Below are 44,017 nucleotides of genomic sequence, written 5' to 3'. Positions count from 1 at the left end.
AAGGGTAGTTACCCAGTAGAGCGTTTTAGCTTTAATTAGGTTGTCCTACTTAGTAACAAAAAAAGTAGTTACTAGAACTTTTTTATTTAGTTAAAACTTCTACTAGAGGTGTGACCCTAGCAAGCTCGAAACGAAAATTTTGCTCAAGCTAGTAGTTTGTTCTGATGTTGTTTTAGGTGAGTACGGGCAACCAGACAGAATGGATTCATCTTCATCCTCACCTCCGCATCATTTTGCCAACTTCAATTTGCTAACTTCAATGGGTCTCTTAGCCCAGAGATTACCCCGTCTTAACCTCAAACGAGCCTGTTGCCTGCTATCACAGAACAGATTACCAACTTGGAGCCATCTATCATGCCTGTGAAACGCCGGAATTTTTTGCTCTTTTTAGGGGCGGCAGCTGGAACGGCTGCTGCTGGAACTGCGCTCAAGTCCGGGCAAAAGTTCTCTATGCCGTTTCAAAGTTTGGTTGGTGGAGCACAAAACATCAATGCATCTGCGAATGAACTGAGCTTCACTCCGGTTAAAAGTCCGCTTCCACTGGAGACAACGGGAATTTCACTCGAAAAACAAATCGATACCTTAAGCCAGTACGAAGTAGCCGATGATTTAGTGCTGCCTGATGGCTTTAGCTATGATGTGCTGGCCGCGTGGGGAGACAAAGTCGGGGATTCTCGGTTTGGCTACAACAACGACTACCTCTCGTTTGTCGAAACGGCTCCTAACGAAGGCTACCTCAGCGTTAACTTTGAGTACATTAGTGCAGTTCCGTGGCTACAAACTTACGAAAAAGTGATTGGCAAAAAGCTCCCTTTTAAGGATGTGCAGAAAGCGTTGAGCAAAGCAGAAAAAACAGGTTTGAACGCCTTTGCTTTGTCTGACAAGACCCCGTTAAAGGCCCAGATTCGCCAGATTGCTAAAGAAGCTTTGATTGATCAGGGATTAGGTGTCATTTCGATTCGTAAAACGGCAGACGGGACATGGGAGCGCACTTATTCCACAAGCGATCGCCGCATCACGGGAATTTCTGGGTTAGAGGATGGACGCTACCTCAAGTGTACGGGGGCAGCGAAGGCAGTTTTTCTGAAGAAATCGGGTAAAGGATATAGGGATAAGTTGGGCGATCGCATTATTGGAACTTTTGCGAATTGTGCGGGTGGAACGACGCCTTGGGGAACGGTTCTCAGCGCTGAAGAAAACATCCAAAATCAAGTCCCGGATGCGGTGTATGCGGATGGAACCTCATTTCCGCCAGACAAGCAAACCTTCAGAATCGATGACGAAGAGGTATCTGGACAGGGCAACGTGTTTGGATTTGCAGGCAACAAATACGGCTGGATTGTAGAACTGGATCCTGCCAATCCGCAAGACTACGGCACAAAACACACGTGGCTGGGTCGCTATCGCCATGAAGCTGTTGGAGTCCGGGTTGAATCAGGGAAACCATTAGCGTTTTATTCGGGCTGCGATCGCAGAGGTGGACATCTCTACAAATTTGTTAGCCGTGATGCTGTGACCAATCCCACCGATAAAGCCAATTCTCGCCTACTCGAAACTGGAATGCTTTACGCTGCCAAATTTAACGAAGATGGAACCGGGCGCTGGATCGCGCTCAAAGCCGATACTCCCGTTGAGCCAGATAGTCCTACCACCATTGTTGGCGGCATGATTAACCTGCCCAAACGTCCTGAAGGCGGCTACAAAGCGTTTAGAACCGAGGCAGACGTCAAGAAATTCAAGCAGCAGTTCAAAACGCTGGGTGATCTGTATCAAGGAAACGCTGAGGAAAAACAAGGTGCAATTTTGATCGATGCTCACTATGCCGCGAATGCGTGCGGCGCAACCTGTACCGCACGACCTGAAGATACTGAAATTGCGCCGGATGGCTCTCTCTACGTTTCGTTTACCTCTGGCTCTCCTGACAAAGATGGGGGAGCAGATAAACGGGTTTTCAAAGGTGCTAAGGGTGAAACGCCTTACGAATACGGATTTGTGATGCACCTCGTCGAAGATCAAAATAATCCGGCGGCGATGACGTTTAGCTGGAAGATGATGGCCTTAGGCGGAGAGCCAAGCGCAGGTGGTGCAGGATTTGCGAACCCTGATAATTTGATGATCGATCCAGATGGTCATGTGTGGGTCGTCACGGATATGTCGTCTGACAAAATTAACAAAGCTATTCCAAACCGCATCGGCAAGAATGGCGTTCCGATTAGTCAGTCCAACCTGCGGGGCGTATTTGGCAATAATTCTCTTTGGTTTATTCCGACGTCGGGCACGAATGCAGGCAATGCCTATATGTTTGCGATCGCTCCAATGGAATCTGAACTGACCGGCCCGTTTTTAAGCCGCGATCGCCAAACGCTTTTTCTAGCAGTTCAACATCCGGGAGAGATGCATGGCATTCGGCAGAATATGAAATCTGAAAGTCGCAAATTTGCTCTGCAAACGACAGACGGCAAAGATTTTATGCAGATTCGTGATGTTCCAATCGGATCTAACTTCCCTAGCAAAAAAGCGAATGCGGCTCCTCGACCCTGTGTTGTTGTTGTTCGTCGCCGCGATAATCGGAATATTACCTCTGCGTGAAGGCGAGCGCTTTAGAACAAACTCAGTTGCGAAGGAGCTTGCTCGGTTGCTTTGGAGTAAATGGTGTTCCAAGGCAGAGGTGGGATGGGTACCCCGTGTTGCTCAAGCAATTGCTGAAAGTGACGAGCGGTTTGGGGCGATCGCGCCTCAACAGGACAATGCACAAGGAAATATACCTGAACATTCTGTTTGAGATAGCGATCGACAAGCTCTGCCCATTCTTGCAAGTATTGCTCATTTGATTCTAAATTTGGATGGCTGATGTATCGAATTAACGCAACGTTAGACGTTGTTACGGGCTGGAGCGGAACGTTGGGCTTCTTACGCTCACTATCAATTTGAGGATCATTCTCGCATTCATAAATTGGACGTGTATCTAGCATCACTCTACCGATTGCTAAATCTTCTAACATCGCATTCGAGTGGCTTTTATGAGGTTCTCTAAACCACTCTAGATGCCGCACTTCTACCGCTAAAGGCACTCCTGTTTTTGACCAACGGCTTAAAAAAATTGTTAAGTCATTCAATCTAGCGGGACTATAACTCGGCGGAAGTTGCAGCATCAAAGGCCCTAAGCGATCGCCTAACCCTTGCATCAATTCTAGAAATTTAAGTGCTTCTGTTAGTGATGGTTCTAGCAATCCATTATGCGTTAATTTCTTAGGTAGTTTAGGACAAAACTTGAATCCAGGCGGTGTTTCTGCTGCCCATCGCGCTACTGTTTCCGCATTCGGCACAGAATAGAATGTTGTGTTGCCTTCTACACAAGTAAATCGATGACTGTAAAGGCTTAGAAAATCGCTCGCTCGGCTCTTTGGCGGAAACAAATCGCCAACCCAACTTTTGTAAGCCCAAATTGCACAACCAATCCGAAAGCTCATAGAGAATCAAGTAAAGTAACCCATACCTCACACTCTACAGTACTTAAAAAATGCAGTATCTCGAAAACTGTACCGATGAATGAGAAGAAATTCACTCAAGGGATAGAGTAAGGATTGTGAGTCATGCTGGAATATTATTGCAGACCTGTAGAAAAACTTTTACACGGAAGATGATTGGGAATCAAATTAGAACGGCTACCCTTCTAGGATTACTGAGCGGAATATTGGTTCTGGCTGGGTATTACCTGGTTGGCAACGAGCAGGGTCTTATTTTGGGATTGATTTTTGCTGCATTTAGCAGCTTTGGGTCTTGGTATTACTCAGATCGGATGGCGCTTGCTTCTTATGCCGCACAGCCCGTTGAGCGGTCTGAAGCGCCAGAACTGTTTGACATGATTAAGCGGCTTTGCGATCGCGCCGAAATTCCAATGCCAAAATTGTTTGTGGTTCCAACACAATCTCCTAACGCATTTGCTACAGGTCGCGACCCAGATCATGCTGCCGTCGCCGTGACTCAAGGCATTATGGAATTGCTGAGCCCAGCAGAGCTAGAATGCGTTTTAGCCCATGAGCTGACGCACGTTAAAAATCGCGATACGCTCACCCAAGCGGTTGCAGGTACGATCGCGGGTGGCATCACCTTCTTAGGCAGAATTCTGACGTTTGGGGCGCTGTATGGTCCCGTTTCTCGCGATAGCCGTCGGGGTGGAAATCCTTTAGGTCTACTGTTCCTTATTGTGCTTGCACCACTCTCGGCAGGACTGATTCAAATGGCGATTTCTCGAACTCGCGAATTTGCCGCCGATCAAGGCTCGGCTGAAATCACTCAAAATCCTCTTGCCCTAGCTAGCGCCCTCGAAAAGCTCGAGCGTATTGGACATGAGATTCCGATGAATGGCAATCCAGCGCTGTCACCTCTACTGATCGTCAATCCACTTTCAACTAAAGGATTGCAATCACTGTTTAGAACTCACCCCCCGACAGAAGAACGGATTCGTCGGCTGACTGAATTAGCTCAGCAGTTGCAGTCATCTGTGCTAAACGCTCAACCTACTTAAGCTAAGTAATGAAGGGAGCCTAAGAAACTTCTCCCTAGTGTAATAGACGGCTTAGATTTCGCAGTGCCTTGTGGGTACTGCGTTTTTGATGTGTTAGAAAGGAAGTCAACCCGTTTACCTGACCTCTGATGACCCGAAGAAACCCCAACGATCCAAGCGCGATCGCAAGCGAATTTAAATCACACGTTGTCATCCTCGGTGGACTGGTGGGGTTAATGTGGTTCATCCATATTACCGACAGCGTCTTGCCAGGGACGGCTAATGTGTATGGCATCATTCCTCGAACCAGCCTCGGAGTTCGAGGAATCTTTTTTTCGCCCTTTCTCCACGGCAGCTATCAGCATCTCATTAGCAACACAATTCCCTTCCTGATGTTGGGTTGGTTTGTGATGCTGCGAAGCGTGAAAGAATTTTTTGCGGTGTCTGCAATCGTCCTGCTTGCAAGTGGCATCGGCGTTTGGCTGTTTGGCTCTCCAGGCATCCATATTGGCGCAAGTGGCGTTATCTTTGGCTACTTTGGATTTTTACTATCACGGGCTTATTTCGAGCGGAGCGCTCTGTCGATCGCGCTATCGCTGACCGTTGGCTTATTCTACGGCAGTCTAATTTGGGGCGTTCTTCCTAACCAAATGCACATCTCGTGGGAAGGACATTTGTTTGGCTTTATCGGAGGTATTCTGGCGGCGAAGTGGTTATCTAGAAAATAGAGTTGTCTGAGCGGGGTCGGTAAGGGGTCAAACTCGCTAGTAATGCTCCTATAGCCGTCACCCGCTTGAGCTTCTAAAAGTAAAAATTTCAGGGTAGTGATGTTTGCGATCGCATTCTTCAGGCAACCCGCGATCCCTTTCAATGACTTGAACGAATGAGTTTCTGCATTTGGCGCACTGAATTAACAAAGCAGGTAAATCGGAAGAGTCACCTCGCTAACGCCGATCGCATCATCCCTCTCAAGCAGCTTCAAAATCAATTTTTAATCGCAACTCTTCTCTCGTTCATCTGTAAATTCAAGTTAAGCACTATATAATTACCTCAATCCGAACGGTGTAAGCTGCATTAGATCCAATGGTGTTTAAGAAACAACCTTCCGTCATTAATCTTGCGTTACTGGTTACACTTCTAACCACCGCAACCCCTTTTGCTGGATCGCTGAAAGTCCGCCCTGCCCTCGCTCAGTCGGCCAGTCCATCAGCATTTTCATTGCCAGATGCTGTGCCCAAGGGGACAACCGTTCGGATTAGTGGCTCTAGCAGCATGGCAGCCATCAACCAAGCTTTGAAGCAGCGATTTGAGACGCAGTACCCAGAAACCAGTATTGATATCGGCTATACCGAGAGCGCTACGGGGCTGCAAGATTTAAGGGATGGAAAAATAGATTTAGCCGCGATCGGGCGTTCGCTCACTGCCGAAGAAGAAGCGCAAGGACTGGTCGCGATTCCAGTCACACGCAACAAGATTGCGATCGTCGTCAGTCCCACGAATCCGTTTAGAGGAAACTTGACGACCACACAGTTTGCTCAGATTTTCCGGGGGGAAATTACCGATTGGTCGCAGGTTGGCGGTGCGCCAGGGGCGATTCGGCTGATCGACCGTCCAGACACGAGCGATACTCGTCAAGCCTTCCAAAATTATCCCGCCTTTCAGGACGCGCCGTTTGCAAGCGGAGCAACGGCAGCAAAAACTAGAGAAGACAGCACCGAAGCAATGCTTCAGGATTTGGGTACGAATGGCGTTGGATATGCGATCGCATATCAGCTTGTAAATCAGCCGAGTGTCCGGATTGTGCCGATGCACACTACCCTGCCGGACGACCCGCGCTATCCCTTCTCGCAGCCTCTCTCTTACGTGTATAAAGGGACGCCTTCTCCTGCAATCGCGGCGTTTCTTGGTTACGCCACCGCTCCCGCTGCTCAATCAATTATTCAAACTGCCCAAGCTGACCCTGCCGCCGCATCTGGCACGCTGATTGCGGCTGCGAGTCCTGGTGCAAGTCCTGCTGGAGCAACCGCTACCGGAGCGGCCAATGCTGCCGTTTCTCCAAGCGCGGCTGCAACGGCTGCGCCGAATGGGGCGAATCAGAGTGGACAAGCACTCCAAACGACTTCTGAAGCAAGTGCAGGACTTCCGACTTGGCTGCTGTGGCTTTTGCCGTTAGGCATTGCGGGCTTACTAGTAGCGTGGTTGCTAAAAAATCGTCGCGCTGGAGCTGACCCCACATCGTCTGCTGAAGCCCCCCTTGCAAATCCATCAGTCAATCCACCAGTCAATCCACCAGATCGTGGCGCTGATCCAAATTTAGCGGCGAGAACCGAAACTGTGATTAATGGCGATCGCGCCTCAATTGCAGAGTCTCAACCCGAAGCCAATCGGATCGGCGGAACGGCCATTGGAGGCGCAGGAGTTGCAGCAGGTGCAGGAGCCGCGTGGACAGTGCGCGATCGCGCAGAACCTAACGAAGCTAACTCTGATCCATTGGAAAGCGCGATCAGTCCGAGCGATCGCCCTGTGTCAGACGCTTCCCTAGTGTCGAACTCCTCTTCAACTCCTTTCGTAGCGGATTCGGCTGATAACCCCTCGCTTGGAGTGGTAGCTGATCCATGGGATTCTAGCACTCAAGATGCTGCTCAAATCGGTTCAAATTCAGTATCAGATCCAGCCGTAGCTCCCATCGCTTCGGAAAATCAGACGGTTGACGCACGGGAGAGCGCCATAGATACCGCTTCTGACGCCCGCTCTGATATTGACCCTGCGATCGTACAAGAATCTTCTGATATTTCAGGATCTGCGCCACTGGGAGGTGCGGCAATGGCAGGCGCGGGAGCCGCATGGCTTGGCTCTGGAAATCAACCCTCTGACGCCTCTAACGCTATCCCAGGCAATTCTCCAGAGATAGAGGAGTCATTGGCGAGTTTCGACCTGATCGAAGAAATCGACGATCTTGAAGCACAGCTAGCGGATGATCAAGTGGATGAACTCGTTTTAGACGATGATGCCGCTACCATCGAACCTACCGAACCTTTTAACAACTTTGATTCACGAGTTTCTGTAGGGTCAGAGTCTCAACAAACGGGTGCGCCAAACTCCGAAGCATCGCTAGATGATTTGAGCAATTCACTCGGTGCCGGATCGCCTGGCCTAGGTGCAGCGTTAGGAGGAGCCGCTATGGGCATGGCTGCCGCTTCAAGCTCAAATCGATCAAACGCGATCGTAGATCGGAGCGAGATGAACCGTGAACAGACCGAAATCGAAGCGACGAAATTTAATTTAGGACAAGCGGAGCTGTCTCGTGAAACCTTAGCTAGTGTAGACGAGGGTTTAGCGGATTTACCAGCAGGATATAGCGAGAGCCGAATTGTTCTCATGCCACGCGATCCACAGTGGGCCTACGCCTATTGGGACGTTCCGAACGATCATCGAGAAGCACTCAGACGCCAAGGTGGACAACGATTAGCGCTGCGGCTCTACGATGTAACAGATGTTACTCTCGATCGTCAAAGCCCTCATAGCTTGCAGCAGTATGACTGTGAGGAACTTGCTAGAGACTGGTATGTGCCGATTCCGGTAAGCGATCGCGACTACTTAGCCGAAATTGGCTATCTCACTGAAGACGATCGTTGGCTCATGCTGGCTCGCTCTGCGTCGGTTAGCATTCCGCCCGTGTATCCGTCCGATTGGTTTGAGGATCAGTTTGTAACGATCGATTGGGAAGAAGAGTTGCAGGGCAAGACGTTCTTAGAACTCGTGCCACCCGGTCGCCAAAGCAGTCAGCCCCAGAGCGCTATTTATGATCAAATCTTTGGGTTAGCTCAAGGCGTTGAGTCTCAGCGCATTGCTGGATCGCTGTTTGGCTCGATGCAGCAAGTGCCTCAAACGGCAATTAGCTCCTTTGTGTTTCCCTCAGGTATGGGAGGATGGGCACTGCCGACGCCTTCGGGTATGGGCATGTCTGGAGCGCTTACTATGTCCGGACTTACTATGTCTGGAGCAGGCTTTTCAGGCGGAGTTGCGCCGATTCGTCCGCGCAAGTTTTGGCTGGTGGCAGATGCAGAACTGATTGTGTATGGGGCAACCGAGCCAGATGCAACATTGACGATCGCAGGTGAACCTGTCGAACTGAGTCCCGATGGAACGTTCCGGTTCCAAATATCGTTCCAAGATGGGCTGATTGATTATCCGATCATGGCGGTTGCCTCAGATGGGGTGCAAACTCGATCGATTCACCTCAAGTTCAATCGCGAGACGCCCAGCCGTAACACCAATACAAAAGAGGATGCGACGGACGAATGGCTGTCGTAGCTTTTTAATTAAGATTTATGATTAACTGAAGAGCGGGTCAATTTCCGAAGGGACAGACGATGAAAAAGCTAATTCGAGGACACGAGAATTTTCGAGAAACCTTTGTTTCTGAACATCGGGAACTGCTAGAAGAACTTTCTCACCATCAAAAGCCAAGAGTCCTGTTCATCACCTGTTCTGATTCTCGGGTTGATCCGAATCTCATCACCCAAGCGGGAATTGGCGAACTTTTTGTTATCCGAAATGCGGGGAATTTGATCCCGCCATTTGGAGCGGCAAATGGTGGAGAAGGAGCGGCAGTCGAGTATGCGATTTCAGCACTCAATATTGAACAAATCATTGTTTGCGGACATTCTCACTGCGGCGCAATGAAGGGATTACTCCAACTCGGCAAACTCGAAGAACAAATGCCGTTGGTGTATGACTGGCTCAGGCACGCCGACGCCACTCTACGCTTGGTGAAAGACAACTACAGTCAGTATTCGGGCGACCAACTGTTAGAGGTGACGATCGCAGAGAACGTTCTAACTCAGATCGAGAATCTCAAAACCTATCCGGTTGTGCGCTCTAAAATGTTCCAGGGCAAACTTAATATCTATGCTTGGGTCTATCACCTTGAAACGGGTGAAGTGTTGGCATACGACCCGGAAACTCACCAGTATGCCGCCCCCCAAAGTCAGATCACAATGGCTTCAAATAAAGCCGTTAGCACTGCACCTCCTGCAATGTGTGGCTTGCCCTATCACTCGGATGATGAGTCAGCGCCGCTCCATGCCAGTGATGTTGCTCCATGGCTATCAGTAGAGCAGGCAGAACGAATCTATCGCGGTTCTGCTGCGTCAAAGCGCCGTTAAACATCTCCTGAATCTTGCCGTCCAAACGAGTGTTTCTTACGCCTTTATTTTCGTGCCACTACAAAAAAGGTGGTTTGCTCGTCCCAAACTCCCTTCTCTGTTCCTAACGATTCGATCAGGCGATCATAATCCGCTTTGAGGGGCTGCACCTGATTTGGCGTTAGCTGAGAAAACGGCTCATTGGGGTGAAGCCAGGTTTTGCCGTCCCAGCGATTTTTGGCTTGTTCCACACTGAGATAACTACCTCGCTGCTCGGTCTGAATGTTGATCGCTGAAAACCCTACTTGAGTTAAAAGCTGTTGACATCGCTCAGGACTTCCAAGCGTTTTGTTAATTTCGGGTAGCGTCAACCCATTCATTTTGCAGGCTTGGGCGATCGCAGGCGTGAGAAAAGAGGTTGCTGAATAACAAGAAAATGCAACGAATCCAGCGGGTTTGAGCGAACGATGCCAATCGCCTAAACTGCGCGAAATATCTGTCAATAAAACAATGGCTGAAGAACACAGAATCGCATCGAATTGTTCTGGCTTAAATGGATACTCTTCCGCATCTATTTCGAGCAGGTCGATATTTTGTAAGCTTGAGGCGGCAACTTTCTGTTTTGCTTGATTCAGCAACTCTGTTGCAATGTCAATTCCAATCACGTGCCCTTGAGTTCCTACAACATGGGCTGCTGCGATTAGCGCAGAGCGCAACTCCGCAGGAACCGCAGCAATGCCCGTTCCCGTTGCCACATCTAATACTGAATCCTTAGCCTTTAGAGGAGAATACTCGACGAGGCGGAGGGCGCGATCGCGAGTATGGTCATTGTCGTAATGAATTCTCGCATTGTAAAAATCCGTGATTTTCTGTTTGTAATTCTTCACGTTGATGATCCCTCTGCCAATGGAGCAACATCTTTAGAATTCCATTAAACCATTGGTAAGAGAATCTCAAAGGCAGTCCCCATCTTAGAGCGTGGTTCTACCGGATCAATGCAGGAATAGATTCTAAATTTGCCGCTATGGCGCGCCGTCACAATGCGGTAGCTCATTGCCAGACTGGTTTCTTTCACCAGCGATCGCTCTGCTGAAAAAGCTTGCATCAGTTGTCGCTGAACTTCTGGAGATATAGCTGCTCCGTTGTCTGCAATCTGAATCGAAATCCAGCGATTGCCCGTGTGATCGAGCGAACAAACATCCGTCGTGATTAAAATTTTAGGCGGATCAATTGGCTTAGTTCGGGCTTGCGGCAGAGTTGCGTTGAAGTGACTATTAGCCGCATCATTCAGCAGCGCATCGATCGCACGATTTAAGATATTCATAAAAACTTGGCTCAACTGCCCACCGAAACAGGACACGGGAGGTAGATGACCATATTTTTTGATCACATGAATATCACTTGTTAAACGGCTTTTGAGCAGTAGCAAAACAGAATCGAGACATTCATGCAGGTCAGTGGGTCGGGGAAACACTTCATCAATGTGACAGAAGTTTTGCAAACTGTTGGCTAACTTTGACAGGCGATCAGCCCCAGTTCTAATGCTCTCCAACGTTTTGGGCAGATCTTCGCGAATGTAATCTAGCTCGATCGCATCCTTTAATTCTGTGACTTCTGGTGAACCTTTGCCCTGCTGTTCATACGCTTCGAGCAGGTCTAAGAGATTACGGTTATAGTCAGCCACATGCGAGAGATTGCCCCAAATAAAGCTCACCGGATCGAGAATTTCGTGAGAAATCCCATCGACTAAGCGCCCCAAACTTGCCATCTTCTCGCTCTGAAGCATCTGGACTTGTAAGCGTTCGAGTCTGACTTGAGTTTCAATGCCACGCAGTTGCCAAGAGGCGATGTTGAGTTCGTGCGGATCGAGCAATCGGTAAGTCTGAGGTGCGAATTGGACAACAATGGGGTCATGTAGACGCTCAAAAGGTCGGCGCAACGCTTGTTGAGCGGCCACCAGAATCGATGTCTCTGCTGTCAAAACTAACGGACTAAGATGAGCATAACTGTGCAGCACTCGAAGCGGCTTTTGCAAGAATAGCTCTGCCCCATATGGACGCAGCAGATACTCTAGAAGGCACTGCCTGGAAATCATACCAACAAATTTTTCCTGTTCAAGCAAAATTACGCCGGGCAGAAGTGGGTGACGCTCGAAACTCTGAGCAACTTTGCTACCCAAAGTTTCCCAGTCACTTTGAAATTCGTATAGTGACAAATCTTGTAGCGTCGATTTTAAGTGAAGGGCTTGTGTGCTGCCTTCCGTAAAGATAGGAGGGGCCAGAACAGATTGACTGGGATGATCAACATTAGTAAACACAATGGCACAATCTGCGAACGTTCTAGCTTATACATTGCCCAAATCTGGGATGATCTACTCCACTTCATTGGAGATGAGTCAGAGGGAGGGCTTTCGCAATATTTTCTTTGCAAAATGTTGCAGGTCTTCGACCCGCTTTGTCCAATCTGCTTTGTGAAAAGGCTCGCTTCCTAGCAGCGCTTTGTAAGAACACTGAATCTATCAACGTTAGTTTAGCGATCGATTCGTTATTGGAATCGAAATAGACGATTCATCGTCAGTGATAATGGTTGAATTCTATTGTCTCTGTTACAGTTACCAACCCTTCGTTACCACGGCTATGCAATTGTTATCATTTCTGCTGCGATCGTCGCGAAAACAGGTTGCGATCGCGATCTTTACTGGGTTTCTCAGTGGCATCAGTAGTGCGGGACTGATCGCGCTGATCAGTCGGGCGATTGGGGCAAAAGGTGCAGAAATGGGGACGTTTGCCGGTGCATTTATCGGGCTAACAATTATTTCTCTAGTGACAAGCATCATTTCTCAGGTTGTACTAATTCGGTTAGCGCAGGATGCTGTATTTAACCTAAGAATGCAACTCGGTCGTCAGATCCTTTCGTCAGAGTTAAACCATTTAGAACGACTAGGCAATGCTCGGGTAATGGCGACGCTAACTGAGGATGTGCAGGCGGTTGCGACTGCCGTTTCTTCGTTTCCGTTTTTGTGCATTGATCTTGCCACAATCATCGGCTGTTTTGCTTACATCGGCTGGCTCTCGTGGATTGTGTTTCTGATGGTGATGGGCTTATTTGTAGCGTCGTTTGTCGGTTGCCAATGGATTCTCAACCAAGGTAGAAAACGCTTAGCCTACGCCCGTGACGATCAAGATATTTTGTTCAAGCATTTCCGCTCGATCACCGATGGCATCAAAGAACTGAAACTGCATTATCCGCGCCGCCAAATGTTTCTAGCCGATGATTTAGAAGCATCCTCTGCCTCGTTTCGCCGCCATAACGTGGATGCTCTAGTGTTGTTCGCTGGGGCCGCGAGTTTCGGCAAACTGATTTTTTTCTTTGCGATCGGGTTTGTTCTGTTTGCATTACCCAATTTACTTTCGGTGCCGCTGCAAACCTTATCTGGATATGTTCTGACATTTACCTACCTAATTTTGCCCCTCGATAAAATTGTTCTGAAGTTGCCGGTTCTGGGTCAAGCCAGTGTTTCCCTCGATAAGATTAATGCGCTCGGCTTGTCGCTTAGAAGTCGCTCTGAATCCATGACGGTTCCCGCGCCAACGCGTCTTGACTGGCAGCGTTTAGAACTCCGCAACGTAACGCACACTTATTACCAAACAGAAGATAGCAATTTCGTTTTAGGTCCGATTGATCTGACGCTTCACCCAGGCGAAATTGTATTCATTGTGGGCGGCAACGGCAGCGGCAAATCGACGTTAGCAAAGCTGTTAACAGGGCTTTATAGTCCCGAATCGGGCGCGATCGTATTTGATGGACAGCCGATCGCAGATGCTAACCGCGAATGGTATCGACAACACTTTTCGGCAGTGTTTGCCGATTTTTATCTCTTCGATCGCTTGCTGGGTATCGATGCTCCCAACTTAGATGCTCAAGCGCACATGTATCTAAAACAGTTGCATCTCGATCACAAAGTCCAGATCGTCGATGGGCATCTCTCCACGACGCAACTCTCTCAAGGACAGCGCAAACGCTTGACCTTGTTAACAGCCTATCTTGAAGACCGTCCGATTTATCTCTTTGACGAATGGGCATCGGATCAAGACCCGATGTTTCGAGAATTGTTCTATCAGGAGTTTTTGCCAAAGCTCAAGCACCAAGGGAAAACGGTCTTGGTCATTAGCCATGATGATCATTATTTCGGGAGCGCCGATCGCATTATCAAACTCGACTACGGGCAGATTGAGTACGATCGCATCTCACATTCTTGAGAGTCACAGTCCTGAAGGTCGCATTTGCGAACTGCACTTATCGCAAGCCGTCACGCTGATCAGCCACTCCTTCAAAATGAATTGAAAAATTGATTGAACCAATCTAAAAAAGTGAGTGTCTAACGGTACGATGCTGGTGCATCAGAGTTCATACTTCTCAGGAACCTCACACTCATGATTAAGAAGTTAGCCTTTCTTTTACCCGGTTTTGCTGCATTTGTTTTAGTAGGTGTGCCGATGCTGGCAGTTCATGCTCAAGCTCCCTCTGGAACCACCCCCAGAACAGAGCGACGCATGGGCAACAAGCTAAATCTCACCGATGCTCAAAAAGCTCAAATGAAGCAAATTCGTGAGTCTACAAAGAGCCAAGTGCGAGCCGTCTTTACAGCGGAGCAACAGGCAAAGCTTGATGCTGCCGGTCAACAAAAAGGCAAGCGTGGCGAAGTTATGAAGTCGTTGAACTTAAGCGATGACCAGAAAGCCAAAATTAAGGCGATCATGCAAGCGTCTCGCCAGCAGATGGATGCGTTGCTGACGGCAGAACAACGTGCCCTGCGCGACCAGATGCGAAACACCCGTCGGGCTGGTCAACGTCAAGGCTAATTATTCGTAATCAATTTGGGATCACACCAAGACACCTCACGCGGGGTGTCTTTTCTTTGACAAATAAACGGCATTATCAAAAGTTTCACGATTATTAACAAAGAAACTGAAGCCCAGACGTTGAAGTTGGCCAGAGCGACGTTCTGGGGCTGGATTAGGTGAATTCTTTGAAATTTGTGGAGCTAAAGGTTCCCCTTCTCTGATTTATAAAACGAGAATATGATGCCCTTTCTCGCTTGAAACCCCTCAACAACCCTTTAGAGGCGGGAAAACTGCGCCTCGTTTCTAATGGGGTATGTAACGGATTAGGCAAACAGTTTTCCCACTAATGAAAACATCTCGTTTGCTCGTTCACATTTTGTTTTTTGTTCCGCTTTTTATGAAAAGTAAGACCTAAAAGTTGAAAATAATCATTAATCAGGTCCAATAACTAATCTGAACGCCTATAAGCCAAATTTTGACTTAGGAAAAGGTACAGCTTCTTCTAAAACCCTTAAGTCTTGTTTCGACAGCTTCCAATCTCGCCCAGCATCGTTAATAATGCTTTCCAGAGACACAACACATTTCTGCATTCGCTGGCTTCGGTTAGCAGTATGAGCAAAGACTAAATTAGGTCTTTGAAGTCAGCCAGTTTGCGAAGAGACTTACAGGAGACGACCATGAAACTCGCAGTGTATGGAAAAGGTGGAATCGGCAAATCCACGACAAGCTGTAATATTTCAGTTGCTTTGGCAAGGCGGGGTAAGAAAGTTTTGCAAATTGGTTGTGACCCGAAACATGACAGCACATTTACACTGACTGGGTTCTTGATCCCTACCATCATCGACACCTTGCAAGAAAAGGATTATCACTATGAAGACGTGTGGTCGGAAGATGTGATCTACAAGGGCTATGGCGGCGTGGATTGTGTAGAAGCAGGAGGACCACCCGCCGGTGCAGGCTGTGGCGGCTACGTAGTCGGTGAAACCGTCAAACTGCTGAAAGAACTGAATGCCTTCGACGAATACGATGTTATTTTGTTTGATGTGTTGGGCGACGTGGTGTGCGGTGGATTTGCGGCTCCGTTGAACTATGCTGACTACTGCATGATCGTGACTGACAACGGATTTGATGCGCTATTTGCCGCAAATCGGATCGCGGCTTCTGTGCGCGAGAAAGCCCGGACTCACCCCTTACGGTTAGCAGGGTTGATTGGAAATCGCACGTCGAAGCGTGACCTGATCGATAAATATATCGATACCGTTCCGATGCCAGTGCTAGAAGTCTTACCGCTGATCGAAGACATTCGCGTTTCTCGTGTGAAAGGAAAGACGTTGTTTGAGATGGCGGAACATGATCCGTCGCTTAACTATGTGTGCGATTACTACCTCAACATTGCTGACCAAATTCTGGCAAATCCTGAAGGAGTGGTTCCAAACGATACGCCCGATCGCGACTTGTTTGCTCTGCTGTCTGATTTCTACCTCAATCCCAAAGAGCTACCCAAAACCGAAGATACTGCGCTTGATTTGATGATGGTTTAATGACCGATAGAGGGTTTAGGAAAGCACCAAAACAGAAGATACTAGTTTTGTTTTGCTTTCCTCTGGTTCCCTCATGAATATCGACCAGCTTCGTCAATCTCTTAAGGAGAAGTGGCTGAATTACTACCGAGAAAATCGTCAGTGGCTTACTCACATTGCGATTTGGGTGAACTGCGATGGACAGCGTAGACCATCTTCGAGCTTTATTCTAGGTACACTCTCCGTTCTAGAACCGCGTCTCACCGAACTGCTCCCGTTGGTGGTTGACCTCAGTAATAATCCAGACCGAATCGTGACGGCTTTAGGACTCAACTTCAATCCTGATGAAGTGATTGAGGCTGAGTCTGGCTCAAAGGTACGAGCTGAACTAGACGAACGACGCGCCTATCTTCCCCCTGCAAAACCTTCAATTTTGGAACAGATACCGCGCCCTGCTGCTAAACAAGACGAATCTTGCGAGGGAACGGGTCGCCCTTCCAAAACTCAATGATGCTTTGCCGTTCTAGCTGGCATAACAAACCCCAATTAATTCAAAGGACATTTCATTCATGACCCTTGCCGATACTCAATCTTCCTCTCTAAACTTTGAGTGCGAAACGGGCAACTATCATACTTTTTGCCCGATTAGCTGCGTTGCGTGGCTCTATCAAAAAATTGAAGACAGCTTTTTCTTGGTGATTGGCACAAAAACCTGCGGTTATTTTCTGCAAAACGCGATGGGCGTGATGATTTTTGCAGAACCCCGGTATGCAATGGCAGAACTTGAAGAAGGTGATATCTCCGCTCAACTGAACGATTATGGTGAGTTGAAGCGCTTGTGTGAGCAGATTAAGCGCGATCGCAACCCCAGCGTGATCGTTTGGATCGGAACCTGTACGACCGAGATCATCAAGATGGACTTGGAAGGTCTCGCACCCAACCTCGAGGCAGAACTGGGCATTCCGATCGTGGTTGCTCGGGCGAATGGTCTTGACTATGCCTTTACCCAAGGAGAAGACACCGTTTTAGCCGCGATGGCGCAACGCTGTCCAACGAAGGCTCCCCTAGCAGAAGCGGAAAAAGAAGAGAGAAACGCGATTTCTAAGTTGCTCAATTTTGGACGCAAGAAAGAAGAAGTAGCGGCAGAACAATCGGAATACAAGGATCATCCGCCACTCGTTCTATTTGGTTCGCTTCCCGATCCGGTTGTGACGCAACTGACGCTCGAACTGAAGAAACTCGGGATCCAAGTTTCTGGTTGGCTGCCGTCCAAACGCTACACCGAACTTCCTGTGATCGAAGAAGGTTACTACGTCTCAGGCGTCAATCCTTTCCTATCTCGCACGGCAACCACGTTGATGCGTCGCCGCAAGACCAAACTGATCGGCGCACCCTTCCCGATCGGACCCGATGGAACGCGTGCATGGCTAGAAAAAATTTGTTCTGTTTTCAACATTGAGCCGACAGGACTCGCAGAACGAGAGGCTAAGATTTGGGAAAGCGTCGAGGACTATCTCCAACTCATTCGCGGCAAGTCGGTTTTCTTTATGGGAGACAACTTGCTTGAAATTTCTCTAGCACGATTCTTGATTCGGTGCGGCATGACTTGTCCTGAAATCGGCATCCCTTATATGGACAAGCGCTACCAAGGGGCTGAGCTTGCCTTGCTGGAGAAAACGTGCCAAGAGATGGGCGTGCCGTTGCCGACGATCGTTGAGAAGCCCGACAATTACAACCAACTCCAGCGCATTCACGAAATGAAGCCCGATTTGGTGATTACTGGCATGGCTCACGCTAATCCGCTCGAAGCGCGAGGCATCACAACCAAGTGGTCGGTGGAGTTTACCTTTGCTCAGATGCATGGGTTTGGCAATACCCGCGATATTCTCGAACTTGTGACCCGTCCGCTGCGCCGTAATGATGCGCTCAAGGGCTTGGGCTGGGAGAAGTTAGTAAAAGAAGAAGCCAGTCGATAAGCATAGCTGAGGTTTGACTCTTGGTTGGGGTGCGGCAACGCATCCCTTTTTTTCTTGCGATCGCAAAGGCTTTGCACAAATAAGAAGAGCGCGATTTGTGATCAGAAAAACGTTCCGATGCCTTTGTGCCGTTCCCTTCTTTAATTCCACGCTTTGACGCCACATCACCTGTCTGCATCTTGTTGTTATGATCAAACGCATCTACGCCATTTCTTTTTGTGAAAGAAGTAATATTTCTCGCGAAACAAGTCGGTATAGAACTCGTCGCAGATTCAGGGAATAGCTGTTGCGTTTCTCATTCCTCATCTTTTGTCGCTATGACTTTACGCTATTTACTGTTGCTCGGATTCCTGGCTGGCATCTTGACTCCTGCTGCTCAAGCGGCTGATCCGGGCTGTCCTGCTCCTGCTTTGTCTCGGTTAGGACGGCACATTGTCGCTTCTGGAGAAACGCTAGAGAGCATTGCTAAGAAATATAATTTAGTTCCACCGACATTGATCAGTTTGAATCCGAGCGCTCGGAGTGGCAAAGTAGCGGTAGGCTCAGAACTCTTAATTCCACCGTACAACGGGACGCGAGTTGAAGTGCCGACGGGTCAATCGTGGCGCAATGTGGCAGCGAAATATCGAGTGCGCCCGGATGTACTGTATGAGGTCAACGGTTGTCAAAAGTCTCCAAGAGTTGTCTTTATTCCGGGGGTAAAAGGGGCGTCTAATGAAGCAGTAACGCCTAGTGCGGCGTCTGGCTCACTGTCGGGCTATCCGTTGGCGCAAAAGTCTGCCGTTTTGCTGGGCTACGGGTGGTATATTCCTTCTGGCAAAGGTGAACCTGTGTTTCACAGTGGGTTAGATTTGGACGCGCGATCGGGAACCTCTGTTAGCGCGATCGCAGATGGAACCGTGGCGTTTGCCGGATCTCAAGGCGCTTACGGCAATATGGTTGTGATCAATCATCAGAAAGGCTATCAAACTCGCTATGCTCAACTGGCGTCGATCAAGGTTAAAGTTGGGCAAACCGTTAAGCGAGGAACCTCGATTGGTACAGTCGGGCAAACTGGAACCCCAAGTTCCCTGAAGCCTCACCTGCATTTTGAGGTGAGGACGAATTCCAATCTAGGCTGGGTAGCTGAAGATCCCTCCTCTCACCTGCAAAAGTAGTAATTTTCACACACCCTGAAGCAGCTTCTGCGAATCGCTTTGTAGCGCGATATTTTCGATCCCAACAACGGAACACTATCTTCAGAACTAGAAGTAGGCTCTGCAAGATGTTTAGTACAGAAGATTTGCAGGTTTTCGAGATGCCCTTGGGATGGGAGCGCAATGATGCTCTAGGAAAAATTTTTCACCCGAAGCTGGCTGCAATTCAACTTAAAATCAATGAGTTAATTCGGCAAGTTTACGGTATTGAAGTTCATAGAAAGTACAAAACGTCTTTTTTGCCCACTTCCTCTGAAAATTCTGGTGGATACACAGGAGATAAACGACGCTCAGACAGACCGTACAATCCTTCTAAGAATGTGCCTGATGCCTCTTGCGCTGTTCTACGAGGAAGCGGCAATGCGGCTATTCCAAAAGCAAGAGGCGGTTTCGCGAAGCAACATTTCGGTATTTTCGGTGCATATTTAAGTGACTTTGGCGACGATGGCGTTTTGGTCGGGGCAATGCTTATGCCCTACGTGTACTACCGATACACGCAAGAGATTAGGGATGCGTTTGTCAGCGCAGCCAAGCAGTTAGAGTTGTTTGAGCTTTTGACGGGCTATTGCGATCATTTCAATTCACCTGATTGTCCCATTGAAGAAGCATTCTACACAGATAGAGCATGGGCTTTTCTCAATCCAAATAATGCCTTAGAAGCGACCTCAGAAGACTATGCTTGGTTGACTATTTCATCTGCTGCCGCGTTTCCGCTATTTGATGTTTTTACTCGCTTATGTTCTAATCCCAAACTTTCACTTCAACAAGACTACTGTTCCTTGTTTTATTCTTGGTATGACAATCATGTTGAGGACTACATCTCTCAGTTTTCGATTGAATCAATCTCCGATGAAAGTATTTGGAAATCTGAAACTGAAACTCGACGCATTTTCGAGGAACTCTGCAATGCCAAGTTCCCCAAGTCCCGACCAAGTTGGCTGAAGTCAAATAAAGGAACATCTCTCGAACTGGATGGATATAACCAAGATCTCAAAATAGCATTTGAATATCAGGGTGAGTACCATTACATGGAAGTCCCGATCCATCAGCAGAGAAGGACACTTGTAGAGATCCAGCGAACGGATCAGCTAAAAGAAGATTTGTGCCAAAGGTATGGTGTTACATTGATTCAAGTTCCCTACTGGGAAAAAGGTAGTAAGCAGTTCATCATTGAGAGGCTTCAAGCTGTTGGAAAACTAAGCGCTTAATCGTGGCGTAAGCGCAATAATTCGGTTTGCATCTGCGATCGCAGCTTCTCTGCATATTGATAGGTCTGCGATCGCGTTTGTTCTACGTCTTTCCATGGGGATTGTAGGGGTTGGAGATAATAGCGTAGATGCGATCGCACTGCCCATACGCCCAACGAAGGAAACAATACGAAGAGCAACAGAAACGGTGACACGGGCAGCAATGGCATCTTCAATCGTCGCGCCAACCAGGTTGAATTGACCGTCCAAGGATGTAAATTCTCATTACCTAAACATACAACAGGTAATATTGGAACGCGATCGCGAACGCTAAGCCGAACAAAACTTGGATCAAACGTTTCAAGCTGATAGCGATGTCGCCACCCTTTTGCTAACCCTCGCCAGCTTTCTGGCGCATAGAGTACAACATTTTTCTGAGCGGTTCCATTGTCGTGCGACGTGCTGATTCCGGCGGAATTGCGCTCTGAGCTAATCGCCCGCTCAAAACTTTCCCGCTCTGCTCGCACGCCGCCCAACATCTGCGCCCATCCTTGCGGTAGCCACCACTTTAACCACGGATGATCGAAGAACAAGGGATGCGCTACAGGCTGAATAAACCAGTCTTTCTCCTGCCCCAACAAAAAGCCTAGACAGACAAAGTCCCACGGAAAGCACATGCCTGCGTGATTGAGGGCGACAACTGCAGGGGGATGCTCAGGTAAGCAGTCAAGATGATGAAGTTCTGCTCGAAAGTAGCGCGTGACGATCGGCGCTAAAACTTCATCTCGAAAGGCTTTTTGGTACTCTGGATCAGGTGCAACTTTGGTTGCACTAGGAGATCGAAATCCGAGCCGAATCCAACGGATCAAAAGCGCAATATAGAATCCTCCTGGAATGAGAAATAGAGCATACTCCAGCCCATTCCAGCCACCGGGATCGGGGCGGTAGTGCTGCCAGTGACGATTGAATAAGATGAGCCAAGCAGGGGGATACCACAGGCAAAATCGGTCAAACCAGGAGAATCGAAAAGGCGTCATAACGTTAGAAGCTAAATGCGCATGTAGAGACATCCACTTGACGTTCAGAGTACTGTCATCGTTTCAGAAAAGCCATCCCTCGATATTCAGAACTTAGATTGCCAACAGATTTTTTCAGGACTTACACAGAGATTTCTGTTGGCAACAAATCTGCTAATGGATGGATTTGCTAATGGAGGCAACAGACATCTTCGACACTTCGCAAAGATTAGATCTGGTTGCAACCTGACTCTATCTGTTCACAGACTACATCTGCTATCAAATCTGCTGCTACTGCGTAAGTCCTGTTCTAACTGCTCTGTTTTTCTAACTGCTAAGGGTTGCCTCCTGCGCTTCCTGCGTTGGTTCTTCAGGGGGTAAACCCGTTACGATGCGATAGAGCTTGACATATTCGATCGCAGACTTTTCCCAACTAAAATTCTGCTGCATTCCTCGCGTCTGTAATTCCTTCCAGTAGGGCTTAAACCGAAATCCTTCCCAGGCTCGCACCATGCAAGTGAACAGATCAAGCGGTTCGTAGCGATCGAAGGCATAGCCTGTTCCCGCGTGGTTTTCTGGATCGTGAGGAAACACTGTATCGACTAAGCCACCCGTCCGTCGCACGATCGGGACGCAGCCATAGCGCAACGCCAGCATTTGACTGATCCCACACGGCTCAAACCGAGACGGCATCAAGAACGCGTCCGATCCGGCGTAAATTCTTCTAGCCAACGCATCGTTGTAGAGCAGAAACACCGACATGCGACCGGGATACTTCGCCGAAAGCTGCCACATTTGGGTTTCGTAGTAGCGATCGCCCGTTCCGAGCAAAATAAACTGCGAATCGGTGTACGCCATAAAGCGATCGAGGGTTTGAATCACTAAATCCAATCCCTTTTGCTCAACGAGCCGTGTCACCATGCCGATCAAAAACGCCTTGGAGTTTACTTCCAGACCAACTTCTTCTTGAAGCGCAATCTTATTTGCTTTTCGGTTGTCTAAACTGTCGATTCCGAAGGGCTTTGTGATAGTTTTATCAACCTCTGGATCGTAAGCCTCAGTGTCGATGCCATTAACGATTCCAGACACTTTACCGCTAATAAAAGACAGCAATCCTTCTAACGTTTCTCCGTAAGCGGGTGTCTTAATTTGCTCTGCATAGGTGGGTGAAACGGTATTGACCCAATTGGCAAATTGCACTGCTGCTGCCATCGTATTGTGTCCTTGCATGTACCAAGGGCACCACGTCATCTGCTCCAACTTCCAGCGCCAAGGACCTTGATACGCCAAATTGTGAATCGTGAAAACGGTGGCAATATCTGGATCTTGGTGCATCCACACCGGAATCATGCCCGTATGCCAGTCATGGCAGTGAATAATTTCGGGCTTCCAATAGTTCCACGCAAACTCTGCTGCGCCATTGGCAAAAAACGTAAACCGCCAGTCTTCATCTTCACCGGAGTAAATCCGCCGAGGATCAAACGCAGGATGCCCAAACAAATACAAGGGGACATCGCTACCGGGAAGCACCGTTTCATAGACGGCGAAGGGATTAAACATCGCGGATCCCTTCCAGACTGGCTCTGCGGGAATGTCAATCTTGTCGTTGAGAAAGCCATAGTAGGGCATAAAAATGCGGACATCGTGCCCCATCGCTCGCAGCACTTTCGGTAACGCCCCGGCGACATCTCCCATGCCTCCTACTTTTGCGATCGGAGCGACTTCGGCTGCCACAAATAAAATTCGCATGGTTTGCTCTATGTCCCCTTGGTGAGTTGGTCGCGCTATGAGTCGTAGCACTGAGTCACAGCACTGTGATCATACCGACTTGAGGGAAGTTGTAGGCAGTGCGATCTCAAAAATGTCGTGATCGCAGACTTTCAGCAGACATAAATCTCTGTCTTCCAGAAGGGCATTTTAAGCAAGAGGTTTTGAGGAAAACTTCAAAATCTTAACTTTTACCTTCAGTTTGCGTGGAGAAAAGAATTTATGCTTAGCGTTAGCTCTAATGAGTTGGATCGTATAAAAGACGAATGCAAGGCAATGGCAACAAAGCGAGCAGTTGTCTCCTCTGTGGCATCAATGGTTCCTATTCCCGGAGTGGATATTGTTGCTGATATTGGAATGTTGATGGAAGTGCTTCCGAAAATTAGCAGCAAGTTTGGTCTAGCCGCAGATCAAATTGAGCAACTAGATCCCCAATCAAAGGCGGTAATTTATGGTGTTGCCACTAATTTAGGTAACCAAATGATTGGGAAAGTATTAACTAAGCAGCTAGTCATGCAAGTTCTAAAGACAGTCGGCATTCGCCTACCTGCTAAGCAAGTTGCAAAATACATTCCGGTAGCTGGGCAAATCGCTGCTGCTACTCTTGGATTTGCTGCTATGAAGCTTGTTTGTGAATCACACATTAACGACTGCCACCGAGTTGCAAAGCAACTTGCTTCATCGAAACGTTGAGTCTCAACAACCAAGTTTTTTCTAATTAAAATCCAAGAGTAGTAATTTCCCTCCTTCAAAGCTAAAGCACGATAGTCGCAATTAATTTACAACTAGCGACTATCTCTAACATCTTTAAAGTGGTGTGGGGCTAAACGTAAACCTTGATCTTCTCTTCAAAGCTAATAGGTTTGAATAATGGCCCTATCCTAACTCCGGTTAATCGTCGCGAAAATCTCATCTAAGATTTCCTGCGCGCCTTGCTCTTTGGCTCGGTGAGCTAGTTCAATTCCTAGCTGTTCGGCATCGGTTGCAGCGCCCGAAACCGTATTTTTTACCAGCCTTTTACCATCTAGGCTCGCAACAACTCCAGTTAGAGTCAGCGTGTCGCCATCAATGACAGTGTTCACCCCGATCGGCACTTGGCAACCGCCTTCTAACTCACGCAAGAATGACCGTTCTGCATAGCAACGGTACGCGGTGGGCTGATGTTGCAATACCTTCAGCAACTCCAGAATCTCGGTGTCTCCTTCGCGGCACTCAATGCCCAACGCCCCTTGTCCGACAGCATGAAGCGAGATTTCAGGGGAAATGGTTTGGTGAATGCGATCGCTCAAATCCAATCGATGCAATCCTGCATACGCCAAAATCAGCGCATCATATTCGCCTGCATCTAGCTTAGCTAAGCGAGTAATCACGTTACCGCGCACATCTTTGAAGGTGAAATGCGGGTAGTGATGGCGCAGTTGGGCTAATCGCCGTAAGGAAGACGTGCCAATCACCGCACTTTCGGGCAGGGTGTCAAGCTGCTTATCTTTGTGCTTCTCGTGGACGGCCAGCGCATCAGCCGGATTCTCGCGCTCGGTCACGCAACCGAGCATTAAACCTTCCGGCAAGTGGGTCGGCAAATCTTTCAGCGAATGCACGGCAAAATCGGTATCGCCGTTCAGCATTCCGACTTCTAGCTCTTTGGTGAAGAGTCCTTTGTCGCCGATTTTTGCCAGCGCAACATCTAAAATTTTGTCGCCCTGAGTACTCATCGTGTGGACTTCAAAGGTGATGTCAGGGAACGCCTTCTGCAACTGTTCCTGAACCCAGTGAGTTTGAACTAGAGCTAACTGACTTTTGCGAGAACCGATCCGAATGGTGCGGGCGGGACTAGAAACAGTTGGAGACATCATAGCGGCAGGGTGAAATAGGCTTTTCAAATCACTTTCTCCACCTTACCGTAGTGTGTTGATCGATGGGTGAGCGCATCCTGCTGAAATGGTTACAGTTGGTTAAGCGACTTGAATCAATGCCAAGAAATAATAAACAGAGCAGATTGCAATAGACCTTATGAACGCTTTTTCTATTCAATTCTTCTGTACAAACAGTTCTTCTATACAAACAATAATCAAGTGAAGCGATGTAGCCAATTACGGCGGCATTATTGCTTAGAGCGCCAGTGTTGGAGAATGTGACGTGATCGTTGGCGATCGCAAGCTGACGCTTCAAGCTCAAAACTCGGATGTTGGGGTAAAAAGCTCGGAGTTCCGAGCTCAGAAGGCGACATTCCGAGTAAAAAGCTCGGAGTTCCGAGTCCAGAAGGTGAAAATTCAAGTAAAAAGCTCGGAGTTCCGAGTCCAGAAGGTGAAAATTCAAGTAAAAAGCTCGGAGTTCCGAGTTCAGAAGGCGACATTCCGAGTAAAAAGCCTGAAGTTCCGGGTTCTAAGGTCGAGGTTTTGAGATCAATGCTCGGAATGTGGGGTAAAAAGCTCGAAATATCGAATTAGGTATCTCATCTATGCCCTCGACGACTGAATTCCTTCCAAGTCAACGCTTCGTTCAAAAGTTCAGATCAGTAGAGACAGAATCAACCCATTGCGTCTCCCGTTATGCAAAGGACTGTGCAAAGGTCTTCAATTCCTTCGAGAAATCGACGATCCAGATCCGCAGTTTTTCTATTTACACATTTGTCGCGGCAACGCTAGAAGAAAATCGCGATACGATTTTATAGGGTATAGCCTTAGAAACTGCAACAATTCTTCAGTTAGCGTCAAGTCTAATTCGAGCAGATTTCCACCATCTGTCTCAGCCAGTTGAGTCAGCAGAGATAGGGACGATCGTTGCCCGCTTGTGTGAGAGAAAGGAAGGAAAAAGATCATGATTCAGGATCAGCAAGCGGCTGAACAGATTTTTGCGGGCAATGGTGAAATGGCAAGGTTGATGCGATCGTACGATTGGTCAACGACTTCTCTGGGGCCGGTAGAGCAGTGGTCACAAAGCTTGAAAACCGCTGTGCGAATTATGTTGACCTGTCGCCAACCGATGTTTGTTTGGTGGGGAGAGGAACTGATTAATCTTTACAACGATGCCTACAAAGCGATCCTTGGCGGGAAGCATCTCACTGCCTTGGGTCAGTCTGCCCCTGTTGTGTGGCGAGAGGTTTGGGATCAGGTCGGTCCTAGGGCAGAATTCGCCATGCTCAAGAATGAAGGAACCTATGATGAAGCCCTGCTGCTGATCATGGAGCGCAACGGCTACCCGGAGGAGACCTATTACACATTTTCGTACAGTCCGATTCCTGATGAGCAGGGTCGCACGAGTGGCATTCTCTGTGCCAATATTGAGGATACCCATCGGATCATCGGTGAACGTCAGTTAGCGCTGTTGCGGGAGTTGGCCACCAAGACAGCAGACGCCCGAACGTTTAATGAAGCCTGTCGGCTGAGCGCAGCCTGCCTAGAAAACAATCTTCATGACCTCCCCTTCGCGATGATTTATCTCGTCGATCCGGATCAACAGCAGCTTTCTCTCGCTGGAACCTCCGGTATCGATCGCAGTCATACGGCAGTTCCTGAAACAGTCGATCTGACTTCCGATTCGGTTTGGTCTTTTGCAAAAGTGAGCGAGACGCATCAAGTCACTTTAATGTCTGATTTGGAAGCCTCTTTTGGTCACTTGCCGACAGGCGCTTGGCAGCAGCCACCCCACCAAGCCGTCGCTGTGCCCATTGCTCCATCAGGACAGACCGGAAAAGCTGGCATCTTGGTCGCTGGCTTGAACCCGTTCAGGCTCTTCGACGACAGCTATCGAGGATTTATCGATCTCGTGGCGGCTCAAATCTCGGCTAGCATCGGCAATGCCCAAGCTTACGAAGAAGAGCGCAAGCGTGCGGAAGCTCTAGCAGAACTCGATCGCGCTAAAACTGCGTTTTTCAGCAATGTCAGCCATGAGTTTCGCACGCCATTAACGTTGATGCTGAGTCCGCTTGAAGAACTTTCAAACAGCTTAGAGGGACGATTACAACCCGACGAGCGTGAACAGTTAGAACTATTGCAGCGCAACGGCCTGCGATTACAAAAGCTAGTCAACACGCTACTCGACTTCTCCCGGATTGAAGCGGGACGCGTGCAGGCATCCTATGAACCGACCGATTTAGCCACTTACACCGCAGAACTTGCCAGCACATTTCGATCGCTGATTGAGCGGGCTAGAATGCGTCTTGTGCTCGACTGCCCAGCACTACCAGAACCTGTGTACGTCGATCGCGAAATGTGGGAAAAGATTGTTCTCAATCTCATCTCTAATGCGTTCAAGTTTACGTTTATTGGAAGTATCACCGTTCGATTAAAATCTGTTGGTCATTCTGTTGAATTGAGTGTTGAAGATACAGGTGTTGGCATTTCTAGAAATGAGTTACCCCGATTGTTTGAACGATTTCATCGAGTCAGTGGAACGCGATCGCGCACTTATGAAGGGTCAGGAATTGGCTTGGCTCTGGTGCAAGAATTGGTCAAGCTGCACGGTGGAACCATTCGCGTCACAAGCCAATTGAATCAGGGGACAACGTTTACGATCGCGATTCCCCTCGGGTCGGCTCATTTACCGCAAGACCGCATTCAAGCGGCTCACACTTTAGAATCGACCGCACTGGGAGCCGCGCCGTTTGTCAAAGAAGCGTTGCGCTGGCTACCCGATGCCCCCGAAGTGAACCAACTTCAGGAAACGGTGCTTGATTTAGAGGCTGGGTTGTCTTTGCCCCGTGAAATCGAGGGACGAATTCTCTTAGCTGACGATAATGCCGATATGCGCGACTATGTGAAGCGGTTGTTGAGTTCGCGCTTTCAAGTGGAAACGGCAACGAATGGCAAGACTGCGCTGGATGCCATCCAAGCAAATCCACCCGACTTGGTGTTAACCGATGTGATGATGCCAGAGATGGATGGGTTTGAACTGCTGCGATCGCTCCGCGCAAACCCCGTCACCCAAGATATTCCGATCATTCTCTTGTCGGCTCGTGCAGGTGAAGAGGCACGGGTAGAAGGGCTGGAAGCCGGGGCCGATGATTATTTGATCAAACCCTTCTCGGCGCGAGAACTGCTGGCACGAGTCGAAGCTAGTTTGAAACTAGCGCAGCTAAGGCAGGAAGCTACTCAGCGAGAGCGAACCCTTCTGGGGCGCGTGACCGATGCGTTTATGGCAATGGATCTCGACTTTCGCATTACCTACGCTAACCCAGCCGCAGAACAAGTGGCGCAAACTCCCTTAGAAGCAATGCTCGGCAAAACGATGTGGGAAGCATTTCCAGCTACGGTCGGCGCTCAGTTTGAATTTCAGTATCGACGATCGCTAAGTGAGCAGGTCGCGGTGGACTTTGAGGAATATTATGCCCCGCTTGATTTGTGGGTTGAGGTTCACGTTTATCCTTCACCAACGGGACTGTCTCTTTTCTTTCGGGATATCAACGATCGTAAACGCGCCGAAGCGGTGCGATCGCGCATGGCCCAGGAACGCGACCAACTGCTCCAGCGGGAACAAGCTGCCCGCGAACAAGCTGAAACAGCCAACCGGATCAAAGATGAGTTTTTGGCCGTGCTGTCGCATGAGTTGCGATCGCCGCTTAATCCAATTTTGGGTTGGTCAAGGATACTTCAAAAGGGCAGGTTAGACAGTGTAAAGGCCGCTCAAGCCCTAAGTGTGATCGAGCGCAATGCTAAGTTGCAAGCTGAACTCATTGAAGATTTGCTCGATGTCTCTCGAATCCTGCAAGGGAAACTTAGCTTGAATGTTTGCCCAGTCCCACTCGTGCCAACGATTCAAGCGGCAATGGAAACGGTTCGACTGGCGGCAGAAGCCAGATCCATCCAAATACAGGCAAAGCTTGATCCCAATATTGGGCAAGTTTCAGGTGATCCAAACCGATTGCAGCAAGTGGTGTGGAATCTCCTCTCGAATGCCGTCAAGTTCACGCCAGAAGGAGGACGAGTCGACATTCAACTGGAGCGTTCAGGCTCCTGTGCTCAGATTAGCGTTAGCGATACGGGTAAGGGCATCCATCCCGACTTCCTTTGCAATGTGTTTGACTACTTCCGGCAAGAAGACGGGGCGACCACGCGCAAGTTTGGGGGACTGGGGTTGGGGCTGGCGATCGTTCGTCACTTGGTCGAACTGCATGGCGGCACTGTCCAGGCAGAGAGTTTAGGCGAAGGGCAGGGGGCAACCTTTAGGGTGAAACTACCGCTGATGTCGAAGTCACACCAAACGAATGTGGACAGTCGGCCGTCTGAGCCTTCTATCAATCTAGAAGGCGTTTTGGTTCTGGTGGTCGATGATACGGCGGATACGCGAGAGTTTGTTACCTTCCTGCTAGAGATGCAGGGGGCGGCTGTAACCGCCGTCGCTTCTGCCGTTGAAGCCTTGGGTGCTTTAGCTCAGTCCCCGGCAGATGTGCTGGTGAGCGATATTGGCATGCCAGACATGGATGGGTACATGCTGATGCGGCAACTGAGAGCTTTGCCACCAGAGCAGGGCGGGCAAATTCCAGCGATCGCGGTGACGGCCTATGCCGGAGACTTCAATCAGCAGCAGGCGCTCGAAGCCGGGTTTCAACGCCACCTGGCTAAACCGATCGAACCCAACGAGTTAGTCAGCGCGATCGCGGATCTAATCGCCAGAAGCAGACATGACTGAACAAATAACCAAGGAAAACGTAGCATAGTTGATGGGATTAAATTTCAGCGGAAGGGGCACAATGTCAACACTCCGGTTTCTCTTGCTCGAAGATAAGCCACAGGATACAGAGGAAATTCAAGCCAAGCTGACGGATGGCGGGATTGACTATGAACTACTGAGGGTAGACACTCGCGCTGACTTTGTGACAGCACTCGAAACCCAGGCGTTTGACCTAATTTTGGCAGCTTATGCGATGCCCGGTTTGGATGGCATCGCTGCCCTGAACCTTGCCCGCACTCTTTGTCCAGACGTGCCCTTTATTTTTGTTTCTGCCAGTTTGGGTGAGGAACTTGCGATCGACGCCCTCAAACAGGGAGCCACAGACTATGTGCTCAAGCAACGGTTAGGACGGTTAGTACCTTGTGTGCAACGGGCCTTGCGGGAAGCCCAAGAACGCCGCGAACGGCAAACCGCGCTTCGCGATCGCAAACAGGCAGAAGCAGCCCTGCGCCAGAAGGAAGCCCGCCTCCGTGCCGTTGCAGCTAACTTGCCAAATGCGGCTGTCTTCATTGTGGATCACGATTTGCGCTTTCTGCTAGCAGAGGGCGAAGCGCTCCGGGGTGCAGGAATGACCTCTGGAGACTTGGTCGGCAAAACGCTCTGGGAAGCTCTCGACCCAGCCTTGGCAACCCACTACGAACCCTACTACCGACAAGCTCTCAGCGGTGAACCCTACAGCTTAGAGCATCAGAGTCACGATCGGTACTATGTCTCGCATGGCACACCTCTACGCAACGATCAGGGCGAAGTTGACGCCGTGCTGGCCGTGTCCTACGACATCACCGATCGCAAACGGGCAGAACTAAACGCCCAATTTCTCGCCACCGTCAGCCAGAACTTGGTTGAGGCGACCTGTGTGGAAGAGATAGTGCAAACGGTCGGTGAACAACTGAACCGTTATCTCAATACTTCGAGCTGTGCTTTTGTCGAAATCAACGAGACAAAAGACGAAGCGGTGATCAATCACGATTGGCACCAAGACGATGTGCCGAGCTTAGTGGGTGTTTATCCTCTGACAGAGTTTGTGACAGACGAATTTCTGCAAGTCGCTAAAGCTGGACAACCGATCGTGATTCATGACATCACCACTGACTGTCGCATTGTCGATCAGCAGCGATTTGCTCCACTAAAAATTGGTTCGTTCATTAATGTCCCTCTAATCAGGGACGGCGAATGGAAGTTTACACTCGGTGTTTATCATCAAGAGCCTTATAACTGGCGCACCGACGAAATTGAATTGATGCGCGAGCTTTCGGCCTGGATCTGGGACCGACTTGAACGCGCCCGCGCCGAAACAGCGCTGCACGACTCGGAAGCACGGTTGCAAACGGCGATCGCAATTGAGACCGTTGCCGTGGTTTTCTTTAGAACCGACGGACAGATCACCGATGCCAACGAGGCATTCTTACGCATGAGTGGTTATAGCCGGGAAGATGTGCAGCAAGGACGGGTGTGCTTGAACAGCCAAACGCCATCGGAGTATATGGCAGCATCGCTCGAAGCCATCGATGAATTTGTTGCAACCGGACGCATTACCCCTTACGAGAAGGAATTTGTCCGCAAGGACGGCTCCCGCTGGTGGGGGCTGTTCGCCGCGCAGCGTTTGAATGATATAGAAGGCGTGAAATTTATCATTGACATTACCGGAGCAAAGCGGCTTGATGACGATCGCAAACAGACCGAAGCTGAACTGCGCGAGAGTGAAGCCCGCTTTCGGCAGATGGCAGATACCGCTCCTGTTCTAATCTGGATGTCTGGAACTGACAAGCTCTGTCATTACTTCAATCAGCCGTGGCTAGACTTTACTGGGCGGACAATGGAGCAAGAAATGGGCAACGGTTGGGCAGAAGGCGTTCATCCCGAGGATTTCCAGCATTGTTTAGACACTTATGTTACTGCCTTTGATGCTCGGCAACCATTCCAGATGGAATATCGCCTGAGACGTTTTGATGGGGCGTACCGTTGGCTTGTTGATGCTGGAGTTCCCCGGTTTACACCAGACGGTGACTTCCTAGGCTACATCGGTTCCTGTATTGACATCGAAAATCGCAAAGCTACGGAAGCAGCCTTGCGTCAGAGCGAAGCTCGCCTTCGATTAATGATTGAAAGTGCGAAAGAATATGCCATTTTTAGTCTCGATCTCAATAACATTATTACGAGTTGGAATGCCGGTGCCGAACGGTTGCTAGGCTATCGGGAAGCAGAAATTGTCGGTTGTAGCGGTCGCATCATTTTCACACCCGAAGACATTGAACGGGGAAAACCGGACCAGGAGATTCAAATCGCCCTGACGCAAGGACGGGCCGTAAATGAACGTTGGCATGTGCGGAAAGATGGCAGCCGCTTTTGGGGCAGTGGTTTGGTGATGCCGTTGCAGACTGAAACAGGCAGCCCGCAAGGAGCTATCAAAATTATGCAAGACAAAACTGCGCAGCGGCAAGCCGATGAACGATTCCAATTGCTCTATGACACCACCAGCGATTTACTCGCTACAGAGCAACCGATGACGCTAGTGCACAACTTGTTTAGTAACCTCTCAGCCCAACTAGAGTTGCATTACTACTACAACTACATGGTTGAGGAAAAAGACAATCAACTGATGCTGCATCTGATGAACTATGAAGGGATCTCTGATGAAGCAGCCCAAGCGATCGAGTGGCTTGAGTTCGGTCAACATCTTTGCGGACAGGTGGCACAAGAGCGGCAGCAAATCGTCCTCGATCAAGCGCAAATCCTGACCCATCCTAAGGCACAGTTGGCCCACTCGATTGGCATTACTGCCTATGTGGGACAACCGTTGATTGTTCGGGGACGATTACTGGGGACACTTTCATTTGCTAGTCACACTCGCACTAGCTTTACTCCCGAAGAAACTGATCTTTTGCAGTCCACCTGTGACCAGATCGCGATCGCGATCGAGCGGGTGAACTTAACGCAGTCAATTCAGCAACAGGCCGAGCAATTACAACAAGCCAACCAGATTAAAGATGAATTTTTAGCGGTGCTATCCCACGAACTGCGATCGCCGCTCAATCCCATTCTCGGTTGGTCGAAACTGTTGCAACAAGGAAGACTAGACGAGGCAAGAACGAAAAATGCCCTGGCAACGATCGAACGCAATGCCCAGTTACAATCTCAACTCATCGAAGACCTGCTCGACATCTCCCGCATTCTACGCGGTAAATTAAGCTTGAATGTGATGCCGATCGATCTGAGGATGGTGATCTCAGCCGCCTTGGAAACCGTTCATTTATCTGCCGAAGCTAAATTGCTGCACATTCAAACAACCCTTTCACCTCATGTTGGAATGGTGATGGGCGATGCTGGGCGATTGCAGCAAGTAGTCTGGAATCTTTTATCCAACGCTGTGAAATTTACCCCTCAAGGCGGGCAAATCAGCATTACGCTAACCCAAACTAAGGCTCATGCCCAACTTCAAGTGACAGATACTGGAAAGGGTATCCAGCCTGACTTTCTGCCGCATGTGTTTGACTATTTTCGGCAAGAAGATGGAGCGACTACGCGCAAGTTTGGCGGTTTGGGATTAGGACTGGCGATCGTACAACAAATTGTCGAACTGCATGGAGGAACGGTTGCGGTCGATAGCCTTGGCGAAGGGCTAGGTGCAACATTTACAGTTCAAATTCCACTTGCGGCGCGATCGCGTGAACTGCCGGCTCCAGAACCCTCCTTCGATTTGACGAATGATTTAAGCAACATCCACGTTTTAGTCGTGGATGATGAGGCAGACTCGCGGGACTTTGTTGTCTTTGTGCTAGAGCAAGCGAACGCGATCGTGACCAGCGTTTCATCGGGCATCGAAGCGCTTCAATTCATCGAGCAAGCTATTCCCGATTTGGTGGTGAGTGACATTGGAATGCCAGAGATGGATGGCTATATGCTGATGCAGCGAGTGCGCTCTTTAGACTCGCTAGAGCCAGCGAGACAAGTTCCGGCGATTGCTCTAACTGCCTACGCGGGCGAGTTTGATCGGCAGCAAGCGATCGCGGCTGGATTCCAGCAGCACATTCCAAAACCCGTCGATCCAGATAAGTTGTTGAGCGCCATCAGCGCCTTATTTCCAAGAAGTCGCCGCCTCCGGTAACTCTAGCCGCATGAACTAGAATGTGCGCTGTACTAAACCGTAGAATGTGATGCGATGCAACTCTAGAATGAGGCATTCTTCTCATTCTGTCTGCACGATCGAGACAACAACTCTTGCAGCGTAGATGAGGTTAGCTGATGTTTGTACCTCCTGGCTTTGGTAGCCGCTCGATCATGACTCAGTTTGGCAGGATGGTCTACTACACCGCGCAAGGAAAACCGTGGGACAACAGTGTGGACTTCAAGGAAACGCTGGTTTTTCTACACGGTTTTGGTGGTGGCTCTTCTGCCTACGAGTGGTCAAAAGTCTACCCTGCTTTTGCGGCGGAGTATCGCGTGTTGGCCCCCGATTTAATCGGCTGGGGACGGTCTGACCATCCTGCCCGCACCTATCAGGTTGAGGATTACATCACGATCATCACAGAATTTTTAGAGCAGACCTGCACGGTTCCAGTGACCGTGATTGCCTCGGCCTTGACAGCAGCGTTTACGCTCCGTGCTGCCGCCGATCGTCCTGATTTGTTTAAGTCTCTGATTGTTACCACCGCCGCTGGTTTAGCCGAATTTGGGCAAGACTATCGCCGCAGTGCTGCCGCTCAATTTGCCAAATCCGTCAATCTTCCGGTGATCAGTCAACTGCTTTATAGTGCAGGAGTCGCGAACAGTTTTGGCATTCGCAGTTTCTTGGAGCAGCGCCAGTTTGCCCATCCAGAACGAGTTTATCCTGAAATTGTCGAGGCTTATCTCCAGTCTGCTCAACACAACAACGCGGAGTATGCTGCGCTCTCCTTTGTCCGGGGAGATTTGTGTTTTGATTTGTCTCAATACCTTCCGAGCCTGACGGTTCCTACGGCTATGATTTGGGGAAAGGGCGCTGAGTTTGCTACTCCAGAAATCGGTCGTCGTCTTGCAGCATTAAATCCGCAAGCCATTCCCATCTTCTATCAACTTGATGAAGTTGGATTGACGCCTCAGCTGGAATTACCTGCGGTCATGATCGGGTTAATTCGTCAATTTCTACCGTTACTTGAGAAGTAGTAAAAATTAGAAGTAGGAAAAATCGTGCGCTCAACGGACATGTTGATCTTGCTATTTACGAGTGGCGCGATCGCAGGTCTAACAAATCACGTAGGGCTTGCGGATGCATGAGGAGTAACACTCCGGTGAACCGCTTTAATCAGACCTTCCATCCCCGATAAACGCATCGCGGATGGAAGGAACTGAAACTGAAGAGCAATTGGTCAGCCCATTTAGGCAGAGGTTAGTTCAGCATATCCTTGAAGCTCTTCAGGCTCAAACTGGCGCAATACACGAGTGGCCTGACGAGTTAACTCGTCAGTTCCTTTCACTACAATTAAGTACTTACCTGCATTCAGACGATTGCGGTACGGCAGAGCATCTCCACTCCCAACGGTTAAACCCACACCACCGCCAACAAAGTAAGCCCCTAACGCGCCCGAAGCCGCTCCTAACAGTCCACCAATGATGTGATTTCCGACAGGCGCGATCGCGGGAAGAATCTCAATGCCCGTCAGAAAATTGAATGCATAACCCGCCACGAATCCAAACGGCACCAACCCGTACACTAGGCGTTTTGCACCTTTGCGGGCTTGCTGATTAGGATCAATCAACCCATATTCATCGGCGCTCTGATAGCCCCTGCCCAGAATATTAACTTGAGTCTCTGGTAACCCTTCTTTTTCCAAAGCAGTGTAGGCTGCTTCTGCTTGAATTCGATCAGGTAAAACGGCAACAAGATAATTCATGACACCTCAACTTATTATTGACTTATTGATTAATGCATTAAAAAATGGCTTCTATCCTTGCTTAGCACCGTTCGGTAGAAAGGCTGCTGAATCATAGTAAGTACGAAAGCGATGTACCTGTTCATGGTTCAGTTCCAGCACACTCACTCCTCGATAAGTGATTTCTTCGGATGTAGATAACGTGCCCTTTGAAATCCACTCCAACACGATCGTGCCATTGCTCTCAACGACATGATTGAACTCAGAATGAATCTGCTCAAACACCGATAAATACTTCTCCCAAAACCGATGTGCACCATTCTTTCCGGTCAGAGGTTCATGCATTGCTAAGTTCATTAGTTCTGCGTCTTCGGAGAATAAAGCAACGAGGGGATTAACATCACCAGTTGCTTCAATGTTTTGCAGCGTGTGCATAAAGCGTGAAGCAATTTCACTGACCGTCGTTGGAGTGGTTTTTGCCATCATATATTTCTTCTTACAGAGAGCATAATTAAAGACATCAATAGCAACGTAATGATTTTGCTTCTCCAATTACGTCTATCCAAAGCGTGAAGCTCAAATTTAAAGCATTTAATTAAATAGCTGAAGTACTCGCTGTAGTTCGCGATATCACTGTCTGTTGTATCTGTTGCGCTAGCACTTCACAAAATGTTAGTTGCACTTTATTAACACATAAGAGCAATCGATCGTTGATTATTTTCAATATCACTCAGATTGCTTAAATGTTAATATCAGTGAATGAATATTAGATATACGTATTAATATAAATTCAGACAAAATTCTGCCATCATAACAATGGTTAAAAACATATTTTAACAATGTTTATAATGTTGTTAAAATCACAATTGCGCCGTTTGAAATGAGCATTCCATTTAATCGTGAACTCTATGCTTAACCTATGCTAACCTAACTAGAGAAACAATCCTGTTACCTGTGGAAGCAGTTATTCGCACTATAGAGATTTCGAGTATCAGAGAATGGAGCGAAATTAGTGAGAATACACTAGGAAATACTGCGCGTTCAACAAGTTTTCGATCACAATAATCTTTGATCAATACTCCATTTACACCGTCGTTGAAGGTGCGATCGCGGTAGCCAAAATACAGCAACGGCAACCAATGTCGCCACCTTGGCTTATAAGCCATGCGTGCTAAATTCTGCGATCGCGTTCCAAATCACAGATTGCTTTTTCCCAGCACCACTGGGCAGAACGATCGGGATGATTAGTGTGGACTTTCTTGACCAACCTATCTGCTAAAGCAGCGTCATGACCAGCAAGCTGAATCAGTTTAGTTCTTGTCTGACTACTAACCCGCATGTTGGTAGATTTAGTTGGCTGCTTAGGTGACGGTTGCGATAGAGGTATTTGCTGTAAAGGCAAACTTGATTGAGTCGGTTTTGTAGGCTTTTGATATTGCTCTCTGCTAGATGAGCCTTGAGTTGGTAGGTTCTGAAGATTTAGCGATCGCGGTGTCTTAGGCTTTGCCCCGATCGATTGTTGGTTCTGTCGATTAAACTCCTGCATCAGTAGAATCAGCAAGCTCAAAGTTGTCAAAACCATCGCAACTGCGGCAACCAGCATCAGCGCAATTAGTAAATTCATGGGTACCCTACACCAAATAGCACTTTTAGCCTCTTAGCAGCTCTGCTGAGTGGCTTTTGTTATGGTTCCCGTGATATTCAGGACATCCTACCAATGTTGATCTAAATCACAAACGGGGGAAGTTGTGACAGCTTTTCAAGCCGATCGCAGTCGTTCAATGTCCCGAATCGGTGGCGCACCGAATAGGCGCGAATATTCGCGGCTGAACTGTGAAGGGCTTTCATACCCCACCTGATAAGCAGCACTCGTCGCATCCACATTTTCAGCCAGCATCAGATGACGCGCTATCAATAGCCTTAATTGCTTCTGATATTGAAGCGGACTCATTGAGGTGACTTCCTTGAAGTGGCGATGAAATGACGAAGCAGACATATTGGCTTGCTCAGCGAGATCTTCAACTCGCAGCGGCTTTGTGAAGTCAGCCTTGATTTGTTTGATCACTTCAGCAATGCGCTGCATGGTACTGCCAGAGGCAGCAATCTGACGAATCGCTTCACCTTGTTCACCCATAAGCAGACGGTAGTAAATTTCGCGAATGATCATCGGTGCGAGGAATGGAATATCCTGTGGGGTGTCCAGAAGCTGTGTCAGCCGAATGGCACAATCAATCAACGATGGGTCGGCATCGCTAATAAACCAACCTCTAACCGAGTTGTCCTTTTTGCCCATGCTTGGGTTCGTTTGAGCAATAATGTCACACAGTTGAACGGGGTCTAAATTCAGCTTAAATCCCAAATACGGCTTGTCGGGTGTTGCCTCGATCGCACATCCCCACAGTGGCAAATCAACCGAAACCACGAGATATTGAGCAATGCCATACTCATAGGCTTCCTGGTTCACCAACACTTTCTTCTTGCCTTGAACACCAATACTGAGAATCGGCTCGGTGACGCTCCGCATAACTGTGGAAGTATCAGACACCCGCATGAAGTCTAAGGAATTAATCTCGGTTGCATGAGTACCGTTCCCCTTGCTATCAGTGTGCCGAGCGACCAACGCTGCCAGTTCTCCACATTTGCTAATCGCTGTCTTGTGGCTGGGTGCTTTAATCGTCATGCTGAAGTCCTGACTCATTGAACCATCTTCACGCGCTCATTATAAGCGTACTTCTCTTTTGTCAACGCCTTGCTTGAGAGGATTAGGCAATCATCTGCAAGGTTTGTGTATTTAGAGAAACGCTTTTCAAACCTATGATGAACTCAGCTAGAAGACATAACTGCAAGGATAAGGCAATGACGAAAGATAAGGCAAAAATCGCTTTAATTACCGGATCGAGCCGAGGACTGGGCAAGAATACCGCTTTGGCGCTGGCAAAAAAAGGAGTCAGTGTGATCGTGACGTATCGCAGCAATGAGGCGGAAGCCAAAACTGTCGTATCTGCGATTGAAGAACTGGGCAGTAAAGCTATAGCACTGCAACTCGATACTGCGAACACAAAAACCTTTGACGAATTTGTGACGAATGTTAAGCAATCCCTCCAAGACACCTGGCAAGCTGAGCAGTTTGATTTCCTCGTCAACAATGCTGGAATGGGTGTGTATGCACCGTTTGCAGAAACGACCGAGGACGAGTTCGACCATTTGTTCAACACTCATGTGAAAGGGGTTTTCTTCCTCACCCAAAAACTGCTTCCTTTACTCAAAGACGGAGGACGTATCGTCAATCTCTCGACAGGTCTTGCTCGGTTTACCTCACCAGGCTATGCCGCTTATGCCAGCGCGAAGGGCGCGATCGAGGTTTTAACTCGATACCTGGCGAAGGAATTGGGTCAAAGACAGATTGCGGTGAATGCGATCGCTCCAGGCGCGATCGAAACGGATTTTGGGGGTGGTGTAGTACGGGACAAGCCAGAAATTAACAGCTTCATCGCTTCGCAAACCGCTCTCGGTCGCGTCGGTGTGCCGGATGACATTGGCGGCGCGATCGTCGCGTTGCTGTCTGAAGAAAATCGATGGGTGAATGGACAGAGAATAGAAGTCTCCGGGGGACAATCTCTCTAGATGATGAAACTTTAGATTCACACACCTTTCACTATTTTCTCTTTGCCTATAGGGTGTTATGCACTTTTGGTTAAGCTGAGGCATAAGCAGAAACCCCTATCCGAGCGATGTGAGCGATGATAGAGTGGGCATTTGTCGCTCCATACCTAACGCTGATGACCCAAGATGCCCCACAACGGGAACACAGCCTGCGAGAAGTGTTGAATGGCTTGCGCTCTCTTACACATTCCCCTACGGAGGGAAACCCTCTTCCAGGACTGTGCGCTATGGGGTACTGATTCTCTCATTGAGTGATTGCCTCAGTGTTTCTGAAGAGAGCTGTCTGGATTGACCCATTACACTTTAATAGTCTTGAATCGTGCAATTAAGGCGGGACGGTTTTGGTAGTCTGACTTAAGCTGCTCAAAGCGCTGGACAAATTCGGCTACTCGTCCTTGATGTTCTGCCAAATCACGCAGGTCTTTGAGGAGGGCGGTGGCTTCATCATAGGGTTTAGCCTGCTTCAACTCAATCAGTTCTGCCACTCGCTTCCATGTTTGAGCTTCTCTCGGTGCCAGGGCTTCCAGTTCCTTGATCCGCTTTTTTCTTGCGGCATCCTGTTCCTTGCGGTGGTGCTTGTTTCTGATCGTCTCAGCAATTTCTTGCAGTTCAGAGAGCCGTCGATGTCCTGAGTTTGATCGAGGCGCGGATTGAGTTGCTCCTGCCAGTTCCTTTAAGCGGTGAATCAGTTGCAAATCAACGTGCGGTTCTCGTCGCACCAGTTTCAGCAAAAATTCCTGCTTTTCATCGGCTGATAGAGCAGGCAACCAGTTCTCAAGTGGTGGCTCTACGATCGTTTCTTGGCGATCGCTTGCCTGGGCTGCCGCAGCAACTAAATTCGGATCAAGCTCTACCAGTTCCACAAACGCTTGTAGTGACTCAGAAAGCTTGTCCAGGTTGGGCGGAATGGGAGGTTCAACGGGATCATCTTCCAAGGTATTTTCCGCAAGATAGGGTGCTGTTCGCAGCCAGACCAGATACAACAGACGCAAATCGCCGTTCAACAGTTCATCTCGAAGCGGCAGCAAACGTGGCATCCAGCCTTCTCCCTCAATCCAACCGCCTATGCCTTCTTCCTCGGTAATTTGGATATCCAGAATGATGTACTTGGAGGTCGTTGAAACGGTCACTGTGTCGGGAAGTTCGTAGGGCTGAAACCTGCTTGCGTCAGCGATCGCTTTCGGAAACCGAAACATCAGTTGCCAAGTGCCCCAGTTGGCGATGTAGAACATCATGTCAAAGTACTGGGTCAGTACTTTCTCTGGATCGCCCCGAAAGTTGCCATAGTTGTAAAGGAAAATGGCTTGATTGGGTGTAAGTTGAACTCGACTGGAAAGCTGACGAATTTCATCCTGCTCTTTCTTGGTCAAGGGACGGTCGATCGCTTGAAATTCATAATACTGGTATTCACTCATTGGCAGTTTCTCCTGCTTATTTAGAAAATGAAATACTCATGTCCTGGTAGCCTTTCAGGTCAAAGTTCTGGTATTCAAACTCATCTGCAATATTATCAACAACTTTATACTGAGCTGTTGTTCTCACGGTGAAGTTAGTGATCAGGGAAATGCGGTCACGGAGTGGCTCTGCAAGAGAATCACCTGCTTGAGTAGTTTGCACAGTTATACTTCTTGGATTATTAGTCAGCCTAAATGCTGCCATTCTCAAGCTATCAAAATCTTTTTCTTCAGGTGGAATAGAAACTTCAATGATGACTTTTACATTCATATTAAATTAGCCCCAATTGTTTCATTGCTTTCCATAAATTGCTGCGTCGCTGGTGATCATTACGCCACTGGACTAGAAGCGTTTCATAGGTTTTGGGAGATAGTTCCTTGAGTGCAACTATCCGCTTGGCTTGATTTTTCTGTTGGATTAACGCATTGAGGAGATGCTCCCCACGATCGAAAGAGCTTTCCGAGTTCTTTTGTTTCGCCATTGCAGTTTCAATACCTCCCGATTGCTCAATGGTTTACTTCCAAAGCTTCTTTACCATTTACGACTTCTTTCGAGATGCTTTTGAGTGACTTTTTTGACGATTCAGCCATTCGTCCAAGGGTTCTCGAAAGTAATACTGGCTCCAGAAGTTGGCAATATCCTCAACCATCGGTGCCGATTCTGGAATAAGTCCATTGCCATATCTCGGGTTATATTTCTCTGCGTATTCTCTAGCAAGCTGGTATCCCCAATCACTAGATTCAGAAGGGCGTAGAATACCACATAGAGCCTTTTCAATTAATAAAGCATCTGTGCTTTGAATAATCCGTACGGGTCCCCAGTTTTGATTTTTATACTGATTGTTTACTTCTCTTACTCTTGATAAAAGATTTTGAAGTAACTTTTCTCCTTCTTTTGTGGGTTCTGCTAAATACGTTTCCATTTCAAGGGTTGCTTCATTGATGAGATGCTTACAATGCAACCAGATTTCTTCTTCAAGATGGTCTGGCTTCTCTTTATCCTGCAATTTCTGCTGAGTTAACCGAGCAAGATACAAGCAAAATTGCCCTGCTGCTTGAGGATCAGCACAAAGGCTTTTGAGGCTAGTTAGACGAGTGATGTTAAAATCTTTGCCCTGACGCAACTCTTGAGCAATCTGGGCAAGGGTAGAAATTCTTTTTGATACTGCTGATGAAGCCATGTTTACCTCTCGGGCTTATAACCTTCAAGTCAAGTCTCGCTGTTGCAGCATTGAAACTAACTTGCATTTACGGACATGGGTTTGCATCAGGGCTGTACGATACCGTTTCCATTCCTCCTGCTGCCTCAACTGAAGATAGGCAGCCCGGACTCGACGCAGCCAGTTAATCGCGTGATAGTAATACTGCGCTTGAGCTGCATTCATAATTGCTTCAGCACGGGGACGGGCGTTTTCAATCACCCATTCAGGACGATGGGTAACAGCCGCATCCATGACTGGATGAATAAGGTCTGGCTGGTAGGAACTGAGCTGAGTGACTGTGGCGATCGCATCATCAATCAAGCCTTCCTTTAAAAAAATGGCAGCTTTTGCCTTCGCACTCAGGCTGCTGGAGTCTTGCCGCAACTGGGTTAGTAAGTCTGGTTGCAGGGAATCCCAGCGATGACCCGCTAACTCCTTCAGCTTCAGGTAATCCGGCAGGGAGGGTTGGAGTTGAAATCCTTTTAATCTCGTCTGGAGGGCAATCTCCTGATCCATGCCCTCTGCCAGTTCGCTTGTCCAAATGGCTAATTGATACTGATCATGACCACCCAGCGATAGCCCTTTCGTTGCAATCTTGAGTGCCTGTTCCAGTTCTCCCCGCTCTCGCAGGGTTTGCGCTAAAGCCAAAGCCTCTCCTGGTGTACTCATTTGCTGCTGTGCTGGGGCGAACGGAGGAGGCGATCGCCCCAGCACAGCAGCATTCGCAGGTAGCAATCAGTCTGCCCTTCTGCTTCTGCAAGATAGAGATACTCTTGATGTCTGCCCTGCCGCTCTAGAATCTTGAGCCGAATCCGGGCAAGATCATCAGCAAAATCAGGTGCTTGGGAAGACGAAGCACCTGATTCAGTAACGTTTCCCTGTAAGACCTCCCGAAGGGGCGGGTAGTCCCATCCCTGCTGTAGCGCAATAAGGCTCATCTTAAAGCTATCAACGCCATAATCGTCAACCTCTTTTTGCCAGTTCTTTAGTTCCTTTTGCCATTGCTGAAATTCGCTTGCTGATAACTCAGTACTCAAAATCGCTTCAGTTAGGGCATCATCTAACTCTTCAAAAAACGCTCCACTTTCACCACTGGAACCATCCAAGTTCATCCAGTCCTGCACATAGGAACGAGCGATCGCACCCAAAATGATCAGCGCATTATTGCCGTCACCCTGCTCAAGAAATTGGTCTGCTTTTTGAATAATCTCCCGAATTTCATCCAGAGCGAGTTCATCATTCCACTGCTCTACATACCGATTGATAATTCGCTCAACTTGCCGCTCAATCGGTTTAGGATCAACGGTAGTCCGGCGAGGAGCCTTTTGTGATGTTTGGGTTTTGGATTGGGTCAGTAAGGCAATCTGAACCTCGACTGCATCCACCCATTCTGGCTGCTCGCTAGCAAGATTTTGCACGATCGTTTGCAACTGCTCATGGTTAAGAGAAGCCAGCAATGCAGCCAGTTCAGGACGCTGCTCAATGCGATCGGGCTGATGTAGGCAGGTTAGGAGGACTGCAACGATGTGCTTACACCATCCTTCATAATCGTAGGGACAGGTACAGGTCGCACGGGTAATACCACCTTGATCAAAATGAACATCGACCTGGTAAGCGTTTACTTCGCTGCCTTCAACCTTGGCAAATAAGCGATCGCCGCGTTGAATCAGAGAATTAACTGAACCAGCCCAGTAATAACCCTGTCCCCGTTCAAACGATTGAGCGATCGTGTGGTGACGAATGATTGCCTCGCTCAATTTTGGTATCACTGATCCCTCCTGAAAGCTTTAAATCAGCCTTTGTTCTAAATCTTAGGCAAGGTTTTAACTTCCCTACATCCGAGAGCAACGCTTAACCAGAAGATTCCATCTCCAATTCGATTACCATTAACTAAACTAAATGCCCATTAGCAATTCCTCAAGGGAGGAAACTGCCTCCAATTTGGAACCTAGGATGGCTGATAATAAGTGAAATGACACCCAAAAATCGGACAGGGAGCTAAGAGTAGTATCCTTGTTCA

General features: G+C 48.6%; 34 protein-coding genes and 1 pseudogene. 18 read left to right on the top strand and 17 right to left on the bottom strand.

Annotated features, from left to right (window positions below):
- Positions 1-354 precede the first annotated feature (354 nt).
- Positions 355-2,589 (top strand): PhoX family protein, encoded by a 2,235-nt coding sequence (locus tag AC5JLB_RS27150; RefSeq protein WP_495876953.1) that lies wholly within the window; start codon positions 355-357, stop codon positions 2,587-2,589.
- Between the two features lie 11 nt (positions 2,590-2,600).
- Here AC5JLB_RS27150 and AC5JLB_RS27145 read toward each other — a convergent pair whose 3' ends face one another.
- Positions 2,601-3,470 carry a DUF72 domain-containing protein gene (locus AC5JLB_RS27145; RefSeq protein WP_495876952.1) on the bottom strand — a complete coding sequence of 290 codons (870 nt, stop codon included), beginning with the start codon at positions 3,468-3,470 and terminating at the stop codon, positions 2,601-2,603.
- Between the two features lie 170 nt (positions 3,471-3,640).
- Here AC5JLB_RS27145 and AC5JLB_RS27140 point away from each other — a divergent pair, with 170 nt between their 5' ends.
- The 4 genes from AC5JLB_RS27140 (at position 3,641) to AC5JLB_RS27125 (ending at position 9,675) form a co-directional block, all read left to right on the top strand.
- On the top strand, positions 3,641-4,528 hold the full coding sequence (locus tag AC5JLB_RS27140; protein ID WP_495876951.1) for a zinc metalloprotease HtpX: 888 nt from the start codon (positions 3,641-3,643) through the stop codon (positions 4,526-4,528).
- Positions 4,529-4,656: 128 nt separating this feature from the next.
- On the top strand, positions 4,657-5,235 hold the full coding sequence (locus AC5JLB_RS27135; protein ID WP_495876950.1) for a rhomboid family intramembrane serine protease: 579 nt from the start codon (positions 4,657-4,659) through the stop codon (positions 5,233-5,235).
- A gap of 355 nt (positions 5,236-5,590) precedes the next feature.
- The gene (locus AC5JLB_RS27130) at positions 5,591-8,821 is read left to right on the top strand and encodes a DUF4912 domain-containing protein (protein ID WP_495876949.1); all 3,231 of its coding nucleotides are present in this window, start codon (positions 5,591-5,593) and stop codon (positions 8,819-8,821) included.
- A 59-nt stretch (positions 8,822-8,880) separates the two neighbouring features.
- Positions 8,881-9,675: a carbonic anhydrase gene (locus tag AC5JLB_RS27125; protein ID WP_495876948.1), complete on the top strand. Its 795-nt coding sequence runs from the start codon at positions 8,881-8,883 to the stop codon at positions 9,673-9,675.
- Between the two features lie 44 nt (positions 9,676-9,719).
- Here the strand turns inward: AC5JLB_RS27125 and AC5JLB_RS27120 are convergent, their stop codons facing one another.
- Positions 9,720-10,541: a class I SAM-dependent methyltransferase gene (locus tag AC5JLB_RS27120; RefSeq protein WP_495876947.1), complete on the bottom strand. Its 822-nt coding sequence runs from the start codon at positions 10,539-10,541 to the stop codon at positions 9,720-9,722.
- Positions 10,542-10,585: 44 nt separating this feature from the next.
- Positions 10,586-11,971 carry a sensor histidine kinase gene (locus tag AC5JLB_RS27115; RefSeq protein WP_495876946.1) on the bottom strand — a complete coding sequence of 462 codons (1,386 nt, stop codon included), beginning with the start codon at positions 11,969-11,971 and terminating at the stop codon, positions 10,586-10,588.
- A 319-nt stretch (positions 11,972-12,290) separates the two neighbouring features.
- Here AC5JLB_RS27115 and AC5JLB_RS27110 point away from each other — a divergent pair, with 319 nt between their 5' ends.
- From AC5JLB_RS27110 to AC5JLB_RS27080, 7 genes are all read left to right on the top strand, one after another.
- Entirely contained in the window at positions 12,291-13,913 is a 1,623-nt protein-coding gene (locus AC5JLB_RS27110) for a cyclic peptide export ABC transporter (protein WP_495876945.1), read from the top strand.
- A gap of 174 nt (positions 13,914-14,087) precedes the next feature.
- Positions 14,088-14,516, top strand: a complete 429-nt coding sequence (locus tag AC5JLB_RS27105; RefSeq protein WP_495876944.1) for a Spy/CpxP family protein refolding chaperone — start codon at positions 14,088-14,090, stop codon at positions 14,514-14,516.
- 659 nt (positions 14,517-15,175) lie between these two features.
- Entirely contained in the window at positions 15,176-16,039 is an 864-nt protein-coding gene (gene bchL / locus AC5JLB_RS27100; RefSeq protein WP_495876943.1) for a ferredoxin:protochlorophyllide reductase (ATP-dependent) iron-sulfur ATP-binding protein, read from the top strand.
- 73 nt (positions 16,040-16,112) lie between these two features.
- Complete coding sequence (locus tag AC5JLB_RS27095) at positions 16,113-16,529, top strand: DUF5331 domain-containing protein (protein WP_495876942.1); 417 nt, start codon at positions 16,113-16,115, stop codon at positions 16,527-16,529.
- Positions 16,530-16,587: 58 nt separating this feature from the next.
- Positions 16,588-17,994 (top strand): ferredoxin:protochlorophyllide reductase (ATP-dependent) subunit N, encoded by a 1,407-nt coding sequence (locus AC5JLB_RS27090; protein WP_495876941.1) that lies wholly within the window; start codon positions 16,588-16,590, stop codon positions 17,992-17,994.
- A gap of 317 nt (positions 17,995-18,311) precedes the next feature.
- Positions 18,312-19,151, top strand: coding sequence for a LysM peptidoglycan-binding domain-containing M23 family metallopeptidase (locus AC5JLB_RS27085; RefSeq protein ID WP_495876940.1), 840 nt, complete (start codon positions 18,312-18,314; stop codon positions 19,149-19,151).
- Between the two features lie 107 nt (positions 19,152-19,258).
- Positions 19,259-20,398, top strand: a complete 1,140-nt coding sequence (locus AC5JLB_RS27080; RefSeq protein ID WP_495876939.1) for a hypothetical protein — start codon at positions 19,259-19,261, stop codon at positions 20,396-20,398.
- Here the strand turns inward: AC5JLB_RS27080 and AC5JLB_RS27075 are convergent.
- Positions 20,395-21,414 carry a 1-acyl-sn-glycerol-3-phosphate acyltransferase gene (locus tag AC5JLB_RS27075; protein WP_495876938.1) on the bottom strand — a complete coding sequence of 340 codons (1,020 nt, stop codon included), beginning with the start codon at positions 21,412-21,414 and terminating at the stop codon, positions 20,395-20,397. The two genes, AC5JLB_RS27080 and AC5JLB_RS27075, sit on opposite strands and share 4 nt — an antisense overlap.
- A 306-nt stretch (positions 21,415-21,720) precedes the next feature.
- Positions 21,721-23,142, bottom strand: coding sequence for a glycogen synthase GlgA (gene glgA / locus AC5JLB_RS27070; protein WP_495876937.1), 1,422 nt, complete (start codon positions 23,140-23,142; stop codon positions 21,721-21,723).
- Between the two features lie 240 nt (positions 23,143-23,382).
- Between glgA and AC5JLB_RS27065 the strand changes: the two genes are divergently transcribed.
- Complete coding sequence (locus tag AC5JLB_RS27065) at positions 23,383-23,853, top strand: hypothetical protein (protein ID WP_495876936.1); 471 nt, start codon at positions 23,383-23,385, stop codon at positions 23,851-23,853.
- Between the two features lie 188 nt (positions 23,854-24,041).
- Here AC5JLB_RS27065 and hemC read toward each other — a convergent pair whose 3' ends face one another.
- Both hemC and AC5JLB_RS27055 read right to left on the bottom strand, forming a co-directional pair.
- A complete protein-coding gene (gene hemC, locus AC5JLB_RS27060; protein WP_495876935.1) occupies positions 24,042-25,013 on the bottom strand; it encodes a hydroxymethylbilane synthase in 972 nt (323 codons plus the stop codon).
- A 248-nt stretch (positions 25,014-25,261) separates the two neighbouring features.
- On the bottom strand, positions 25,262-25,513 hold the full coding sequence (locus tag AC5JLB_RS27055) for a hypothetical protein (RefSeq protein WP_495876934.1): 252 nt from the start codon (positions 25,511-25,513) through the stop codon (positions 25,262-25,264).
- Between the two features lie 464 nt (positions 25,514-25,977).
- Between AC5JLB_RS27055 and AC5JLB_RS27050 the strand changes: the two genes are divergently transcribed.
- The 3 genes from AC5JLB_RS27050 (at position 25,978) to AC5JLB_RS27040 (ending at position 34,971) form a co-directional block, all read left to right on the top strand.
- Positions 25,978-29,787, top strand: coding sequence for an ATP-binding protein (locus tag AC5JLB_RS27050; RefSeq protein WP_495876933.1), 3,810 nt, complete (start codon positions 25,978-25,980; stop codon positions 29,785-29,787).
- A gap of 61 nt (positions 29,788-29,848) precedes the next feature.
- Positions 29,849-33,934, top strand: coding sequence for a PAS domain S-box protein (locus tag AC5JLB_RS27045; RefSeq protein WP_495876932.1), 4,086 nt, complete (start codon positions 29,849-29,851; stop codon positions 33,932-33,934).
- Positions 33,935-34,071: 137 nt separating this feature from the next.
- Positions 34,072-34,971 (top strand): alpha/beta fold hydrolase, encoded by a 900-nt coding sequence (locus tag AC5JLB_RS27040; protein WP_495876931.1) that lies wholly within the window; start codon positions 34,072-34,074, stop codon positions 34,969-34,971.
- A gap of 212 nt (positions 34,972-35,183) precedes the next feature.
- On the opposite strand, the gene AC5JLB_RS27035 is transcribed toward AC5JLB_RS27040, so the two are convergent.
- The 4 genes from AC5JLB_RS27035 to AC5JLB_RS27020 form a co-directional block, all read right to left on the bottom strand.
- Positions 35,184-35,699: a hypothetical protein gene (locus tag AC5JLB_RS27035; protein ID WP_495876930.1), complete on the bottom strand. Its 516-nt coding sequence runs from the start codon at positions 35,697-35,699 to the stop codon at positions 35,184-35,186.
- Between the two features lie 51 nt (positions 35,700-35,750).
- On the bottom strand, positions 35,751-36,164 hold the full coding sequence (locus AC5JLB_RS27030) for a nuclear transport factor 2 family protein (protein WP_495876929.1): 414 nt from the start codon (positions 36,162-36,164) through the stop codon (positions 35,751-35,753).
- A 685-nt stretch (positions 36,165-36,849) separates the two neighbouring features.
- Positions 36,850-37,302: a hypothetical protein gene (locus AC5JLB_RS27025; protein WP_495876928.1), complete on the bottom strand. Its 453-nt coding sequence runs from the start codon at positions 37,300-37,302 to the stop codon at positions 36,850-36,852.
- Positions 37,303-37,437: 135 nt separating this feature from the next.
- Positions 37,438-38,376: an AraC family transcriptional regulator gene (locus tag AC5JLB_RS27020; protein WP_495876927.1), complete on the bottom strand. Its 939-nt coding sequence runs from the start codon at positions 38,374-38,376 to the stop codon at positions 37,438-37,440.
- A 158-nt stretch (positions 38,377-38,534) separates the two neighbouring features.
- On the opposite strand from AC5JLB_RS27020, the gene AC5JLB_RS27015 reads away from it, so the two are divergent.
- Entirely contained in the window at positions 38,535-39,302 is a 768-nt protein-coding gene (locus AC5JLB_RS27015) for an SDR family NAD(P)-dependent oxidoreductase (RefSeq protein WP_495876926.1), read from the top strand.
- An 82-nt stretch (positions 39,303-39,384) separates the two neighbouring features.
- Positions 39,385-39,556, top strand: a pseudogene (locus tag AC5JLB_RS27010) (transposase); the annotation flags it as partial.
- A gap of 81 nt (positions 39,557-39,637) precedes the next feature.
- On the opposite strand, the gene AC5JLB_RS27005 reads toward AC5JLB_RS27010, so the two are convergent.
- The 6 genes from AC5JLB_RS27005 to AC5JLB_RS26980 are packed head-to-tail and all read right to left on the bottom strand — an operon-like array spanning position 39,638 to position 43,766.
- On the bottom strand, positions 39,638-40,756 hold the full coding sequence (locus tag AC5JLB_RS27005; RefSeq protein ID WP_495876925.1) for a hypothetical protein: 1,119 nt from the start codon (positions 40,754-40,756) through the stop codon (positions 39,638-39,640).
- A gap of 16 nt (positions 40,757-40,772) precedes the next feature.
- A complete protein-coding gene (locus AC5JLB_RS27000; RefSeq protein WP_495876924.1) occupies positions 40,773-41,066 on the bottom strand; it encodes a hypothetical protein in 294 nt (97 codons plus the stop codon).
- 1 nt (position 41,067) lies between these two features.
- Positions 41,068-41,277, bottom strand: coding sequence for a hypothetical protein (locus AC5JLB_RS26995; protein ID WP_495876923.1), 210 nt, complete (start codon positions 41,275-41,277; stop codon positions 41,068-41,070).
- Between the two features lie 57 nt (positions 41,278-41,334).
- Entirely contained in the window at positions 41,335-41,976 is a 642-nt protein-coding gene (locus tag AC5JLB_RS26990; protein ID WP_495876922.1) for a hypothetical protein, read from the bottom strand.
- A gap of 24 nt (positions 41,977-42,000) precedes the next feature.
- Positions 42,001-42,666: a hypothetical protein gene (locus AC5JLB_RS26985; RefSeq protein ID WP_495876921.1), complete on the bottom strand. Its 666-nt coding sequence runs from the start codon at positions 42,664-42,666 to the stop codon at positions 42,001-42,003.
- Positions 42,663-43,766: an SWIM zinc finger family protein gene (locus AC5JLB_RS26980; protein ID WP_495876920.1), complete on the bottom strand. Its 1,104-nt coding sequence runs from the start codon at positions 43,764-43,766 to the stop codon at positions 42,663-42,665. The genes AC5JLB_RS26985 and AC5JLB_RS26980 overlap by 4 nt, the downstream gene beginning before the upstream one ends.
- Positions 43,767-44,017: the final 251 nt, after the last annotated feature.

Source organism: Myxacorys chilensis (assembly GCF_059505265.1).
Note: the sequence above shows the minus strand (reverse complement) of the source record. Positions and strands in the feature narration are given on the sequence as shown.

What these genes read in the sequence shown, in the direction of transcription:
- AC5JLB_RS27150 (WP_495876953.1), top strand. Translation starts at nt 355, where the DNA reads ATGCCTGTGAAACGCCGGAATTTTTTGCTCTTTTTAGGGGCGGCAGCT.
- AC5JLB_RS27145 (WP_495876952.1), bottom strand. Translation starts at nt 3,470, where the DNA reads ATGAGCTTTCGGATTGGTTGTGCAATTTGGGCTTACAAAAGTTGGGTT.
- AC5JLB_RS27140 (WP_495876951.1), top strand. Translation starts at nt 3,641, where the DNA reads ATGATTGGGAATCAAATTAGAACGGCTACCCTTCTAGGATTACTGAGC.
- AC5JLB_RS27135 (WP_495876950.1), top strand. Translation starts at nt 4,657, where the DNA reads ATGACCCGAAGAAACCCCAACGATCCAAGCGCGATCGCAAGCGAATTT.
- AC5JLB_RS27130 (WP_495876949.1), top strand. Translation starts at nt 5,591, where the DNA reads ATGGTGTTTAAGAAACAACCTTCCGTCATTAATCTTGCGTTACTGGTT.
- AC5JLB_RS27125 (WP_495876948.1), top strand. Translation starts at nt 8,881, where the DNA reads ATGAAAAAGCTAATTCGAGGACACGAGAATTTTCGAGAAACCTTTGTT.
- AC5JLB_RS27110 (WP_495876945.1), top strand. Translation starts at nt 12,291, where the DNA reads ATGCAATTGTTATCATTTCTGCTGCGATCGTCGCGAAAACAGGTTGCG.
- AC5JLB_RS27105 (WP_495876944.1), top strand. Translation starts at nt 14,088, where the DNA reads ATGATTAAGAAGTTAGCCTTTCTTTTACCCGGTTTTGCTGCATTTGTT.
- bchL (WP_495876943.1), top strand. Translation starts at nt 15,176, where the DNA reads ATGAAACTCGCAGTGTATGGAAAAGGTGGAATCGGCAAATCCACGACA.
- AC5JLB_RS27095 (WP_495876942.1), top strand. Translation starts at nt 16,113, where the DNA reads ATGAATATCGACCAGCTTCGTCAATCTCTTAAGGAGAAGTGGCTGAAT.
- AC5JLB_RS27090 (WP_495876941.1), top strand. Translation starts at nt 16,588, where the DNA reads ATGACCCTTGCCGATACTCAATCTTCCTCTCTAAACTTTGAGTGCGAA.
- AC5JLB_RS27085 (WP_495876940.1), top strand. Translation starts at nt 18,312, where the DNA reads ATGACTTTACGCTATTTACTGTTGCTCGGATTCCTGGCTGGCATCTTG.
- AC5JLB_RS27080 (WP_495876939.1), top strand. Translation starts at nt 19,259, where the DNA reads ATGTTTAGTACAGAAGATTTGCAGGTTTTCGAGATGCCCTTGGGATGG.
- AC5JLB_RS27075 (WP_495876938.1), bottom strand. Translation starts at nt 21,414, where the DNA reads ATGACGCCTTTTCGATTCTCCTGGTTTGACCGATTTTGCCTGTGGTAT.
- glgA (WP_495876937.1), bottom strand. Translation starts at nt 23,142, where the DNA reads ATGCGAATTTTATTTGTGGCAGCCGAAGTCGCTCCGATCGCAAAAGTA.
- AC5JLB_RS27065 (WP_495876936.1), top strand. Translation starts at nt 23,383, where the DNA reads ATGCTTAGCGTTAGCTCTAATGAGTTGGATCGTATAAAAGACGAATGC.
- hemC (WP_495876935.1), bottom strand. Translation starts at nt 25,013, where the DNA reads ATGATGTCTCCAACTGTTTCTAGTCCCGCCCGCACCATTCGGATCGGT.
- AC5JLB_RS27055 (WP_495876934.1), bottom strand. Translation starts at nt 25,513, where the DNA reads ATGTCGCCTTCTGAACTCGGAACTCCGAGCTTTTTACTTGAATTTTCA.
- AC5JLB_RS27050 (WP_495876933.1), top strand. Translation starts at nt 25,978, where the DNA reads ATGATTCAGGATCAGCAAGCGGCTGAACAGATTTTTGCGGGCAATGGT.
- AC5JLB_RS27045 (WP_495876932.1), top strand. Translation starts at nt 29,849, where the DNA reads ATGTCAACACTCCGGTTTCTCTTGCTCGAAGATAAGCCACAGGATACA.
- AC5JLB_RS27040 (WP_495876931.1), top strand. Translation starts at nt 34,072, where the DNA reads ATGTTTGTACCTCCTGGCTTTGGTAGCCGCTCGATCATGACTCAGTTT.
- AC5JLB_RS27035 (WP_495876930.1), bottom strand. Translation starts at nt 35,699, where the DNA reads ATGAATTATCTTGTTGCCGTTTTACCTGATCGAATTCAAGCAGAAGCA.
- AC5JLB_RS27030 (WP_495876929.1), bottom strand. Translation starts at nt 36,164, where the DNA reads ATGATGGCAAAAACCACTCCAACGACGGTCAGTGAAATTGCTTCACGC.
- AC5JLB_RS27025 (WP_495876928.1), bottom strand. Translation starts at nt 37,302, where the DNA reads ATGAATTTACTAATTGCGCTGATGCTGGTTGCCGCAGTTGCGATGGTT.
- AC5JLB_RS27020 (WP_495876927.1), bottom strand. Translation starts at nt 38,376, where the DNA reads ATGAGTCAGGACTTCAGCATGACGATTAAAGCACCCAGCCACAAGACA.
- AC5JLB_RS27015 (WP_495876926.1), top strand. Translation starts at nt 38,535, where the DNA reads ATGACGAAAGATAAGGCAAAAATCGCTTTAATTACCGGATCGAGCCGA.
- AC5JLB_RS27005 (WP_495876925.1), bottom strand. Translation starts at nt 40,756, where the DNA reads ATGAGTGAATACCAGTATTATGAATTTCAAGCGATCGACCGTCCCTTG.
- AC5JLB_RS27000 (WP_495876924.1), bottom strand. Translation starts at nt 41,066, where the DNA reads ATGAATGTAAAAGTCATCATTGAAGTTTCTATTCCACCTGAAGAAAAA.
- AC5JLB_RS26995 (WP_495876923.1), bottom strand. Translation starts at nt 41,277, where the DNA reads ATGGCGAAACAAAAGAACTCGGAAAGCTCTTTCGATCGTGGGGAGCAT.
- AC5JLB_RS26990 (WP_495876922.1), bottom strand. Translation starts at nt 41,976, where the DNA reads ATGGCTTCATCAGCAGTATCAAAAAGAATTTCTACCCTTGCCCAGATT.
- AC5JLB_RS26985 (WP_495876921.1), bottom strand. Translation starts at nt 42,666, where the DNA reads ATGAGTACACCAGGAGAGGCTTTGGCTTTAGCGCAAACCCTGCGAGAG.